Below are 54601 nucleotides of genomic sequence, written 5' to 3' on the forward strand. Positions count from 1 at the left end.
CGCTGGCGTGCCGGGCATCGGTGGCCAGGAAGTCCACCGCCCAGCTCCTGACCCTGTCCTATCTCAGCCGCGACGTGATGCATGCCTTGCTGGAACAGGAGAACCTGGACTTCGGCCATCTGAAGAACGGCAAGCTCATCGCCTACCGCAGCGCGGAATTGCTGGACAAGGCCCGCGCGCTGGTGGCCTACCAGGCCGCGCACGGCGCCGACCAGCAGGTGTTGGACGCCGCCCAGACGCTGGCGCGCGAACCCGCGCTGGCCGGCATGGGCGGCAGCCTGGCCGGCGCCATCTATACCCCCAGCGAAGAGGCGGGCGATTGCCGCCAGTTCACCGAGGCGCTGTTCGACCGCCTGCAGACACTGGGCAACGTGCAGTGCGCCATGTCCAATCCCGTCTCCGGCCTGCAGCGCGAAGGCCGCCGTATCGTGGCCGTCAATACCCGGGACGGCGACATCGGCGCCGATGCCGTGGTACTCGCCACCGGCATCGGCACCCGCGCCCTGCTCAAGCCCCTGGGGCACGACGTGCCCTTGTATCCGCTCAAGGGATACAGCCTGAGCGTGCCGCTGGCGGAAGACGACACGGTGGCGCCGCGCATCAGCGTGACCGACTACGAACGCCGCATCGTCTACGCGCGCGTGGGTGGGGTGCTGCGGATCGCGGCCATGGTCGACATCGGCAGCGCCAATGCCGATATCGACACGGCGCGCATCGATCTGCTCAAGCGCCAGGTGCACGAGGCCTTTCCCGCGCTGGATCTGCGCCAGGCCATACCGTGGGCCGGACTGCGACCGGCCACACCCACGGGCAAGCCGCTGATCGGGCGCAGCCCGGCGGCCGACAACCTTTGGCTGAACATCGGCCAGGGCGCGCTGGGCTTCACCTTGGCCTGCGGCAGCGCCGCGCTGCTGGCCGCGCAGATGACCGGCCTGGAATTGCCGCTGGACGCCACGCCGTTCAGGCCCTGACCCCGCGGTCAAACGGATCTACGTCGGCACGCCTGGCGTCTCGGCCCGGGCCGGCGCGGGCGCTTCCCACACGCTGTGACTGCGGGGGGTCTCGAGCCGGTAATCCGAATACTTCCGGGTAAAGAACTCGGCGCCCAGCGTCTCTGCCGCTGCCAACGGCCGCCGCGGATCGAGCGCCACTTCGCCGCGCCGGTTGCCGGCGCCGTGCACGTAGCCGACGAAATCCGAATGCGTATAGCGCGCGTACTCCTGCACCTGATGCACGATGCCGAGCGCGGCGCCCGGATAGGTTTCTTCGGACGCCACAGCCAGGCCCAGGCGCTTGCCGGCCATGTGCGTCTTGACGCGTTCCGGTTCCGGGCCCGCGCCTGCGTAGTGGCTGAACGAGCGGTCGAAAAATGCCTTGGCCTGCGCGGACATGCCGTACCAGTAGACGGGGGTGCAGATCAGCACGCCGTCGGCGGGAAGAAAGTGCTCCAGGAACAGTTCGGCGTAGCGGTCGGCGGGCACGTCCGCGTGCCGCAGGTCCGGCAGGAACCCCTGGATGTAATCGTCCAGGAACAGCAGGGTCGTGAACGACCCGGCCGCGTCGGCGCCGTGTCGGGCGGCCTCGCCCAGCGCGGCACTGTTGCCGTTGCGGCGCGGGCTGCCGACCAGGATGAGCAGGCGGTTGGATTGTTGATTTGAATTCATGCTTGGCTCCAAGGGTGGAAGGGAAAGACCTGAATCCCAAGGCGAATGGTGGCGCTTGAGGGGGGGGGCGACAAATGACGATTCCTTGATTAAGATGAATTCAATTCATTCAGGAATCTGGCCATGTTCGCCTCGCTTCCCGTCACCGCGCTGCGCGCGTTCGAGGCCGCGGCCCGGCTGCGCAGCTTCAAGCTTGCGGCGGCCGAGCTCTCCGTCACGCCGACCGCGGTGTCCCATCAGATCAAGGCACTGGAACGGCACGTGGGATGCGCGCTGTTCGATCGCGTGCCGCGCGGGGTGCGCCTGACGGACAAGGGCGCGCGCCTGTTCGCGGGCGTGCATGGCGCCTTGCTGGACGTGGCGCAGACCCTGGATGCCCTGCGGCCCGCGCCCGCCTCGGGGGCGCTGACGGTGTCCACGACGCATTCGTTCGCGGCGCTGTGGCTGGTGCCGCGGCTGGGACGTTTCCACCAGGCCTGTCCGCAATACCAGTTGCGCCTGGACGCCAACCCGGACGCCGTGGATCTGCTGCAGGACGCCAGCGTGGACGTGGCCATCCGCTATAGCCGCCAGCGCTATCCGGCGCTGCATGCGGCCTGCGCGCTCCCCGAATGGTTCGGCGTCTACGGGTCGCCGGCGCAAGTGGCGCGGGCGGGCAGGCGCGCGCCCGCGCTGGTGACCGTGCGCTGGCAGGATTCCGAGCTGTACGGCCAGGGGTGGCAGGACTGGTGCGGGGCCGCCGGACTGCCGGCGTGGCGCCGGCCCGCCACCGAGCACGCCTACACGGAAGAACACTATGCCTTGCAGGCCGCCATCGCGGGCCAGGGCCTGGTGCTGGCCAGTTCGGTCATGGTGTCGGACAGCGTTGCCGCGGGAACGCTGGTGCCGTTCCGCCCGCAGGTCCGCGTCGAGGGTTCGGTCTATACCGCGCTGTGCGCGCCCGGGCGCGAACGGCACCCGCCCGTCAGGGCTTTTCTGACGTGGCTGCGCAAGGAATTCCGCGCTTAGGGCGATTCTCCGGATCGGCCCGAGGCGCGGGGGCAGCGGCAACCCCGACTGTCCCGCCGCCACGCTGGACGAAATCCTGGTGCAATGCGTCAATGACAGCGTCGCCGCAATCGGCGCGCCCATTCAATCAGCGGAGCCCGCGAGCCGTGAATCGATTCCATGAAATGACGGTTTTTTTGGCGGTGGCCGAAGCCGGCAGCTTCGCCGCCGCCTCCCGCCGCCTTGAAATGTCCGCGCCCTCGGTGACGCGCAGCGTCGCGGCGCTGGAACACCGGCTGGGCGCCTTGCTGCTGGTGCGCACCACCCGCAGCCTGCGCCTGACCGAGGCGGGGCAGCGTTACGCCGCCGACTGCCGCCGGATCCTCGACGAGGTCGAACAGGCCGATGACGCCGCCGCGGGCGCGATGTCCGCGCCGCGCGGCGCGCTCGGCATCACCGCGCCTGCCTTGTTCGGCGAACTGCACGTGATGCCCGCCGTGCTGGGCTACCTGCGCGAACACCGCGAGGTCTCGGTGCGAGCGCTGCTGGTCGACCGCGTGGTGAATCTGCTGGACGAAGGCATCGACGTGGCCGTGCGCATCGGCGCCTTGCCGGATTCCACGCTGACCGCGGTGCCGGTCGGGCATGTGCGCCGCGTGGTCTGCGCGTCGCCTGACTTCCTGCGGCAGCACGGCGCGCCCCAGGACCTGGATGCGCTGCATCGTTTCTGCACCATCACTGCGGCCATGGAGGGCAGGGGGCCGCAATGGCGCTTCCTGCAGGACGGGGAAGCCCGGCGACTGAATGTGGAATCGCAGCTCACGGTGACGTCGTTTCAGGCCGCCGTGATGGCGGCCCGCGAGGGCTGGGGCCTGACGCAGGTGGTGTCCTATCAGGTGGCCAGGCATCTGGCCAGCGGCGCCCTGGAAGTGGTGCTGCGGGATTTCGAGCTGCCGCCGATGCCGGTCCATGTGGTGTACCCCGAAGGCCGCAAGAGTTCGGCCAAGGTGCGCAGCTTCGTGGAATTCTGCGTGCAGGCGCTGCGCCGCGATCTGGCCGCGCTGCCGGCCTGAGGCTGCTTTATTTCATGCGCCGCAAGAGTGTCTTGCCGACGCTGGCCGTTCACCTTTGGCGCGCGGCGGTCCAAGATGGAAGCTCGATTCCACCTGGAGCCCCTGATGCAAGCCACCCCCCTGACGTTCTACAGCTTTTCCCTGTCCGGCCATGCGCACCGCGTCGCGCTGATGCTGTCCCTGCTGGACGTGCCGCACCGGACCGTCAACGTGGACCTGCGGGGCGGAGAACAGAAACGGCCTGAATTCCTGATGCTCAACGCGTTTGGCCAGGTGCCGGTGATCGACGACGGCGGCGTCGTGGTCGCCGATTCGACCGCCATCCTGATCTATCTGGCCAAGCGTTATGGCGGCGACGCATGGCTGCCCGCCGATCCGGCGGGCGCCGCCGCCGTGCAGCGCTGGCTGTCGGCGGCATCCGGCCCGTTGGCGACCGGCCCCGCCGCGGCACGGCTGGTGACGCTGTTTGGCGCGCCGTACGACGCCGAGAGCACCGTGGCGCGCGCGCATGCCTTTCTGGCCGTCCTGGACAAAGAGCTGGGCCGCCGCGATTTCCTGGCGGGCAGCGCGCCGACCATCGCGGACGTGGCTTGTTATGCCTACGTGGCGCATGCGCCCGAGGGCAACGTGTCCCTGGCGGACTATCCGGATGTCAGGGCGTGGCTCGCCCGCATCGAGAACCTGCCGCGCTTTGTCCCCATGGCCTCGTCCCCCGTGGGCCTGTTGGCTGCTTGAAGACGGGCGCCGCGCCCGCGTGGACATCATCATGACCATTCCCGAGACCTCTCTCGCCCCGTTGCCCTGGCACGCCGGCGAACGCCAGTTGCAAGACCACGCGGGCGTCGCCGCGCGCATGGCGCAGATCGGACCGAAGGTCATCCGCGACTACATGCCCGACCAGCATCGCGACTTTTTCGCGCAACTGCCCTTCCTGGTGGCGGGCGCGGTGGACGGGCAGGGCGATCCCTGGGCGGGCGTGCTGGAGGGCGAGCCGGGGTTTGCCGTGTCGCCCGATCCGCGCACCCTGCGCGTGACCGCCATGCCCGATGTGGACGACCCCTTGCGCGCCGGCCTGGGGCCGGGCCAGGCGGTGGGCCTGCTGGGGATCGAATTGCATACGCGCCGCCGCAACCGCATGAACGGCCGCATCGCGGGCTGGGACGGCAAGCGCTTCGACGTTGCCGTGGCGCAGTCCTTCGGCAACTGCCCGCAGTACATCCAGTCGCGCGACTTCTATCTTTCGCGCGCGCCGTCGATGCGTTTCGCCGCCGCCTTGCCCGAACGCGCCGGACTGGACGACGCGGCGCGCGCGCTGATCGCGGCTTCCGACACCTTCTTTGTCGCCAGCTACGTGGACCGGGACGAAAGCGCCGGCGGCCGCGGCGTGGATGTCTCGCACCGCGGCGGCAAGCCGGGGTTCGTGCGGGTGGACGGCGATGTGCTGACCATTCCGGATTTTTCCGGCAACCGCTTCTTCAACACGCTGGGCAACCTGACGGCCAACCCCGTGGCCGGACTGCTCTTCGTGGATTTTGAGCGCGGCGATGTGCTGCAACTGTGCGGACGCGCGGAAGTGATTCTGGACGACCCTGCGATTGCGGCGTTCGAGGGGGCTGAACGACTGTGGCGCGTGCATGTGCGCCGCGTGGTGCGGCGGCCGGGCGCGCTGGCTTTGCGCTGGCGGTTCGACGCCTATTCCCCGACCGCGCTGGCGACCGGGCAATGGCCGGCGGCCTAGGGTGTGCAAACGGCGCCAGCCTGGCGCCGGCCCTAGCCAGCGCTAGCCCGCCCTAGCCCGCCCTAGCCAGCCCTAGCCGGTCTGCGCCGTCTTCTGCACGACCGCGTCGCCGGGGCCGAGCAAGCGGCCGTCCTGCGCGCGGATCTCCATCCGGCGCACCGGCTGGCCGCGCTTGCGGTCGATCAGCGTCGAATGCGCTTCGCCGGGACTGTAGTAATGCGCTTCGCCCCACTGGCGCAGGCCGACGATCACCGGAAACAGCGCCTGGCCTTTTTCCGTGAGCACGTATTCCTGGTAGGCGCTTCCGTCGGACGCGGGCGCGACGGCGAGGATGTCGTGGGCGACCAGCGTGCGCAGGCGATCGCTGAGGATGTTCTTGGCCACGCCCAGGCTCTTCTGGAATTCGCCGAAGCGGCGCAGGCCGTCGAAGGCATCGCGCACGATCAGCAGCGACCACCAGTCGCCGATGGCGTCGAGCGAGCGCGCCACGGGGCAGGCGGCGCCTTCAAGGCTGGTGCGTTTGACCATGTCGGATCCTCATGAAGGGAGATGACGGTAGCGGACGGCAACGGCGGGGCCTGCAATTTACGGTTGCATTATAAAACCTGCAGGTCTAGCATTCTGGTTTCGTAATACAACCACAAAAGGACGGCAGATGGCCGCGACGCGCCCCGAACCCCCCGCTTGCGAACCCGAGGGCCGAATGCCCGCCGCCCTCGTCATGCTATTGGCCGTGGCCTGCGCCCTGAGCGTGGCCAATGTGTACTACGCCCAGCCTTTGCTGGACGCCATCGGACGTGAGTTCGGCATGGACGAGGCGGCGGTCGGCTGGGTTGTCACCGCCACGCAGCTAGGGTGCGCGATTGCGCTGCTGTTCGTGGTGCCGCTGGGCGATCTGCTGGACCGGCGCCGGCTCATGCTGGCGCAGCTGGGCCTGCTGGTACTGGCCCTGGGCGCGGTGGCGTCGTCGGCGAATTCGCCTTGGCTGCTGGCGGGCATGGTGGTCCTGGGACTGCTGGGCACGGCGATGACGCAGGGTCTGCTGGCGCTGTCCGCCGCGCTGGCCGCGCCGTCCGAGCGCGGGCGCGTGGTGGGGGCGGCCCAAGGCGGCGTGGTGATCGGCCTGCTGCTGGCGCGTACGCTGGCCGGCGCGGTGGCGGACCTGTGGGGCTGGCGCGCCGTGTATCTCGTATCGGCCTGCCTGTCCGCGCTGCTGGCGCTGGTGCTGGCGCGCTGGCTGCCGCGCCGCCGCCTGCCCACGGCCGATCTGAGCTACGGCGCATTGCTGCGTTCCGTCTGCGTGCTGCTTGCCACCGAGCGGGTCTTGCGCGTGCGCGGCACGATCGCGCTGCTGATGTTCGCGGCGCTCAGCGTGTTCTGGACCGCTTTGGTGCTGCCGCTGAGCGCGCCACCGCATTCGCTGTCGCATACGGCGGTGGGCGCATTCGGGCTGGTGGGTGTGGTGGGCGTGCTGATGGCGGCGCGCGCCGGCCGGCTGGCCGACAGCGGCCATGGCCAGAAGACCACGGGCGCGGGATTGGCGCTGCTGTGCCTGGCCTGGATCCCGATTGCGTTCCTGGATCGCAGCCTGTGGGCGCTGGCGCTGGGCGTGCTGGTTCTGGACGTCGCCCTGCAGGCGCTGCACGTGACCAATCAGGCCATGATCTTCAGCATCGGCGCGCAGGCGCACAGCCGGCTGGTGGGCGCCTACATGATGTTCTACGCGGTCGGCAGCGGCCTCGGATCGATCGCGTCCACGGCCGTGTACGCGCGGGCCGGATGGCTGGGCGTATGCGCGCTGGGCGCGGGCATCAGCGTGGCGGCATTGCTGTTCTGGGCGGCGACGGCGCCGCGCGGTTCGGCCCGCTTGCGCGGGTCGCCGGATGCCCGGTCGCCGCATGGCCGGTCCGAGGATGGCAGGCTGCCGCAGGCCCGGCCCCCGGAGCCCCGGCCCTGCGGTCAGGGACGCGTCTAGGCGCTACGGCTGCACCTCGTACTCCGCCGATCCCAGCACCACCGCCGCCAGCCCCGGCGCCTGCGTCAGCTTGTGCAGCGCATAGCATTGCGCGGTGGCGATCTTGGCGTTGTGGAAGGCCGGGTCTTCGGCCTGCAGGTCCAGGCTGGCGAGCAGGGCGCGGGCCATCTGCCAGCCGGCGAACGTGGTGCCCGCCAGCAGCAGGTAGGGCACCGCGGCGCCGAAGACCGCATTGGGGTTGCCGGCGGCATTGGCAAGGATGAACTCGACTGAGCTGGCCAGCGCTTCGCGGGCCTCGCGCAGCGGCTTGAGCATGCGCTTGGCGGCGGGCTCGCCGCGGGCTTCGAGGTCGGCTTCGGTCTGGCGCACCGCGTCCAGCAATGCGCGCGCCACGGCGCCGCCGTCGCGCAAGGTCTTGCGGCCGACCAGATCGTTGGCCTGGATCGCGGTGGTGCCTTCGTAGATGGTCAGGATGCGCGCGTCGCGGTAGTACTGCGCCGCCCCGGTCTCTTCGATGAATCCCATGCCGCCATGGACCTGCACGCCCAGGCTCGCGACGTCGATCGACATCTCGGTGCACCAGCCCTTGACGATGGGAACCAGGAATTCCTGGATGGCGAGCTGGCGCCTGCGCTCGCCGGCGTCGGGGCTGGCGTGCGCCAGGTCGGCGTGGCCCGCCGTGACGTAGGCCAGCGCGCGGCCGGCCTCGGTCAGCGCGCGCATGGTGCCCAGCATGCGGCGCACGTCCGGGTGCTGGATGATGGGCACGGCGTCGCGCGACGAGCCGTCCACGGGGCGGCTCTGCACGCGCTCGGCGGCATAGGCCAGCGCGTGCTGGTAGGCGCGGTCGGCGATGGCGATGCCTTGCACGCCGACCGCGTAGCGGGCGGCGTTCATCATGATGAACATGGCGTCCAGGCCGCGGTTTTCCTGGCCCACCAGGTAGCCGAGCGCGCCGCCGGCATCGCCGAATTGCAGCGTGGCGGTGGGGCTGGCCTTGATGCCCAGCTTGTGTTCGATGGACACGCAGGCGACGTCGTTGCGCTCGCCCAGCGTGCCGTCGTCATTGATCAGGAACTTGGGCACCAGGAACAGCGAGATACCCTTCACGCCTTCGGGCGCATCGGGCAGCCGGGCCAGGACCAGGTGCAGGATGTTCTCGGTCAGGTCATGGTCGCCGTAGGTGATGAAGATCTTGGTGCCGGACAGGCGGTAGGTGCCGTCGCCCACCGGCTGGGCGCGGGTGCGGATCATGGCCAGGTCGGAGCCGGCCTGCGGCTCGGTCAGGTTCATGGTGCCGGTCCACTGGCCGGAGATCATGGGCCCGATGAAGCGCTCGCGCAGCTCGGGCGATCCCGCCGTCATGAGCGCTTCGATGGCGCCGTTGGTCAGCAACGGGCACAAGGCGAACGACAGGTTGGCGGCGTTCAGCATTTCGGCGCAGGGCGAACCGATCAGGCCGGGCAGCCCCTGGCCGCCGTATTCCACGGGATGCGACAGGCCCTGCCACCCTGCATCCGCGTATTGGCGGAAGGCCTGCTTGAAGCCCGGCGCGGTGGCGACGGCGCCGTCGCGCCAGGTGCTGGGCTCGCGGTCGGCGGGGTGGTTCAACGGCGCCAGGACGTCCGCGGCGAAGTGGGCGGATTCTTCCAGCACGGCCTGGGCGGTGTCGGGCGTGGCTTCCTCGAAACCGGGCAGGGCGGCCACTTGGGGCAGGCCGGCCAGGTGGTTCAGCACGAACAGCATGTCTTTCACGGGGGCTTGGTACGTCATGGCGTATGCGCTCCTGGATTTTTGGGGAAAGGGAATCAGGCAGGCTTGTCGGGATTGGCGACGTCGATGGCCGACGTGGCGCCCACGGCCGCGCGCAGCTCGAATTTCTGGATCTTGCCGGTGGAGGTCTTGGGGAGTTCACCGAAGCGCACCGCGCGCGGCACTTTGAAGCCGGGCAGCAGCAGCTTGCAATGCGCGATGATCTCCTCGGCGGTGGCGGCGCAGCCGGGCTTGAGTTCGACGAAGGCGCAGGGCGTCTCGCCCCACTTGGGGTCGGGCATGGCCACCACGGCCACCGCCGCCACGGCGGGATGGCGGTACAGCGCGTCCTCGACCTCGATGCTGGAGATGTTCTCGCCGCCCGAGATGATGATGTCCTTGCTGCGGTCCTTGATGCGGACATACCCGTCGGCCGTCATCACGCCCAGGTCGCCGGTATGGAACCAGCCGCCCGCGAAGGCTTCCTCGGTGGCGCGTTCGTTCTTCAGGTAGCCCTTCATGCAGATGTTGCCGCGGAACATGATTTCGCCGATGGTCTGTTCGTCGGGCGGCACGGCCTGCATGGTCTGCGGGTTGCGCACGGAGACGCCGGCCTGCAGGTGATAGCGCACCCCCTGGCGCGCGGTCAGCAGCGCGCGCCGTTCGTCGTCCAGCGCGTCCCAGGCGTCCTGGCGGGCGCAGACGGCGGCGGGGCCGTAGACTTCGGTCAGCCCGTACACATGGGTCAGCTCGAAACCGATGTCGCGCATCTTGGCGATGACGGCGGGCGCGGGCGCGGCGCCCGCCACCATGGTGCGCACGGTATGCGTGATGCCGGCGCGCATCTCGGCCGGGGCGTTGGCCAGCGCGCTTTGCACGATGGGCGCGCCGCAGTAGTGGGTGACGCCTTCATCGCGGATCAGGTCGAACACGGTCTGGGGATCGAACTTGCGCAGGCACACGTTCACGCCGGCGCGCGCGGCGACGGTCCAGGCGAAGCACCAGCCGTTGCAATGGAACAGCGGCAGCGTCCACAAGTACACCGGGTGCTTGGGCATGTCCCATTCAAGGATGTTGCTGATCGCGTTCATGTAGGCGCCGCGATAGTGGTACACGACGCCCTTGGGATCGCCGGTGGTGCCGGACGTGTAGTTCAGGGCGATGGCGTCCCATTCGTCGGCGGGCGGCTTCCAGTCGTACTCGGCGGGGGCGGCGGCCAGGAACGCCTCGTAGTCGGTGGCGCCCGGCAGCGTGGCGGGCGCGCCTTCCAGGTCATGCACGGAGATGACCGCCAGATGCGGAAACTCGGCGCGGGCCCGCTGGGCCAGTTCGGCGTATTCGGTGTCGATGATGAGCGCGCGGGCTTCGCCATGGCCCAGCATGAACAGCACGCTGGGCGTGTCCAGGCGGGTGTTCAGCGTGTTGAGCACGGCGCCCAGCATCGGCACCCCGAAGTGCGCCTCGACCATGGCCGGAATATTGGGCAGCATCACGGCGACGGTGTCGCCGCGCTTGATGCCGGCTTGCGCCAGCGCGCCGGCCAGCCGCTGGGCACGCTCGTAGGTCTGCGCCCAGGTTCGGCGCGTCTTGCCGTGGACGATGGCCAGCCGATGGCCGTAGACTTGCGCCGCCCGTGCGATGAAATCCACGGGGGTCAGGGCTTCGTAATTGGCCTCACGGCGCGCAAGGCCGTGATCGAACATGCTGCTCATGTTTTGTCTCCGATGGGGCGCGGGCGCCGCCGGTACGTCTGCGGGGTATTTGATCCCCGTCGCTTGCTCCAGCTTATGCCTGGCCGGAAAATGGTGTCTGTCGCCTGCATGACAGACCGCCGGCCGGCCCCGTTTCCCCAAGTTTTACACGGTTCCGCACATGTCCGATGTTTCAAACGCAGTTTCCCCCGCAGAGCTGTCCCGGCTGTTTCGCGCCTGCGCCTGGTTCGCCGCGCTGGACGCCCGGCACCAGGACCTGGTGCTGGCCACTTCGCGCGCCGAACACGTCGCCAGCGGCGCCTGGATCGCGCGGCGCAACGCGCCCTCGGATTACTGGCTGGGCGTAAACAAGGGCCTGCTGAAGCTGGCGATCTACAACGAGTCGGGCCGTAGCTGCACGTTTTCGGGCGTGCCGCCGGGCGGCTGGTTCGGCGAGGGCAGCGTCATCAAGCGCGAGCTGCGCAAATACGATGTGGTGGCGATCCAGCCGTCGCTGGTGATGCTGGTGCCGTCCGCCACGTTTCACGCGCTGCTGTCGGCCAGCCTGCCGTTTTCGCACTTCGTCATCGGCCAGTTGAATGACCGCATGGGCGAGTTCATCGCGTCCATCCAGAACCACCGTTTGCTGGATGCCGATGCGCGGGTGGCGCAATCGCTGGCGCAGCTATTCAACCCGCAGCTATATCCGTCCACCGACCTGACCCTGGCGATCTCCCAGGAAGAACTGGGCTTTCTGACGGGACTGTCGCGGCAGCGGGTCAACCAGGCCTTGCAGGCGCTGGCCGATCAGGGAATCCTGGCGCTGGCCTACAACCAGATCAAGGTGCGGGAACTCGACCGCCTGCGTCAATACGGGCTGGACCAGATCTGAAAGGCCCGGGGTTTCACGCGGGCTGCAAGGCGCGGGCCAGCGCCGCCCGCGCCAGGATGCGGGTGGAGTCCAGCGTGGGCAGGGTGGAATTGCCGTCGTTCAGCACCAGCGGCAATTCGGTGCATCCCAGCACCACCGCGTCGCAGCCGGCGCCGCGCAGGCGCTCGATGATGCCTTGCAGCCGGGCCACGGAGTCCGGCTTGAACACGCCGTAGACTAGCTCGTCCATGATGATCCGGCCCAGCGCCTGGCGGTCGTCCTCGGGCGGGCGCAGATAGTCCAGGCCGCGTTCGCTCAGCTTGGCGGGGTAGACGTCGCTGTCCACCAGCCAGTGGGTGCCCAGGATGCCGATGCGGCGATAGCCGCGCGCCGCCGCCGCGCTGGCGGCTTCTTCGGCGATATGCAGCCAGGGCAGGGGAGACCGCGGCAGCACATGGTCCAGCGCCTGATGGATGGTGTTGTCCGGGCAGATCAGAAAATCCGCGCCCGCGCGCGCCAGCTTTTCGGCGGACGACAGCATCAGCGCGCCCACGCCGGCCAGATCGCGACGGTCCAGGCAGGCGACGTAGTCCGCCAGCGAATGCGTGTGCAGCGATATTTCGGGGTGCGCGTGCGGCCCCATGCGCCGCGCGCCTTCCGCGCACACGGTGCGGTAGCAGAGCGCCGCGCCTTCGGCGGAGCAGGCGACGATTCCGATGTGCAGCGGCATGGCGGTCATGTGGGGGATCCTTGTTCGGTATCCGCAAGTGGCGGGCGCGCCCGGGCGGGTGGTGTCAGGGTGAAAAGAACCCGGCGCCAGTGATTTATACCCTTTTCCTGAACGGTAGAAATAACCCCGCCGATTTCAAGGCGCTGATTCGCCGGGCTTTTTTTCTGGCACGGTTTTCGCATAAGGGAACGTACCCAACCAACCGCAACACAGGAGGGCGTTCCCATCATGGGTCCGTATCGGAAATTATGGTTCACGTTGATCGCCGTGGTGGCGATCACATTCGCATTGCTGGGCTTCTACGGCGGAGAGGTCTACCGGCAGGCTCCGCCCATCCCCGGGCAGATCGTGACGACGGACGGCCGGGCGCTGTTCGGCCGCGAGGACATCCTGGACGGTCAGACCGCCTGGCAGTCCGTGGGCGGCATGCAGCTAGGCTCGGTCTGGGGGCACGGCGCGTACCAGGCGCCGGACTGGACGGCCGACTGGCTGCACCGCGAACTGATGGCCTGGCTGGACCTGGCCGCGCGCGATGAGCACGGCCAGGCCTACGATAAGCTCGCCGCGCCCGCGCAGGCAGCCCTGCGCGAATCGCTCAAGGCCGAGTACCGCGGCAACCGCAGCGACGCCGCCACGGACACCTTGACGATCACGCCGCGCCGCGCGCTCGCCATCGAGCAGACCGCGGCCTACTACGACCAGCTTTTCTCGGATGCGCCGGCCTTGCACCGCAGCCGCGAGAACTTCGCGATGAAGGAAAACACGCTGCCCGACGCCGCGCGCCGCACCCAGCTCACGCAGTTCTTCTTCTGGACGGCATGGGCGGCGGCGACCGAGCGCGAGGGCAAGCCGGTCACCTACACCAACAACTGGCCGCACGAACCGCTGATCGGCAACCAGCCCAGCGCGGAAAACGTGATGTGGTCCATCATCAGCGTGGTGGTGCTGCTGGCGGGCATCGGCTTCCTGGTCTGGGCCTGGGCGTTCCTGCGCGGCAAGGAAGAAGAAGAGCCGCAAGCGCCCGCGCGCGACCCGCTCACCACGTTTGCCCTGACGCCGTCGCAACGCGCGCTGGGCAAATACCTGTTCCTGGTCGTGGCGCTGTTCGGCTTCCAGGTGCTGCTGGGCGGTTTCACCGCGCACTACACCGTTGAAGGGCAGAAGTTCTATGGCATCGACGTATCGCAGTGGTTCCCCTATTCGCTGGTGCGCACCTGGCACATCCAGAGCGCGCTGTTCTGGATCGCCACCGGCTTCCTGGCCGCGGGCCTGTTCCTGGCGCCCCTGATCAACGGCGGGCGCGATCCCAAGTATCAGAAGGTGGGCGTGGACATCCTGTTCTGGGCCTTGGTGCTGGTGGTGGTCGGCTCGTTTACCGGCAACTACCTGGCCATCGCGCAGATCATGCCGCCGGACCTGAACTTCTGGCTGGGCCACCAGGGCTATGAATATGTGGACCTGGGACGCCTGTGGCAGATCGGCAAGTTCGCCGGCATCTGCTTCTGGCTGGTGCTGATGCTGCGCGGTATCGTGCCCGCCCTGCGCACGCCGGGCGGCGACAAGAACCTGCTGGCGCTGTTGACGGCTTCCGTCGGCGCGATCGGGCTGTTCTACGGCGCGGGCTTTTTCTACGGCGAACGCACGCACCTGACGGTGATGGAGTACTGGCGCTGGTGGATCGTCCACCTGTGGGTCGAAGGCTTCTTTGAAGTGTTCGCCACCACGGCGCTGGCCTTCATCTTCTCGACGCTCGGCCTGGTGTCGCGCCGCATGGCAACCACCGCCAGCCTGGCCTCGGCCTCGCTGTTCATGCTGGGCGGCATTCCGGGCACGTTCCATCACCTGTACTTCGCCGGTACGACCACGCCCGTGATGGCGGTGGGCGCGAGCTTCTCGGCGCTGGAAGTGGTACCGCTGATCGTGCTGGGCCACGAGGCCTGGGAAAACTGGCGCCTGAAGACCCGCGCGCCGTGGATGGCCGACCTGAAGTGGCCGCTGATGTGCTTTGTGGCCGTGGCCTTCTGGAACATGCTGGGCGCGGGCGTCTTCGGCTTCATGATCAATCCGCCGATCTCGCTGTATTACATCCAGGGCCTGAACACCACGCCGGTCCACGCGCACGCCGCGCTGTTCGGGGTGTATGGCTTCCTGGCGCTGGGTTTCACCCTGCTGGTGCTGCGCTACATCCGTCCGCAGTATTCCCTTAGCCCTGGCTTGATGAAGCTGGCGTTCTGGGGCATGAACGTGGGCCTGGCGCTGATGATCTTCACCAGCCTGCTGCCCGTGGGCCTGATCCAGTTCCATGCCAGCGTCAGCGAAGGCATGTGGTATGCCCGCAGCGAGGCCTTCATGCAGCAGGATCTGTTGAAGACCCTGCGCTGGGGCCGCACCTTTGGCGACGTGGTGTTCCTGCTGGGCGCGCTGGCCATGGTCATGCAAGTGATCCTGGGGCTCCTGAGCGCCAAGCCCTCGCTGGCCGAGCCGCGTCTGCAGCCCAAGGCTGCGCGAGGCTGATCCGCGGGCATCCGCCACTTTGCGCCAGCGCAACGTGGCGGGCCCGCGCTGACGGTCCAATGGAAGCAGAGCCCGCGCCGTCGTGGCGCGGGCGCTCCGGAGAAACTCCGCATGCGCTTCCTGCCGATCGCCACCGCCATTTCATTGTTGTTGACTGCTTGCGGGCCCGCAGACCGGGCCCGTTTTGCATTGCCGGAACTCACGCGCCTGCCGCCGGGAGAAGTCAGCTTTCAGCCGCCGGGCGAGGCGCTGCGCAATGGCTATCCCGTGACGCCGGCGCCCACCATCGCCCGGCATGCGCGCGGCGTGGCCATCATGACGCGCCAGGTCAGTCAGGCGGAATACGCCGCGTGCGTAAACGCCGGCGGCTGCAAGCCGCTGGATGCGGCGCAGCGCCGGGCGTCTGCGCCGGACCTGCCCGCCGTCGGCATCAGCTGGTCGGACGCCTCGGCCTACGCGGCCTGGCTATCGGCCGCCACCGGCCGGCGCTTCCGCTTGCCGGACTATGGAGAATGGGTTTACGCGGCGGGCGAGGCCTACCGGGAGGAAACGCTGCCGGATCAACCCGGCACAGGCGATCCTGCGGCAGGCGGTCCTGCGGCAGGCGGTCCTGCGGCAGGCGATCCCGCGGCGGGCGATCCCGCGGCAGGCGATCCGGCCCAGCGATGGCTGGCGGAATACGAGCAGCAGAGCCGCCGGGGCGGGGAGGCCGCCGATACGGCGGTACGCCCGTTCGGCGCATACGGCGTCAACGCGGCGGGCTTGAAGGACATGGGGGGCAGCGTGTGGGACTGGACCTCGGATTGCCATTCGCGGCGGGTGCTGGATGCGCGCACGGACGGCGCATCCGATGCGGCCCAGGGCCGCAATTGCGGCATACGCGTGGCGGCGGGCCGCCATATCGCCTTTCTGCCCGATTTCATCCGCGACCCCAAGAGCGGCGCGTGTTCGGTCGGCCTGCCGCCCGCCAACCTGGGACTGCGCCTGGTGCTGGAAGAGGGCTAGCGGCCGGGACGCAAGGGCCTCAGTGCGCCGCCAGCTCGGCGGCCTGGTCTTCGGCCGCGGGCGGCCCGTCCCGGCAGGACAGGCAGGCCGCGCAATCCGGGGCGGCCTGCGCGTTTTCGGACAGGCGCGCAAGCGCCGCGGGGGACCGGAGCACGATGCGCTTGCGCCCGCTGGTCACGATGCCGCGCTGCTTCCAGTCGCTGAGCAGCCGGCTGACGGTGTGCAGCGTGGTGCCGGTCATTTCGGCGACGTCCTGACGGGTGATGGGAAAGCTGATGCCGATGCCTTCTTGCGTGGGCTGGCCGGATTGCTGCACCAGCCGGAGGATCGCGCGCGCCACGCGCTGTTCGACCTCGTCGGTGGACAGTTCCTGGATGCGAATGTGCGCGTCCTGCAGGCGCTGCCCCATGGTCTGAAGCGCGATCGCGCCAAGCTGCGGATGGCTGGCCGTGAAGCCTTCCCAGGCGGACGCCGGCCAGGCCAGGCAGACGCTTTCCTGCACGGCCAGCACCGTCGCGGGATAACAGGACTGCCGCATGGCGCAGGCCAGTCCGAACATGTCGCCCGGGTTGACGTAGCGCACGACCACCTGTTCGCCCTCGGCGGTCAGTTGGGCGACCTTCAGGCAGCCGTGCAACAGCACGAAGAAATGCGCGCCGTCGGCGCCTTGGCGGTACGCGACTTCACCGGCTTCAAGACGGCAGGGCGTGGCGCCCTGCAGCGCTGCGTCTAGCTGCGCATCGGACAAAGGCCTGAACAGATCCAGGTTGCGCAGCAGGGCATGGCATAAAGGCGATGGCATGGCGGTCCGCGTGTGGCCGTGGAGAATTTTTCCACGCCTCGATGGTGACACCGGCGGCCCCCGCTGACAATGCGCGCGCGGCCACGGGCTGGTCCGAAGTTTGCGCTACAGCAAAGAACGCAATCGCCCGCGGTTCTTCAATGGAGTTGCCGACAGACTCGGCTTTGAAGAAACCGAAAGAGGAGTAGCACATGAACGCGTTGCGCCCTACCTTGCTTGCAGCGGCCCTGGTTCTCACGATGGCCGGAGGACCGGCTTTCGCCCAGAACGCCGACAAGCTGCCGCGCGCCAAAGTCACGCTGGTCGCCCCGCCGATGGTCCACCCGCACGAGCAGGTGGCGAAGTCGGGACCGAAGGTGATCGAGTTCGTCATGACCATCGAGGAAAAGAAGATGGTCATCGACGACAAGGGCACCACGCTGCAGGCCATGACGTTCAACGGCTCGATGCCCGGCCCGACCATGGTGGTGCACGAGGGCGACTATGTGGAAGTGACGCTGGTCAATCCTGCCTCCAACGCGATGCCGCACAACGTGGACTTCCATGCCGCGACGGGCGCGCTGGGCGGCGCCAAGCTCACCAACGTGAACCCGGGCGAACAGGCCACGCTGCGCTTCAAGGCGGATCGCAGCGGCACCTTCGTCTACCACTGTGCCCCTGAAGGCATGGTGCCATGGCACGTGGTCTCGGGCATGAGCGGCACGCTGATGGTGCTGCCGCGCGAAGGCCTGAAGGATCCGCAGGGCAAGCCTTTGCACTATGACCGCGCCTACACGATCGGCGAATTCGACCTGTACATCCCCAAGGACGGGAACGGCAAGTACAAGGACTACGCGACCCTGGCCGAAAGCTACGGCGACACCGTGGAGGTGATGCGCAAGCTGACGCCCTCGCACATCGTCTTCAACGGCAAGGTGGGCGCGCTGACTGGCAACAATGCGCTTACCGCCAAGGTCGGCGAGACCGTGCTGCTGATCCATTCGCAGGCCAATCGCGACACGCGTCCGCACCTGATCGGCGGCCACGGCGACTGGGTCTGGGAGACCGGCAAGTTCGGCAACCCGCCCGAAAAGAACCTGGAAACCTGGTTCATCCGTGGCGGTTCGGCGGGCGCGGCGCTCTACACCTTCAAGCAGCCAGGGGTGTACGCGTATCTGAACCACAACCTGATCGAGGCCTTTGAACTGGGCGCGGCCGGGCACATCAAGGTCGAAGGCAAATGGAATGACGACCTGATGAAGCAGATCAAGGCGCCGGGTCCGATCCCGCGTTGATGGCCTGGCGGCGGGGCGCGGTCCGCGCCTTGCCGCTTTTCCCGAACCCGTAGCCGCGAGTCTTCGCCATGCTCAATACTGCCCGAATCGCATTTGCCCTTGCCCTGGCCTGCCTGCCCTTGCAGCAGGCCGCGGCGGATACCCTGGCCTCCGTCAATCCCGCCGGAGAAAAACTCTACAAGTCGGCCTGTGTCGTATGCCATGCCAGCGGCGTGGCCAACGCGCCCAAGCTGGGTGACAAGCAGGCCTGGACGCCGTTCCTGGCGCAGGGCGCCGACGCGCTGATGGTTACCGTGCTGAAAGGCAAGGGCGCCATGCCCCCGCGGGGTGGCTCGGCGGCCGACGAAGCCACGCTGCGCGCCGCCGTGGAATACATGATGGCCGCGGCGAAATAGCGCGGCCTCTGGCCCGAACCCCTGGACTCTGGATCCTAGACCCTAGACCCGGCGCGCCAGCATGGCCCATATTCCGGCGGCGGACAGCATGGCGCCGCCGCCCAGATTGAAGCCGCGCTGCGCGCGGGGCGACGCCAGCATGCGCCGGGCCGAACCCGCGAACACCGCATAGGCGGTGGCGTTGATGCCGGCGCAGGCGACGAAGGTGGCCGACAGCATCCAGAGCTGCCGCGTCACGTCGCCCGCCGGGTCGATGAACTGCGGCAGGAAGGCCACGAAGAAGATCATGCCCTTGGGGTTCAGCGCGGTGACCAGATACGTGTTGGCGAACAGCCTCCAGCGCGAGCCGGCGGGGGTGGCCGCGGGCAGGGTGGCCGGGGACACGCCGGCGCGCAGCAGCTTGTAGCCGAGATAGAGCAGGTACAGGCCGCCGATGGTCTTGACCACCGTGAACCAGAAGGCCGACGCCGCGAGCAGCGCGCCCAGACCCAGCAGCGACAGCACCAGGGCGGTGGAATCGCCCAGCGCCACGGCCAGCACCAGCGGCAGCCGGGCGCCCTTGCCGTGCGTGATGGAATAGCTGATGACGGTCAGGATGGTGGGGCCGGGCAGCATCACGAGCAATGCCGAGGCGCCAAGGAAGGCCAGCCAGGTTTCAAGCGACATGGGTCGAGCTCCAGAGAGGGAAGGAAGGCGCGTTGCGGCCAGCCTGCGGCCAATGTATCGCAACGCCTGGCGCCTGGAAACCGGCGCGGTCCGGACACCGCCGCCGGGTGGTGTTAAATACAGCTTTCCCGGACAGTGAACGCGGGGCCGCAAGGCCGCGCGAAGAGAACACCATGGCATTCGATTTTGATCTGTTTGTGATCGGCGCGGGCTCCGGCGGCGTGCGCGCGGCCCGTTTCGCGGCGGGCTTCGGCGCGCGCGTGGCGGTGGCGGAAAGCCGCTACCTGGGCGGTACCTGCGTCAACGTGGGCTGCGTGCCCAAGAAGCTGCTGGTCTACGGCGCCCATTACAGCGAGGACTTCGAACAGGCGCATGGCTTCGGGTGGACCGCCGGGCAGCCCAAGTTCGACTGGGCCACGCTGATCGCCAACAAGAATCGCGAGATCGATCGCTTGAACGGCATCTACCGCAACCTGCTGGTCAATAGCGGCGTGACGCTGTTGGAAGGCCACGCCCGCATCCTGGATCCGCACACGGTCGAGATCAACGGCAAGGCCCACACCGCCGCCAACATCCTGGTGGCGACGGGCGGCTGGCCCCAGGTGCCGGACATTCCCGGCAAGGAACACGCCATCACCTCCAACGAGGCCTTCTTCCTGAAGGCCCTGCCGCGCCGCGTCCTGGTGGTGGGCGGCGGCTACATCGCCGTGGAATTCGCGTCCATCTTCAACGGCATGGGCGCGCAGACCGTCCAGTCCTACCGGGGCCCGCTGTTTCTGCGCGGCTTCGATCAGGGCGTGCGCGACCACCTGCGCGACGAGCTCGTGAAAAAAGGCATCGACCTGCGTTTCAACACGGAAGTCACGCGCATCGACAAGCGCGCCGACGGCACGCTGGCCGCCACGCTGAAGGACGGCTCGGTCATCGAGACCGACTGCGTGTTCTACGCCACCGGCCGCCGTCCCATGCTGGACAATCTGGGTCTGGAGAACACCGGCGTCAAGCTGAGAAAAGACGGCTTCATCGACGTGGACGACGAATACCGCACGGCCGAGCCGTCCATCCTGGCCATCGGCGACGTGATCGGCCGCGTGCCGCTGACGCCCGTGGCGCTGGCGGAAGGCATGGCGGTGGCGCGCCGCCTGTTCCGCCCCGAGGAATACCGCAAGGTGGATTACAAGCTGATTCCCACCGCGGTGTTCAGCTTGCCGAACATCGGCACCGTCGGCATGACGACCGAAGAGGCGCGCGAGGCCGGCCACGAGGTCAAGCTGTTCGAAAGCCGCTTCCGGCCCATGAAGCTGACGCTGACCGAATCGCAGGAAAGGACCCTGATGAAGCTGGTCGTCGACGCCAAGACCGATCGCGTGCTGGGCGTGCACATGGTCGGCCCCGACGCGGGCGAGATCGTGCAGGGCATCGCGGTGGCGCTGAAGGCCGGCGCAACCAAGCAGGTGTTCGACGACACCATCGGCATCCACCCGACGGCCGCCGAAGAGTTCGTGACCCTGCGCACGCCCGTGGCGCAGTAAGCCGTCCGGGATCGGGCGCTACAGGCGTTCGATCATGGCGCGCGCCGCGGCCGGCGCGCGCTCTTTCGCGCCATTGATGAAGTACGCAAACACGTCACGCGGGCGCGGCGCGGCGGTGGACTTTTTCTGCTCTACGCGGGGCAGGTCGGCAGGGTCGGCGCCGCGCGCCCAGACGCGCAGGCGTTCGGCCCACGCATCCAGCGCCTTGGGCGCGTAGCCCGCCTTGAACGCGGTGCTGGCGCGCATCAGGCGCGCGTAGACGAAGCCGCCCGTGCGGTCGGCGATAGACGGGTAGTCTTCGCTGTCGGTATAGACGGTCGCGGCGCCGTGGCGGCGGGCCAGTTCGACGTATTCGACGCAGGCAAAACTGGGATGGCGCACGTCCAGCGCATGCCGTAGCGGCAGTCCGTCCAGTTCGTCCGGCAGGAGCGCCAGAAAGGCGCCGAAGTCCTCCGGATCGAAAACCTTGGTGGGCGCGAACTGCCAGACGATAGGCCCCAGCTTGGGGCCCAGTTCGGCGATGCCGCTGTGCAGGAAACGCGCGATGGAGTCTTGCGCGCCCGCCAGTTCGCGGCGGTTGGTCGCATAACGCGAGGCCTTCAATGAAAACACGAAATTCTCGGGGGTTTCGTCCCGCCACTTGGCGAAGGTGGCCGGCTTCTGGGTGCTGTAGTAGGTGCCGTTGATCTCGATGGCGGTGAGCTGGCGGCTGGCGTATTCCAGCTCGCGCGCGTGGGCCAGGCCTTCGGGGTAGAACACGCCGCGCCACGGCGCGTAGGTCCAGCCTCCGATGCCGACGCGGATGGCGTCGGGCCTGTCCTCAGGGGACGGATGGCGTTGCGGCATGTGCAGGGCTCCTCGCGGGTGAGAGAACCGGCTAACTGTATCGCCGGCGCCACTCGGCGGTAAACCCCGGCAAGAAAAATCCCTTGTTCCGATACAGTTTTGGGATAAGGTGTGCGTTCACGTATCGACTACCGGGCGGCCCCCGGCCGGCTCATCATGCCCGACCTGACTCATCTGCTGACGTTCGCCCTGGTTGCGCTGGGCATGGTGCTCACGCCCGGGCCCAATATGATCTACCTGGTGTCCCGTTCCATTTCGCAAGGCTCGCAGGCGGGCCTGATCTCCCTGGGCGGGGTGGCGGTCGGGTTCATTTTCTATGTCGGATGCGCGGCGTTCGGCATCACGGCGCTGCTCATGGCGGTGCCCTACGCCTATGACGCCTTGCGCGTGGGCGGCGCCCTCTACCTGCTGTACATGGCATGGCAGGCGGTCCGTCCGGGCGGCCGGTCGCCGTTCCAGGTGTACGACCTGCCCAAAAGCAGCCCGCGCCAGCTTTTCACGATGGGCCTGGTGACCAATCTGCTGAATCCCAAGATCGCCGTCATGTATGTGTCGCTGCTGCCGCAGTTCATCCAGCCCGAGCACGGCAGCGTGTTCACGCAGACGCTGGCGCTGGGCATGACGCAGGTGGCGATCAGCCTGTCGGTGAATGCGCTCATCGCCATCACGGCCGGCTCGATCGCCGGCTTCCTGGCGGGCCGTCCGCTGTGGATGGTGCTGCAGCGCTGGCTGATGGGCACGGTGCTGGCCGGACTGGCCGTGCGCATGCTCGTGGATACCCGCCGCTGATGCAGAGCCAGGACGGTTTCTTCGCATCGCTGGGCGGCATGCTCGGCGAGGCGTTGCGCGCGATTGTCGCGGGGATCAAGTGGCTGCTGGGCGGCCTGGGCAGCGCCTTGGGGGACTTCTATTCCGGGCTTGCCGGCGCGATGGGCATGAGCCCATCGATATTCAATCTGGTCTTGCTGGCGCTGGGGCTGGTGTTCCTGTGGGGCGCCGTCAAGGCGCTGCTGCGACGTTCCATCATCGGCTTTCTGTTCTGGTTGTTCATGGCCTTGCTGGTGTTGGGCGGGCTGGTCGACTAGCGTTTTTTTCGGTGTCCGCCATGATCCAGTCCGCCAAGCGGTCAGAGGTCGTGGCGATATATCTGGACCAGCGCTTCCTTCAACAGCGCAACGCGCGGATTGAACGCCCCTTCCCGGAAAATCAGGGCCACTACGCTGGAAGGCGGCTCGGGCCGCACGCGTATCTGCTTGACCGAGCCCGCCTGCAGGGCGCCGCGATGAAGCAGGGCCATGTCCGGGACGATGCCGATGCCCAGGCCGGCGGCAACGAACTGGACGCTTGTTGTCGGGCTGGTCGATTCGATCACCGGCAGGGGAGCAGGCACCCCGGCATGCGTGAAGCAGTCCTCGATAAGCTTGCGGCCCATCGATCCTTCAGCCGGCATCACCCATCGTTCCCGCGACAAACGGGTCCAGTCCACGCTTCGTGAACGAACCAGCGGGTGTTTCGCGGACGCGACCACGGCGAATTGCACCTCGAACAGCTTGACGTATTGAAGCGCACCCGCGCCGGATTCCAGCATCTGCAGCGGGAAGGTGGTGATCAGCGCATCGATTTCGCCATGCTGCAACGCGCGAAGCAGGGCGGGAACCCGCTCCTCCATCAGCTGCACCCGTATGGGTATCTCTTGGTTCACCAGCTTTGCGATCACCCCGGATAAATAGGTTTGCGCCACGAAGGGAGGCGCGCCAATCCGGATTTTTGCCGCGTAGCGATCGGCGGTCAGGGCGTCGGCGCGTAGATGGGTGAGCTCTTCCAGCAGCAACGCCGCACCGCGAAGCACCACGTCCCCCTGCGCGGTTGGCGTCAAGCCGCGCGCCGTGCGCAGGAACAATGCAAAGCCAAACGCACTCTCGATCTCCGATAGCGCCTTGCTGAGGGCCGGTTGCGTCAGGTTGAGCGCCTGGCTTGCCGCCCGCAGGCTGCCCGTGGTCTGCAGTACCTGCAGCATGCGCAGGTGGCGAAAGCGAAGTTTGGCCACCAGATGGTCGGGTTCGATGAATTTGCTCCGTTGCAGGCATAAAACCTAAAGTTATCGCTATATCAAAATATATCAATTTTTCTATAACCCACGATAACTTATTCTGCATGCACTACAAGGAGACAGCATGCAACGCCGCACCTTCTGTCTGGGCGCCCTGGGCACCAGTCTGATGTTCCGTTCCGTAGCGAAGGCTGCTGAAACGTATCCTTCAAGAGCGGTACGCATCGTCGTTCCCTACGCCGCGGGCGGTGGGCCCGACATCATGGTCAGGCAGTTCGGCCCCAGGCTCAGCGTATCGATGGGGCAGCCCATCGTGGTGGAAAACAAGGTGGGAGCGGGTGGCGTGCTGGCTGCCCAGTATGTCGCCCAGGCGGCCGCCGACGGCTACACCCTGCTGCTGGGCTCGAACTCGCACCTGATCCAGAAAGCGTTGCAGCCCAGCCTGATGTTCGATCCGGAAAATGATTTCCTGCCGGTCACCGTCATCGGTACGTCTCCCAGCGTGTTGGTCGTATCGGCCGACTCGCCTTATCGCACGGTGCAGGATCTGATTGCGGCCTTGCGGTCGCGTCCGGGAAAGATGAATTTCGCTTCTGGCGGCGTTGGGTCGGCGGCGCATCTTGGCGGCGCCACTTTCGTGACGCTGTTGGGAGTCGATGCGATGCATGTCCCATTCAAGGGGTCGGTGGAAATTCCGGTCTCGCTGGTGCGGGGCGACACGGATTTCGCCTTCACCATCGCGGGAACCGCCATTCCGCAGGTCGGAAGCGGCAGGCTGCGCGCCTTGGCCGTGACCAGCCGCGACCCCGTGCCCGAACTCCCGAACGTCCCCACCTTGCACGACATCCTGCACAGCGACCTGGCGATCCAGGAGTTCTGGTTCGGCTTCTGGCTGCCCCGGAAATCGCCCGCCGAGGTGGTCGACAAGCTCTACGGCGCAACCACGGCGGCGCTCAAGGACGCTTCCGTCAAGCGCATGTTCGAGGCGGCCGGAACCCGCGTGATCCAGAACGACAACCCTCAGGCCGCCGCGGCGTTCGTGCGCAGCGAATACCGCAAATGGGCCGAAATCATCAAACTCACCGGCATCACCGCCGGCTGACCGGGATATTCATGTCAAAGCCACTCGAAGGTGTGCGCGTGCTGGATTTGTCGCACGTGATCGCAGGCCCGCTTACCTCGTTCTATCTGGCACAACTGGGTGCTGAGGTCATCAAGGTGGAACCCCCCCTGGCGGGCGAGGTCCTGCGCTCGATGAAGAACGGGGTGGACACCGACACGCCCACGGGATTCGCGGCCATCAACGCCGGCAAGCAATCGCTGGCGCTGGATATCCGGACACGGCAAGGCGCGGAACTGATCCGCACCCTTGCGGCCTCGGCCGATGTCTTCATAGAGAACTTCCGGCCCGGCGTGGTCGCCCGGTACGGGCTCGATTACGCGTCGATCAAGGCGATCAAGCCGGACATCGTGTATTGCTCCATTTCAGGTTTCGGCCAGGAAGGGGATTGGTCGCAGCGCGGCGCCTATGACCACGTGGTCCAGGCCCTGACCGGGATGATGATGATGTCGGGCGAGGGCGATGACGCGCCTCCGCTCAAGGTGGGTTTTCCCGTCATCGACGTGGCGGTCGGCATGCTTGGGGCGCTGTCCATCGTCTCGTCGCTGCACCGCAGATCCCGTGACGGCGCCGGTCAGTACATCGATGCTTCCATGGTCCAGGCCTCGCTGATGCTGATGTATCCCAATACCTGCGCCTACCTGACCGACGGCACGCCGACGCGCCGCGTCGGCAATCGCGGATACACGGGCAGCCCCGCGGCCGACACCTACCGGTGCGCGGACGGCTGGCTGGCGGTCGCGGCGAATACGCCGGCCCAGTTCCGCAAGCTGGCTGCGGCCATCGGGATCGAGGAGCTGTGCGGCGACGCCCGGGCGCTGGATCTCGACGCGTTCAATCTTCCGAACGGATTCGTGGTGCCGAATGACCGCGGGTACGTCGTGGAGCGGCTGCAAAACGCGTTCGCGACCCGCAGCGCGACGCAGCTCGAGGAACTGCTGGGCGAAGCCGGGGTCCCCGCGGCCAAGGTCAGAAAGCTCGAGGAATTCCTTCATGAGGTCGACGCCACTGGCTGCGTGAACCTGCCCGACCACCGCTTCCGCCAGGGCGGGCACGAGCTGCGGACTCATGGGATCGGCTTCAATTTCGATCAGGATGGCGGGCCCACCCCGGCCGGCGCTCCCGCGTTGGGCCAAGGCGGACACGCCGTGCTGGCCAGCGCGGGCCTGGATGAAGAGACCATTGCCGAACTTGAACGTGCCGGGATCATCCGGACACAAGCCGGGGCGGCCGCGCCCTCGATACCCTGACACTTTCGACTACCCGGAGAATCTATGACACAACTTCTGCAAGGGCGCATCGCCATCGTGACCGGAGCGGGGCGCGGCCTTGGCCGGGCTCACGCGCTGGAACTGGCGCGTCACGGCGCCCGCGTGCTGGTCAACGACATGGGAGCCGACCAGCCCGGCTCGGCGGCGCAGGCCGTGGCGGACACCATACGCGCGGCCGGCGGGGACGCCTGCGCGCACGGCGCCGATGTGACCGACCCGCGCCAGGTCGAGGCGATGGTGGACGCGGCCATGGCGCGCTGGGGCCGTGTCGATATCCTGGTGAACAACGCGGGCATCCTGCGCGACAAGAGCTTCGCCAAGATGAGCCTGGAGGATTTCCGGCTGGTGGTGGAAGTTCATCTGATGGGGGCCGTGCACTGCACCCATGCGGTTTGGAACGCCATGCGCGCGCAGAACTACGGGCGCATCGTGATGACCACGTCGTCCTCCGGCCTCTATGGCAACTTTGGACAGTCCAATTACGGTGCGGCGAAGATGGCGCTGGTCGGCCTGATGCAGACCCTGGCGATTGAAGGCGAGCGGTTTGGCGTGCACGTGAATTGTCTTGCCCCCACGGCGGCCACGGCCATGACCGAGGGCCTGCTCGATCAGGATGCGCTCGACCTGCTTTCGCCCACGTCGGTCAGCCCCGCCCTGGTCGCGCTGGTGACCGAAAATGCACCCAACCGTACCATCCTGATGGCGGGCGCGGGCAGCTTCGAGCAGGCGCACATCACGATGACCCGCGGCATATGCCTGGACGAGACCGAGTTGTCGGCCAACGCCCTGATCGGCCGCCTGGACGAAGTCGCCGACCGCCAGGAAGAAGCCATTCCAGGCACCGGCTTCGACCAATTGCGCCACGAGATCGCCAAGGCCCAGGCGCACCGGCAATCCCGTTTGTCGAGCGAGCAGCCTTTCTAACCAAAGCCCACGCCATGACCACCCGAGAAGTCGTCGTTCTATCCGCCGTCCGCACGCCCATCGGCAGCTTCGGTAAAAGCCTGAAGGGCATACCGCCCGTCACCCTCGCCACCGAGGTTCTCCGTGCCGCCGTGGCACGCGCGGATCTCGATCCCGGGCAGGTGGAGCACGTTTGCTTCGGCCAGGTCATCACGACCGAACCGCGCGATCTGTATCTATCACGGGTCGCGGCTGTCGAGGGAGGCTGCGGCGAGGGCACGCCGGCCTTCAACGTGAACCGCTTGTGCGGCTCGGGCTTGCAGGCGGTTGTTTCCGCGGCGCAGTCCATCCTGCTTGGCGACTGCACGACCGCCGTCGCTGGCGGCGCCGAAAGCATGTCGCGCGCGCCATACGCCAGCGCGGCGCTACGCTTTGGCGGGCGCATGGGCGACACCTCCATGGTGGACATGCTGCTGGGCGCGCTGCACGATCCATTCCACCGCATACACATGGGCGTCACGGCGGAAAACGTGGCCAGGAAGTACGGCATCACGCGTGAAGCGCAGGATGCGCTCGCGGTCGAAAGCCACCACCGCGCCGCGCGCGCAAGCGCCGAGGGCCGCTTCGCCTCGCAACTCGTCTCCATCATGGTGCCTGGCCGGAAGGGCGACATTCCATTCACGCAGGACGAGCACGTCCGCGCCGACATCGGCCTGCCTGATCTTGCCAGCTTGCGGCCCGTCTTCGCTTCGGACGATGGCACCGTCACCGCGGGCAACGCGTCGGGGATCAATGATGGCGCGGCCGCGCTTGTGCTGATGGAGCGCGCCCGCGCCGAGGCATGCGGCGCCCGGCCGCTGGCACGCCTGCTTGCGTATGCCCACGCTGGGGTGGATCCACGCTACATGGGCATCGGTCCGGTTCCCGCCACGCGCGCCGTGCTGGAAAAGGCTGGCCTTTCCATCGACGATATCGACGTGATCGAATCCAACGAGGCGTTCGCGGCGCAGGCCTGCGCCGTTGCCCGCGAACTCGGGCTGGACCCGGCCAGGGTCAATCCGAACGGATCGGGAATCGCCTTGGGACATCCGGTGGGCGCGACGGGCGCCATCATCGCGGTCAAAGCCCTGCACGAGCTCAACCGCATTGGCGGCCGGTATGCGCTGGTCACCATGTGCATAGGCGGTGGACAGGGCATCGCCGCCATTTTCGAACGTCTCTGAATCGCAGGGGCCGCGACCGCGCCCTGTCCCAACACCCACTTGCCGCCATGATGACAAGCAACCCGCACCTTCCTTCGGCGATCCGGCAGTTCGACTCCGTTCAGTCTCTCTTCGACTTCACGGGGCAGCCGGCGATCATTTCCACGACCGTTGCGATAGACCAGGAGACGATCGATCGATTTGCGCGGGTCACGCACGATAGCCAGTGGATTCATGTGGACCGGGAGCGTGCGATGGCGGAGTCTCCGTACCAGGGCACCATTGCACATGGTTTCCTGGTGCTGTCCCTGCTGACGCACTGGCAGTCGAGTTGCATCGCCTTTCCCGGCGCGGACCTGTTGTTGAACTACGGCTTTGACAAGGTCCGCTTCACCGCGCCCGTTCGATCTGGTTCACGCGTATCGGCCAGATTTTCCTTGGCGCGGGTGCAGGAGGTCAGACCGGGCGAAGCCCGCTGTTCCTGGAGTGTGGAGATCGGAGCCGAGGACGCGCCGCGGCCATCGGTGTATGCCGATTGGCTGATCATGGTCCGCTACAGGGGCGCGGCCGAAGGCGGTTGCGGCGTGTCCACCGGGGATAGCGCAGTCAGCCTGCGGGAAGCGGCCAATGTGCCCGGCAGCAGGTAATTGCCGGGCAGCAAGGGCAGGTTCAAGGCGGTAAACCCGACCTCCAGATCCAGGCCGGCGTGCTTCCAGGCCTCCCAGACCAGCACGGTGCAATAGATGCCCGCCGGATCGGCCACCGCGAACGGCGTGCCCAGCTTGGATATTGCGTTGGACACCGCCTGGGACCGCTGACGGTCGTTCGCGTGTACGTGATACACCGCGTGCTGTCTGCTGCGTACGCGGTCGATGAAATATTCAAGCGGGTCCATGACGACGCTGTCCCGCCGGCCGGGCGCTTCCGACGGCGTGGCATGCAGAACGCGCCAATCGCCGGGGTGGCCGGTCAGCATGCCGACATGGCTGAAGGGCCCGCCGTCGATGGCAAGCACCACGGCGCTGAGGTCTTCGGTCCCGGTGCGAAAAATCAGATCCCCCGCCTGCGCGCCCGCCGGCAGCACAGCGGGTTCCGCGCGGGCGGAAGACGGCGCGGAGATGGCGAGACAGGCGGCGAGACAGGCGGCGAAGCGGGCGGCGAAGCGGGCGGCGAAAGAGGCGGCGAAAGAGGCGGTGAAAGACCCGGCGATCAGCCAGTGGGCCGCGCCTGCGCTCATCTAAGAACGATCTTCCAGTCGCCGCCTTCGTTCGCCAGACGATGCTGTTGGGTGTGGTCCTTGCCGTTCTGGAACTTGAGCCGGGTGTTCACCGTCACGGTTTTTCCGTCTTCGGCCATGGTGACGTCAATCGTTTCCACCTTGTCGAGTCCGCCATTGGCCTGAATGCGGCTTTGCATTTCGCCCACGAGCATCTGGACCTTTCCTTTTGCCTGCGTCATCTGCGCCGGGGGAACGCGCTGATAGGAAATCTGCTTGGCCGCGGTCTCGACGTCGCCGGCGGCGACGGCCCGATAAAACGTTTCCAGCACCGACTCGGGCTTGCCGCCGGAACACGCGGCCAGCGCCAGGCCCATCACCATCATGAAGAACAAATTGAAAGCGCGAACGGAGTGCATCTATCGATTCCTTGAATGCTTCGGGGCCAGCCTAAAGGACCCGTTAGCGGGTTGACGGGCCGCTTCAGCGGTCCAGGGGATTGGGGGTGTCGAAACGCGGACGCTCTGTCAGGCGCCGGTTGATGTCTTCCACGAATCTGTGCCCGTTTGCGATGCAACCCAGGCTGATCCCGCGGGTCTGGGTCAAGCGATGGCCGACGCGGATGCGATAGGAGTTGAACGTCCTGGCGAGGGACCCGGGGGAAAAACGGGCGTGGTCGACGTCGTCCCAGTGCACGCCGTTCACGCCCTTGGTCCAGGGGAGGATGCCGGCGCTTACCCAGATGCCCTGGTCGTTCAGGTACAGCCTGACCGCGCGGCGCGAGAGAAACACCGCGATCCCCGCGATCAGGCAGAACAGGAAGAATGCGACTCCCGTCCACGGCTTCCAGTGGTAGAGCGCCGGCGCGAATGCGCCGCAGACCAGAACGAAGGCGGCGGGGATGACATAGGCCGTCCAGGACAGCCGGTAGGAATCGCGGGCGCGCCTGTTCAGATACTGCCAATACCCGATATCTTGATCCATGCTTGAAAAGCGAAGGCATGTCGGCGCAGCCGTGGGATCGGCTGCTTGCGACGGCCTATCCTTGCTCCGAATAGGGGTTTTGCGGCGTCCACGGATTGCGGGTATCCGTGTCCCGTCGCAGCCATTGGAAATGTCCGGAAAAAATATCCAGAGTCCGCCAGACTTCAATCCGCGATTCTGTCTATTTTTCGGATTCGAAGATATCGAATAAGTCTTATTTTTGCCTGTCGCGCCCAGATTCCGGCGAGGCCCCCGTGTTCTTAACGGGGGCGCGCATCCGCCGTTGCATCGCGCCTGGAGCCCAACGCCAGGTCCCGGATCCTGCGCACCAGCGCTGGAAACCGCTCGGCAGCCGTGTTGCCGTAACCGATCACCAGCCCGTTGTCCTCGGCCAGCGGCGCGATCGCGAACGACGACAGCGCACTCGGATTCATTCCCAGCCTGCGCGACTGTTCGACGATCCCCACATCGGAAAACGCCGGCGGCAGCCGCACCGTCAGGTGCAGGCCGCTGTGTCCGCCCAGCACCTCATGGTCTATGCCCAGATGCGCCGCCAGCGCTTCGCGCAGGGCGGCCTGGCGTTCGCGATACAGGCGGCGCATGCGGCCCAGGTGGCGGGAGAACTGGCCGTTTTCGATGAAGGCCGCCATCGTAAGCTGCTCCAGCCGGTGGCCGCCGCGCAGCATCTCGACGATGGATGGCGTCGCCTGCGACGCGATGGCCTCCGGCAGCACCAGAAAGCCCAGGCGCAGGGCAGGGAACATGGTCTTGCTGAAGGTGCCCACGTACAGCACGGGCGCGTCCGGCAGCAGGCCCTGCATGGCGGCTATCGGTTCGCCCTGGTGGCGGAATTCGCTGTCGTAATCGTCCTCGATGATCCAGGCGCCCGCGCGCCGCGCGCGCGCCAGCAGGTCCAGCCGCCGGGTCAGCGAGAGCACGGCGCCCGTGGGGTACTGGTGCGTGGGCGTGATCTGGATCAGGCGGGGCGGCTGCGCCGTCCACGCGCCTTCCGGGATGACGATGCCATCGGCATCCACGCGCATCGCCACTACGTCCAGGTCCCCCGCGTGGAAGGCCGACTTGGCGCCCCGGTAGCCTGGGTCTTCCAGCCAGGCGGTGTCGCCCGGGTTGGTGAGCAACTGCACGCATAGCGCCAGCGCGCCCTGTGCGCCTTCGGTGATGACGATGCGCGATGCCTCGCAACGCACGCCGCGCGACACGCGCAGGTACTGGGCGATGGCTTCGCGCAGGGCGGGTTCGCCCAGGGGGTGTCCATAGCCCAGGACGGTGGCCGGCGCGGTTTGCAGGGCGCGGTCCTGCGCCCGCCGCCAGGCGTTGACGGGGAACTGGGTCAGGGCCGGGGTGCCGGGCGTCATGGGCAACGACCCGTCATGCGCATGGCGCGCGGAGACGATACGGGTCAGCCGCGTGGCGGTGGCCGATGACGGAGCCGCGGCCGGGGCAGCGTGCCGGGCGGCGCTGCTGGCGGCGGCCGACAACGGCGCCACGCGCGTGCCCTGGCGGTCGGCGATGACGTAGCCTTCGGCCGTCAACTGCTCGTACGCGATCAGGACCGTATTGCGCGAGATGTCGAGTTCTTCGGACAGCGTGCGCGAAGACGGCAGCTTGCCGCCGGCCGGCAACTGGCCGGCCAGGATGGCCTGCTTCAGGCGCTGGATCAACTGGCGCTGGCGGGGCAGCGCGCCGGGGCCGCGCAGGAGCGGGCTGGAAAGCAGGGAGGTGTCCGCCGGTTCCCCCACGGTGTTGTTGATCATGGCCCTATTAAATTCAGGAATCGTGGTGCTTTTTATGATGCCACGATTCCGATATCGTGAGGGCATGCGTGTTGCGCCCGCCACCGCCGGCGGCGCACCCCAACCTGCAAGAGGCCACGTCGCATGCAACCCCGCACCAACGCTTACCACCAACCCATCGGCCCCGGCCTGCCCGGCTGGCAATCGCGTCCGCGCCCGCCGGCGGCGCCGGCCGACGGCCGCTATTGCCGTCTGGAACCCCTGTCGGCCGACCGCCATGCGGCGGACCTTTACCAGGCGTTCAGCCAGGCGCCCGACGATAGCGACTGGACCTACATGAGCGTCGGGCCCTTTGCCGACGAGGCCGCCTACCGGGCTTTCGCCGAAGGCGCCCAGGCAGGGGGCGATCCGCTGCACTACGCCATCATCGACCTGCAGACCGGCCGCGCCGTCGGCACGCTGGCGCTGATGCGCATCGACCCGGCCAATGGCGCCATCGAGGTCGGCTTCGTGTCGTTCTCGCGCCAGCTCAAGCGCACCCGCATCGCGACCGAGGCGCAGTTCCTGCTGATGCGCCGCGCCTTCGACGAACTGGGGTACCGCCGCTACGAATGGAAGTGCGACAGCCTGAACGCGCCGTCGCGCGCCGCCGCCTTGCGGCTGGGCTTCCAGTTCGAGGGCATCTTTCGCCAGGCCACGGTCTACAAGGGCCGCAGCCGCGATACGGCCTGGTTTTCGATCATCGACAGCGAATGGCCGGCCTTGCGCGCAGCCTATGAGCGCTGGCTGAGCCCGGACAACTTCGACGCCGAAGGCAATCAACGCAAGGGCCTGGCCGAACTGGCCGCTCGGGAAAAGGCCGCGTGCGCCTGATCCCCGTTGCGCTGGCGCTGTTCTGGGGGCTGAACTGGCCCGCCGTGAAGATCATTCTGTCGATCTTTCCGCCGTTCACGCTGCGCGTGCTGGGGCTGGGCAGCGGCGCGCTGTTGTTGCTGCTGCTGGCCGGGGCCAAGCGCTTGCCGCTGTTGCCGCCGCGCAGCGCGTGGATCGGCATCGCGGTCGGCGGCGTGCTTGCCGTTGCGGTCTTCAATCTGGCGGTGGCTTGGGCGCAGCTCAGCACCAGCACCTCACGCGCGGCGGTGCTGACCTTTACCATGCCGATGATTTCCGCGTTGCTGGCCTGGCTGGTCCTGGGCGAACGGCTGGACCGGCGCCGCGGGTTGGCGTTGCTGCTGGGGGGATGCGGCGTGGCAGTGCTGGCGTGGCCGGTGCTGCATGCGGTGTTTGCCGAACACGATCTGGCTGCCGCCAAGGGGTTGATCTTTCCGCTGGTTGCCGCCTTCGGCTGGGCCGCCGGAACTGTCTACCTGAAGCGCTGGCCGGTCGCCGGCAACCGCATCGTCGTGACGGCGTGGCAACTGGCGGTGGGCGCAAGCTGCGCGCTGGCGGGCGCGCTGATCGCCGGAGAATCCTTTCCGATGCAAGGCTGGAACGCGCGCGTGACCGGCGCGCTGTTGTTTCACATCATCCTGGGCACGGCCGTTGCGTATTGGCTGTGGTTCGTACTGAGCGAACGCGTGAGCGCTACGGTGGCCGCGCTGACCACCCTGATGGTGCCGGTGGTAGGGGTGCTGGGCGCCATGGCGCTGGTGGGAGACCGCCCCAGCGCCGCCGACTGGTGGGGGTTCGCTTTCGTGCTGGCCGGGGCGGGGCTGATAGTGCTGAATCTGGGTCAACGGCGCAGCTGATCCGCCTGTGGCCGGGGCGTCGGCATCCATGAGCCGTGCAGGCCAGCCGGCACGCGGCGCGGCAGGCGCACCTGGGCCACGGGGCCAGCCGCCAGGTCGCGGGCGTCCAGCGCAATGAAGCGGCCGCGGTCGTCGTGTTCGGTGTGGACGAAAGACAGGATATAGCCGTCCGCTTCGCCGGCGCCGTCAGGGTCGGCCGCGAACACGGGTTCGCATGCGGTCTGCCCGGCGGGCAGCCGATAGACCGTCCTGGCGCCGGTATCCATGTCGTAGCGCGCAAACGCCTCGAAGGCGCCGGCTTGCGGTGTCTCGCTCGGACGCGGCTCGCGCAGGCCGACATAGCAATAGCGCGCGCGCCTGCCCAGCCACGCGTCGTTGACCCGGCCGAATTCGCAAGGCTGGTCGTCCAGCATGTGGTCGTCCACGCGGCCGCTGCCGATATCGATGCGCAGGCGGTGCAGTTCCAGGCGCTTGCGTGCGCTTGGCCCATAGCCGTCGTACCACGGCATCACGGCCTCGATCACGCCACCGTCCGCATGGGCGTTTGCGATATGCCAGTTGAAGAACGGCCCTGTGGGAATCCACTGGATCTGCGCCGGGTCCGCGCATTCGCGCGGGACCAGCAGGATGCGCGTGCCGCGTTGCGGCTCCCAGGTGGGCGCGGCGGGGCCGCGGGTGAAGTCGAAGACCAGCGGGCACAGGAAAGCCACCACGTGCGTGGACGTCAGGCCGATGTCGTGGATCAGTCCGGGCCAGGGCGCTGCAAATTGCACTTGGCGGTCTACCTGGCCGCTGGCGTTCACGCGCAGGTATTCCAGCGTTCCCGCGGCCAGGTCGTAGTTCAGCGCCAGCATTTCTCCGGTGACGGGATCGACCTTGGGATGCGCGGAAAGCGCGCCCTCCAGCTTGCCCTGGAATGTTTCCGGCCCGATCGTCGACAGGGCAGGTTCCATGGCATAAGGACAGCCGCCCTCATAGAGCGCGAAAATCCGGCCCGCATGGCGCAGGACGTTGGTGTTGGCCAGGTTGGCTTGCGGCGGCGGGGCAAAGGTGGGGTTGTAGAGGCGATGACCGGCCTGCCGTTCCTCTTGCAGTTCGCGCGTCAGCACCCAGCGGTTCCGGTAGCGCGCGCGGCCGTCTTCCAGATACATGGCATGGATCATGCCGGTGCCGTCGTAAGGGTAGGCGTAGCCTGGCCCGGGTTCATACTGGGGGTTCGGGCCGTTGCGCATGAACACGCCATTCAGGCACGCGGGCAGCAAGCCGTCTACCTGCAGATCGGCATCGTCGCGCTCGTCGAAGACGGGGGCAAAGGCGCCTGTAAGCGCGGGGTTGTCGCTGTGCCAGGATTGCATACGACCTCCAGGAAGATCCCATCCTGCGCAAACGGCGTGCGCGGGACGCCAGAGGCGCATTATGCTGGACGGCACAAGGACCCGTCTACGAGCGGCGCGATTGCCGACCCTGACCCCGCGGCGGCCAAGCGCGCCTTCGACGCGATGATGGAGATGGGCAAGATCGACATCGCTGCAATCGAGGCGGCTCGCCGCGGCGCCTAGACCGTCGCCTGGCCGCCCAATATCACGGTGTACTGCGAAGACAGCACGCCGCCGTTGCCGTGCGCCAGCGCCACTTCCGCCCCCGGCACTTGCCGTTGGCCACACTGGCCGCGCAATTGGCGGGTCGCTTCGATCAAGAGAAAGATGCCGTACATGCCGGGATGGCAGTACGACAGGCCGCCGCCATTGGTGTTGACCGGCAGCGTGCCGCCGGGCGCGATCCGGCCGTTGCTGACGAAGGCGCCGCCTTCGCCTTTGGCGCAAAAGCCCAGGTCTTCAAGAAAGAGGATCGTGTTGATCGTGAACGCGTCGTACAGGCCGACCACATCGATATCCGACGAGGTCAGGCCCGCCTGTGCGAAAGCGACGGAACCGGATACCCGCGCGCCGGTGTTGACCAGGTCGGGCATGTTGGCGATGGTCTGGTGCGTGGTGCAATGGCCCGAGCCCAGCAGGTAGACCGGCGGCTGGCGCAGCGCGCGCGCCCGGGCCGGCGTGGTCAGCACCACCGCTCCGCCGCCGTCGGATACCAGGCAGCAATCCCGAACGGTCAAGGGGTAGCTGACCATCCGCGATGCCAACACCTCTTGGACCGTCAGCGGTTCCTTTTCCCAGGCCGCCGGGTTCAGCAGCGCCCATTGGCGGGCGGCCACTGCAACCTCGGCCAATTGCTCGCGAGTCGTGGCGAATTCGTGCATGTGGCGCGCGGCCGCCATGGCATAGGCCGTGGTCGGCAGGAACGGTTTGAACGGCGATTCGTACGGGTTCCATTCCGGGCGGCTGGTGTTCTTGCGGCCCAGCGAGCGCTGCGTGCTGCCGTAGGCCACGACGGCCACCTCGCAGATGCCGGCCGCGATTGCGGCTTCGGCCCGCACCAGATGGCCCATGAACGACGAGCCGCCGGTGGACGTCGAGTCGATATAGGCTTCCGGCAGGTTCAGGTATTCGGCCAGGGCCAGCCCGGCCAGGCGGCTCTGCGTCGTGGCGCAGAACAGGCCGTCTACGTCGCGCACCGAAAGGCCGCAGTCGTCCAGCGCGCGATAGACGCCCTGCGCCATCAGGTCCATGGCGGAGTAGGCTTCGCCCACGGCGCCCAGGTCGGATTCCGCGGCGCCCACCAGCACGGCGCGCCCGGGTCGGAAATCAGTGCTCATTGCATGGGCTCCAAAGGCGTGAAAACAGGGATGGGATCGTCCAGGCCTTCTTCCAGCACAGCCTGGAAGCGGACGCGCTGGCCGATGAACACCTGCATCGGGTCGCCGACGACGCGGCTCATCATGCGAAAGCCTTCGTCCACATCGATCAGTGCAACGTTGTAGGGGTCGCCCTTGCGCGGATAGACCACCGAAAAGCTGTATACGGCGCCTGTGCCGGCGCTGATGCGCCACTCCAGGCAATCCTGGCCGGAGTAGGGGCAGCGCACGCGCGGAAAGAACACCGCGCGGCCGGCCACGGGGCTGAATTGATAGGCCAGTTCCCCGGCCTTCAGGTGTTGCAGGTAGCGGGCGTAGGGCGCGCCGTCTCCGGGTAGATCGCCGGTGTCCATCATTTCCCCATTTCGTACATCAGGTTCAGGGTTTCGGCGACCATGACCGGGCGCTCCTGTCCCTCGCGGAACATGCTGTTCCCGTAGGTCAGGCGCACGCCGTCTGGCATGCGCTCGAACGCCACCAGGCTGCGTTCCAGGCGGATGCGCGCGCCCACCTGTACCGGAGAGGTGAAGCGGACCTTGTTCGAGCCGTAGTTGATGCCCCGGCCGCGCTCGCGCACCTGCACGATCTCGCCGCCAATGCCGGACATCAGCGAGAAGGTGAGCATGCCGTGGGCGATGGTCTTGCCGTCGGGCAGTTCGCGCCTGGCGCGTTCCACATCGATGTGGATCCAGTTGCGGTCGCCTGAGATGCGGGCGAAGTCGTCGATCATGGGCTGGGTGATTTCAACCCAGTCCGTCTGGCCCAGGACCTTGCCGACATGGGCTTCAAGATCGTATGGGGTTTCGAGTATCAGCATAGTCGTGCCTTGAAGGGGAGCATGCGCCGCGCCAGCAACATGCGGGTTACAGGAGGGACGCCAGGCGTCCGGAGACCAGCGCGTGCGCGTCGTGGACGATGCGCCGCACCAGGTCGCCGCAAGTCGGAATGTCGTCGATCAGGCCCTGGATCATGCCCACTGTCCAGATGCCGCCTTCGACGTCGCCGCTTTCATACACCGCGCGGCCTTTGGCGCCCGCCACGAGCGGACCGATGCGGTCGATGCCCGCGCCGCCGCTTTCCAGTTCGACGACCTGGCCGGACAAGGCGTTGCGCCATACGCGGCTGGTGTTGCGCAGGCTGCGCAGGATCAGGCGCGTGTCGGTTTCGCTGGAGCGCGTGATGGCCTCTTTGATGGTGGCGTGCACGGGCGATTCCTGAGTGCACATGAAGCGCGTGCCCATGTTGATCCCATCGGCGCCCAGCGCCAGCGCGGCCACCAGGCCGCGGGCGTCGCCGAAGCCGCCGGAGGCGATCACCGGGATGGTCACTTGCGCGACGGTGGCGGGGATCAGGATCAGGCCGGGAATGTCGTTTTCGCCAACGTGGCCGGCGCACTCGAAGCCGTCGATCGACACGATATCCACGCCGATGTCCTGCGCCTTGCGGGCGTGGCGCGGCGTGGTGCACTTGTGAATCACGCGCACGCCCGCCGCCTTCAGGGCCGGCATGTGTTCGTGCGGGTTGTTGCCGGCGGTCTCGACGATCTTGACGCCCGATTCGATGATGGCGTCGCGGTACTCGATGTAGGGCACGGGCTTGAGCGTGGGCAGGAACGTCAGGTTCACGCCGAAAGGGCGGTCCGTCAGGTCGCGTACGCGGGCGATTTCGCGGCGCAGGTCTTCAGGGCTGGGCTGCGTCAGCGCCGTCAGGATGCCCAGCGCGCCGGCGTTCGAGACGGCCGCGACGAGTTCGGCGCGGGCCACCCATTGCATGCCCCCTTGCACGATGGGGTGCTCGATGCCGAGCAGGCGGGTAACTGCGGTTTGCAACTTATTCTCCTTGCGATACGGGATTGCGGTATACGGAGCAGTCCGGCGCCAGCGACAACGCGGCGCCGGTCACGGCTTGCAGCGCTTGTAGCGACCAGCCTTCGGCCATGCTGCGCACCACCAGCCCCGCCGCGGTGACGTCGATGACGGCCAGGTCCGTGTAGATGCGGTCCACGCAGCCGGGCGCGGTCAACGGGTATGTGCATTGCTCCAGGATGCGCGCGGCGCCCTCCTTGGTGCAGTGCTCCATCAGCACCCACACTTTCTCCGCGCCCGCGGCCAGGTCCATGGCGCCGCCGACGCCCGGAATCTGGCCGGGCGCGTCCACGGTCCAGTTCGCCAGATCGCCATTGGCGGCGACCTGGAAAGCGCCCAGGCAGGCGATCTGGATGTGTCCGCCGCGGATCATCAGGAACGACTCGCTGTGGCTGAACACCGAGGCGCCCGGCAGCAGCGTGACGGGAAACTTGCCGGCATTGATGACGTCGTAGTCCTCTTCGCCCGGCGCCGGCGCCGGGCCCAGCCCCAGCAGGCCCTGTTCGCTGTGTAGCATCAGCTCGCGGCCCGCGGGCACGTAGTCGGCGATCAGGGTAGGCAGGCCGATGCCCAGGTTGACGCAGGCGCCGTCCGGTATGTCGTGGGCGGCGACGCAGGCGATGTCCTGGCGGCTAAGTCTTGCGTTCATTGCGCTGCTCCACTAAACGATCCACGAAGACACCCGGGGTGATGATGTGTTCCGGGTCCAGTGAGCCCAGCGGCACGATTTCACGTACCTGGGCAATGACCAGCCTGGCAGCGCCCGCCATGACCGGATTGTTGATGCGGGCGCCGCGGTGATAGACCAGGTTGCCCCAGCGGTCCCCGCGCAGGCCCTTGAGCAACGCCACATCGCCCCGGATAGGATGTTCCAGGACATAGGTTTGCCCATCGATGACACGGGTTTCCTTGCCCTCGGCCAGCCGCGTGCCGGCCGCGGTGCGGGTATAGAACCCGCCGATGCCCGCTGCGCCGGCGCGGATCCGCTCGGCCAGCGTGCCCTGCGGCACCAGGTCCAGTTCGATCTTGCCCGCGGCGTACAGCTCGTCGAAGATCGTGCGGCCCTTCAGGCCGCGGGGAAACGAACACACCACTTTGCGGATGCGGCCGGCGGCCATCAGTTCGCTGACGATGTCATCGCCTACCGTGGCGTTGTTGGCAACGAGGGTCAGGCCCCGGACGCCGAGGTCCAGCAAGGCCTCCATGAGGTCGGCCGGACGGCCCGAGGATCCGAATCCGCCAACCAGGATCACCGAATCGTCTTTGATCCCGGCTACCGCCTCGGCCAATGAACTTACGCGCTTGTCAATCACAGCGGGCTCCCTGTTCAGTCAAGGTCATGGCCTTTCATGTCGACATTGCGCCGGGCCCGTTGGGCCAGGTCGCGCATGACGGGGCCGATCCGCGCAACGTCGTCGATCGGCTCGGCCGCCGGGCCTCGGCGCCAGCCTTCCATCGCCGCCAGGTGGCCGCCGCCCAGCTCGAAGATGCGGCCCGTGACGTCATGGCTGTCGGCACTGGCCAGCCAGACGATTGCCGGGGCGATCCAGCGCGGATGCCGCGCTTCGATCTCTTGGGCGCTACGTTCGCGGATGCCTTCGGTCATGCGGGTCTGGGCGTGTGGATTGATGGCGTTGACCGTCACGCCGTAGCGCTTGAGTTCGCGCGCCGAAATGATGCTCATGGCCGCGATGCCGGCCTTGGCCGCGCCGTAGTTGATCTGGCCGATATTGCCGTACAGGCCCGACGAGGACGACGTGTTGATGATGCGGGCGTTGACCGGCACGCCGGTCTGCTTGTACAGGTCGCGCCAGTAGGCGGCGGCGTGGCGGCTGGGCGCAAACGTGCCTTTCAGGTGCACATTGATGACGGCGTCCCATTCGGCTTCGGACATGTTGCACAAGGTGCGGTCGCGCAGGATGCCGGCGTTGTTCACCAGACCGTGCAGGCCGCCGAAATGCTCCAGCGCCGCATCGATCATGCGCTTGGCGCCCGCGAAGTCGGCCACGTTTTCGTGGTTGGCGATGGCCTGGCCGCCCGCTTCGACGATTTCGCGCGCCACGGCTTCGGCAGTGCTTTCGGCGGCGTCTTCGCCAGCGTTCTCGCCCGACCGGGACACGCAGAGGTCGTTGACGACGACGCGTGCGCCATGCGCGGCCAGTTGCAGCGCGTATTCGCGACCGATGCCGCGGCCGGCGCCGGTCACGATCACGACGCGGTCTTTACAAAGTTGGGTCATCAGGACTCCTTGGATGAGCTTGGATGTCGTTGCGCGCCGGGGCCGGCTGCGGCCTCGCGCGAATGTTGAAAGACGGGTGGGCGCTTTTCCATGAAAGCGCGGACTGCCTCTTTGTGATCGGGACTGTCGACGCATTCGACGTGGCGCGCGCATTCCCGGTCCAGCACGTCGGCCAGGCTCAATGCCGGGGCGTCGTTCAGGTTGGCCTTGATATGGCCAATGGCCGGTTGCGGACCCCGCGCCAGGTCGCCGGCGATGTCAGCCACTTCGGGCGCCAACTGTTGCACGCTGAACACGCCATTGAGCAGGCCCAGGCCCAGCGCCTCGTTTGCCGACAGCAGCGGCGAGCGCAGATAAAGCTCGCGGGCCTTGGCCGGGCCAACGATGCGCGGCAGGAAATAATGGCCACCGAAGTCGCCCGGCACGCCCACATTGGCGAAACCCGTGCGCAATCTGGCGGAATCGTCGCCGTAGCGCAGGTCGCATGCCAGCGCCAGCGACAGCCCGGCCCCGACAGCCGCGCCGCGGATCATGGCGATGGTGGGCTTGGGCATCCCGTGCAGGTGCTCGACGATGCGGGTTCGGGCGCGCATGGCGGCAATGCGCTCGGCGCAAGAGAGGGTGGGGGTCTCGGCGTGCCGGTTCATGCGCGCCACGTCGCCGCCGGCGCAGAATGCCGGCCCGGCGCCGCTCAGCACCACCGCGCCCACCCCGGGGTCGCGCCCGGCCGACGCCAGGGCGTCCAGCAGGGCTTCATACAGCGTGGGGCTGAGCGCGTTGCGGCGGTCGGGACGGTTCAGCGTCAACCACAGGACGCGTGCCTCCAGGCGGGCGATCAGTTCTTGCTCTTCTGCCATGACCTTCCAGGGTTGGGATCCGAAGGCTTGTATGTTGCGGCCTGTTTGCCCGCGCGCCCGCCCCGGGGCCTCGGTTCGCCGCAAAACAAGTCCGTATTGTGAACTCATGGTTCTCTCTGCCCATGAATATGGGCACAATCGGATCAGAGGCAGCGTCCGCTATATAGACTATCCAGAGGCGCGCCCACGGCCGGTTACGCGGCGAGGAGACTTTCATGCATCAATCCAGCAATCCGGACGCCGGTGGGGCGCCCGGCACGCAGTCACTGCAGCGCGCCATTGCCTTGCTGCGCATCATTGCCGTCAATAACCGTAGCGGCAGCCGTCTGGTCGACCTGTATCGCCGTACTGGTCAGGAGCGTCCCACGGCGCATCGCCTGCTGCAGGGCATGGTTGCTGAACGGCTGTTGCGTCAGGACCCGCAGACCAAACGCTATCACCTGGGTACCCTGGCCTACGAACTGGGGCTGGCGGCCGCGCCCAAGGTGGCGCTGCGCGACATCTGCCTGCCTTACCTGGACGCCATTGCCGAACACACGGGCGACACCGTGTTCCTGACCGTGCGCTCGGGCTTTGACGGCATCTGCGTGGCGCGCGCCGACGGTTCCTTCCCGATCAAGATGTTCGTGCACGACGTCGGCCGGCACCGTCCGCTGAATGTAGGCGCCAGCGGACTGGCCTTGATGAGCGCGCTGCCCGACGATGAGATCGACCGCATCTGCCGCATCAACGTCGAGCGCACCCGCCGCAAGAGCCCCCGGTTCACCGAGGCCGCCTTGCGCGCCAGTATCGACAGCACGCGGCGGCGCGGGTATGCCACCAATAAGGTGATGGACGAGCCACCGGTGCATTCGGTGGGCATGGCGATACGCTCGCCCGACGGCACGCCCGCGGCGGGCGTGAGTGTTTCCACGCTGGCCTCGCGCCTGGGTCACGATCGCCTGGAGATGGTGGTGCGCTGCCTGGACGACACGGTCAGGTCGATCGAGGCCGAACTGCGCAACTGCGTCGATCGCGATCGTGTGCCCTACGCGATGCCAAGCCTGGCGGTGGCCTGACGAACGCGCGCGCAGACCTTCCACGATGTGGACCACGGGCGGGGCGGCGGCACGGCGAAAATCGCCGATGTCCACGAAATTCCACAGCGTGGACCTATATCTGGATGCGGGGCGGGCGTGGGAAGCGAGACGCCGGCGCACCGTCTTAGACTGCGGACAGACCTAACCGGATGGGCACCCGGTTTCGACAATCCAACAATGTCCGCACTCTGAGGAGACTACCCAATGCTGAAATTCCATTCGTTCGGGAAACGGCTCGCTTGCCGCCTGGGCGCGGGGCTGCTTGCCGCCGGCTTCGTCCTGCCGGCCATGGCCGAATACCCCGCCGATCGTCCTGTCCAGTTCGTCTCGCCCTATGCCGCCGGCGGCGCCAATGATTACCTGACGCGCCTGATGGCCCGCTACATGGGCGAGGAAATGCACGCCAACGTCATCGTGGACAACAAGAGCGGCGCCAACGGCATGATCGGCGCGGCCACCGTGGTCAAGTCCAAGCCGGATGGCTACACCATCCTGATGGGCAACAGCGCCACGCACGGCACCAACCCGACGCTCTACAAGAAGCAACCCTACGACGCCAGCAAGGACTTTACGCCGGTGGCCATGGTTGCCTCGGTGCCGATCGTGATGGTGGTGAACGCGGGACTCGGCATCAATAACGTCCAAGAGCTTCTGCAATACGGCAAGACCCACCGCCTGTCGTTCGGCAGCAGCGGTGTGGGCGGCACCGGCCACCTGACAGGCGAAGCTTTCAAGGCCGCGTCGGGACTGGACATGGTGCACGTGCCGTACAAGGGCGATAGCCCAGCCGTGACCGACGCCATGGGCGGCCAGGTCGACCTGGCATTCGTAGGCACGGCTTCGGCAACCACCCAGCAATCGTCGGGCAGGATCAAGATCCTGGCGGTGGCTCATCCCGGCCGCACGCGTGCGCTGCCCGATGTGCCCACCATGGCCGAAGCGGGTTTTCCGGGTCTGGAATTCTCGCAGTGGTATGCCTTGTTCGCGCCTGCCGGCACGCCCGAAGCGGTGGTACAGAAGCTGAACGCGGCGAACAAGGTTGCGCTGGCCAATCCTGAAGTTCAGAAAAGCCTGGACTCGCAGTCGGCCGAAGGCACCTACCGCACGCCCGATCAGCTGCGCGATTTCTATCAGTCAGAGATCAAGCGCTTCGGCGACTGGATCAAGAAGCTGAACCTGTCGGCCGAATGAGGCCCGGCGGCGTGCCGCCCGCCGCGCGGGTCATGCACGCCGCTTGCGAAACATCTCGCTGACCATATCCGCGCCGCTTACCAGGGTGATGCCGGCCAGCACCATCGCCGCGCCGGCGACAAAGCCCGGATCCAGCGGCTCGTTCAGGATCAGCACGCCGAAGCTCACGCCGAACAGCGGCGTCATGAACGACAGGATGGACAGGCGCGACGCCAGGTAGCGCCGCAGCAGCCAGAACCACGCCAGATAGCTGGACAGGGCAACGACCACCGACTGGAACGCGACGCTGAGCACCGCGGCCTGCGTGTACCGGATGCCGTGATGGCCGGTGGCGACGGCAAAGGCCAGCAGGCCCACCGAGGCTACGGCCATCTGATAAAGCAGCGTCTTGGCCGGCGCGGCTTCGGACAGCGAGGTCTTGCGGATCGCCACGGTGGTGGCGCCCCACAGCAGGCCCGCCATCAAGCCCATCGCGTCGCCCAGCAGCATGTCGGGGGCGCCGGGCTGGCCCGCGTCCTGTCCGGACTTGCCCAGGAACGCGACGGCGATGCCGCAGAACGCGATCGCCACGCCCAGCCATTGCAGCGGCTTCATGCGCTCTTCGGGCAGCAGCCAATGCAGGCCCAGCGCCGCGAAGATGGGCGCGGTGTACAGGAACACGGACATGTGCGAGGCCGTGGTGTAGACCAGGCCCTGGGCGACAAACAGGAATTCGCCGGCGAACAGCAGGCCCACGATCAGGCCGGGCAGGGCGGTGCCGTCGGTGAAGGCGCGCGGGCCTTCGCGCCGCCATACCACCACGGCCAGCACCAGCGCCGCGAAGGTCGAACGCAGGGCGATCTGCATGATGGGCGCCACATCGTCGGCCACCAGCTTGATGGCGATCTGCTGAAAGCCCCAGCACACGCACAGCAGCAGCATGGCGCTGCTGGCCAGCGTGTCCAGCGGCTGGCGCAGCGGGGTTGCGGCCGCCGCGCTCACGGCAGTTCGGCGGGGTAGCTATCCAGCGCCAGGCCGATCTGCTGGCGCAGGTCCCATTCCGCCAGCGTGGACTGCACCGGCCCGAAGTAAGCGCCGTCGCGGGTGACGAACATGGCGGGCAGGTGGAAGACTTCGTAGCGCTCGACCAGTCCGCGGTTGTCGCCCGCGTCCACCCAGCACACGCGTTCCACGGGCAGCTCCAGCGCGGGCAGCGCATCGCGCGCGACGCGGCACGTGGCGCAGGTGCGGCTGTGGAAGACCAGCAGCGTGAGGCCGGGCGCGTCCAGCAGGTAGCGGTCGGCGGTGCTGTCGTTGAGTTCGATCTGTTCCATGATTTCCTGATGTCAGACGGCGCGCAGCACCCGGTCAAGTTCCAGGACCGACTGATACAGCACGCGGGTGCCGTCCAGCAGTTGGGCGGGTTCGATCCATTCTTCCGGGCAGTGGCTGCGGCCGTTCAGGCAGGGGATGAAGATCATGCCGATGGGGCCGGTGGGGGCCATGTACACGGCGTCGTGGCCGGCGCCGCTGGGCAGCCGCATCGACGCATAGCCGAGCTGATCGGCAGCGGCCTTGACCGCGTCCATGACCAGCGGCGAACAGTCCGTGGGCTGGGCGCGGCTGAGCGGGGTGAAGCCGGCCGTCAGGCGCAGCGCCTTCAGATCGCCGGCCACGCCCGCCATCAACGTTTCGGGGAAGGCATCCAGCACGGCGTTGCTGTCGCTGCGCATTTCCAGCGTCAGCTCGACGCGGCCGGGCACGGCATTGGCGGCGTTTGGCGTCATGGACAGCCGGCCCACGGTGGCCACCACATAATGCGGGTTGCCGCTGGCGGCGCTGGCCTGGCGGCTGGCGGCGTCGATGATGCGGGCGGCGCCCACCAGCGCGTCGCGGCGGATGTCCATGGGCGTGGTGCCCGCGTGGTCGGGCTGGCCTTCCACCACGATCAGCACGCGGCGGATGCCGACGATGTTGGTGACCACGCCGATCGGCAGCTTGCGGCTTTCCAGCACGGGGCCTTGTTCGATGTGCAGTTCGACGAAGGCGGCGGTCTCGCCCGTGCGGCGCAGCGGCGCGCCCAGCGCGGCCGGGTCGCCGCCGATGCGGGCAATGCCCTGGGCCAGCGTCTCGCCTTGCGGGTTGCGGGCGGCCAGCATGTCGGCGGTCAATTGGCCGCACAGCGCGCGGCTGCCCACGCACGAGATGCCGTAGTCGCTGGGTTCTTCGGACAGGAAGTCGATGACTTCGAAGGGGTGGTCGAGTTCGATGCCGTGTTCGCGCATGGTGTGCGCGACTTCGATGCCGGCCAGCACGCCGATGATGCCGTCGAAGCGGCCGCCACTCATGACGGTGTCGCAGTGCGAACCGGTGGCGATGGGCTTGCGCGACGGGTCGCGTCCGGCGCGCGTGCCGACCAGGTTGCCGCCCGCGTCCAGCCGCGTGGCCAGCCCGGCGGCTTCGAATTCGCCGCGCAGCCACGCGCGCGCATCGTCGAACAGCGGCGAGAAGGCGCGGCGCGTCCAGGGGACGTCGGGCAGGGTGAACTTGGACAGGGTTTCAACGCGGGCCCAGAGGCGGTCGGCGTTCAGGGGCGGAAAAGAGGGTGGTGTAGCGTGCGGCATGAGGCTTCCTGAAGATGCGCCTTGGATTATGGCATCAAAGGCGCCGCTGCCACGGGCGAAAGGAGACCCCGCCGCGGACGCATCGTCCAGGAAAGGCCGGCCCTTCAGTCGGCCCTGCGCCAGGAGGGTTCGCGCTTTTCCAGGAAAGCCGTCACGCCTTCCTTTGCCTCGGCGGTGCTGCGGATGGCCGCGATGCGTTCCACGGTGTCCGCGATAAGAGGGGCGTCCAGGGGCTTGCCCGCGAAGTCGCGCACCAGCCGCTTGCTGGCCTGCACGGCGCCGGGGCCGTTGGCGCAGAGGGTGCGGCAGATGGCCTCGGCGGCCTCGGCCAGTTGCGCCGCCGGCGCCACGTCGTGCACCAGCCCGAGCCGCAATGCGGTGGCGGTGTCGAAACGTTCCGCCGTCAGGAAATAGCGGTTGGCGGCGCGCTCGCCCATGGCCCGGATCACGTAGGGGCTGATGGTGGCCGGCAGCAGGCCCAGCCGCGTCTCCGACAGGCAGAAGTGCGCGTTGTCCGCCGCGATGGCGATGTCGCAGGCGGCCACCAGGCCCATGCCGCCGGCATAGGCGTCGCCGTTGACGCAGGCCACCACGGGCTTCGGGCAGGCCCAGATCGCGTGCAGCATGTCCGCCAGCCGCGCGGCGTCGGCGCGGTTCTCGGCGTCGGTCAGCGTGGCCATCTTGCGCATCCAGTTCAGGTCGCCGCCGGCGCAAAAGGCCTTGCCCGCGCCGGTCAGCAGCAGGACGCGCACCTGCGGGTCTTGCGCGGCCGCCGTGACTGCGTCCGTCAACGCGGCGATCAGGGTGTCGTCGAAGGCGTTGCGCATATCCGGGCGGTTCAGCGTCAGCCTGGCGATGGGGCCGTCCACGGCGAGGTCCAGCGGTGCGTTCAGCGTCATGCTTGGTCTCCTGATTGTTGATGATGGCTCAATATGTTCACACGGGTGATGGACAAATTCCAGGGTCGTTACGTCTGTTCCGGGCCGCGGCTGGGAATAATATTGAGTTATCCTCAAAAAAATAACGGAGAGAGACATGAGCCAGCAATCGGATGGTCAGGCGGATGGACAGGGCGCCGGTCAGCGTTACGCGTCGGTATTCCGGCCGGGGCTGTTCGATGGCAAGACCGTGCTTGTCACCGGCGGCGGCAGCGGCCTGGGCCGCTGCACCGCGCACGAACTTGCCGCCTTGGGCGCCGGCCTGGCGCTGGTGGGCCGCAAGCCGGACAAGCTGCAGGCGGCCGCCGACGAGATCGCGCGGATATACCCCGAGGCCGCCGGCCGCATCAGCACGCACGCCTGCGACATCCGGGACGAGGCCGGCGTGCGCGGCGCGGTGACGGATGCGCTGGCCCGGCACGGCGCGATCGACGGCCTGTTCAATTGCGCGGGCGGCCAGTTCCCCGCGCCGCTGGACCGCATCAGCTTCAACGGCTGGAATGCGGTGGTGCAGAACAACCTGCACGGCACCTTTCTGATGGCGCGCGAGGTCTACACGCAACACATGCGCCAGCACGGAGGCGCCATCGTCAACATGCTGGCCGACATCTGGGGCGGCATGCCGGGCATGGGCCATTCGGGCGCGGCGCGCGCCGGGGTGTGGAACCTGACCGAGACCGCCGCCTGCGAATGGGCGCATGCCGGGGTGCGCGTCAACGCCGTGGCGCCGGGCTGGATCGCCTCCAGCGGCATGGACAGCTATGACGAGGACTACCGCGCGGTGCTGCGCGAATTAAAGACGAAGGTGCCGCTGCAACGCTTCGGCACCGAGGCGGAACTGGCCGCGGCGGTGGTGTTCCTGCTGTCGCCGGCCGCCGCGTTCATCAATGGCAGCGTGATCCGGGTGGATGGCGGGGTGCCCAACGCGCGGCATTCCTGGACCCTGCAGCCGGCCGAGCGCGGCGAGGTCTACAACGGGTTTCCTCAGTACGCGCCGCCCTCGCTGTTTTCGGAAGACTGAAGGCGATGCAGGGCGTTTTGCACCTCGCCGCGGAACTGCGCCAGCGCCAGCGCGTTTTGCTGCGGCGGCTGCAGGGCCTGCCACAGAAAGCCGACAAGCTGGTCGGCGGTGGCGGTCACGTCGCCGCGCGCGCCGCGCAGGATGGCGTCCCACAGCACGTGTTCCATCGGGCCGTAGACCGCCGACCGCAGCAGCCGCAAGGGCATGTCCTGGCGGATGTCGCCGTCCGCCTGGCCCTGCGCCAGAATGCGCATCAGCGGCGCGGTGTAGCGCCGTTGCAGTTCGGCGTAGATCTCGCCGAAGTCATCGTTGCGGGCGCGGCCTTCGGACAGGATGAACGCGCACAGGCCCGGACCCTCGGCCAGAAGATGGCGCAGATACGTGTGCACCAGGTAGTGAAGCTGGGCCCGCGCGCCGTGTACATGCGGCAGGTTGTCTTCCACCTTGGCGATGATTTCGTCGTACCAGTCGCTGATCACCCGCACGCAGAGTTCGCGCTTGCCGCCAAAGTAGGTGAACACCGTGGCTTCCGACACGTCCAGCCGCTGCGCGATCTCGGTCGTGGTGGCCGCCTGGAAGCCGGCTTCCGAGAAGACCTGGCGCGCGACACGCAGGATGTCGCGGATGCGTTGTTCGGACTTGGCGCTGGCCGGCGGACGGCGCATCGGGACGGCGGGATTTTTTTCCATTCAGGCCAGGAAGTTGCGGAGGGGCGGGGCTTATTATTGAGCCAGGGTCAAGTTCAGGCAAGGCGGCGCGCGCAACCTTACGGCCGATCGCGCGGCGCCAAACCGGACCGCCCTGGAATAACCATGAAAACACCAGAGACAAACCATGCTTTCCAGAGCCGAATCCTATACCCAGCTCGTTTCCCGGTTCCAATGGCGGGTGCCGGCGGCCTATAACATCGGCGTCGACGCCTGCGACAAATGGGCCGACGGCAGCGGCCGCCTGGCGCTGATCTTTGAGAAGAGCGACGGCGCGCAGACGCGCTACACCTTTGACCAGATCAAGGCGCAGTCCAATCGGTTGGCACACAGCCTGGAGCGCCACGGCATCCAGCGCGGCGACCGCGTGGCCATCTACCTGCCGCAGGCGCCGGAAACCGCCGTGACACACATCGCCGTCTACAAGATGGGCGCGGTGGCGGTGCCGCTGTTCACCCTGTTCGGCGTGGACGCCATCCAGTACCGGCTGGCCAACAGCGGCGCGGCCGCGCTGGTGACCGACAGGGAAGGGTGCCGCAAGCTGCGCGAGATACGCGCCAGCCTGCCGGGGCTGAAGGTGATCTATTGCATCGACGGCGAGGGCGAAGATGGCGCCGTGCCTACGGGCGGCGTGTCTACGAGCGCCGTGCCTGCGGGCGCCGGGCGTACGGACACGGCGCACACGCCTGCCGCGCACATGGACGCCGCCTACGCGGACGCCGTGCCGTTCCATCCCGCGCTGGCCCGGGAGTCCGACGCCTACGAGCCCGTGCAGACGGCGGCCGACGACCCCGCGGTCATCATCTATACGTCGGGCACCACGGGCAAGCCCAAGGGCGCGCTGCACGCCCACCGCGTCCTGCTGGGGCATCTGCCCGGCGTGGAGATGTCGCACGAATTCTTCCCGGAAAACGCCGGGCTGATGTGGACCCCGGCGGATTGGGCCTGGATCGGCGGCTTGCTGGACGTGCTGCTGCCCGCGTGGCACCACGGCGTGCCGGTGCTGGCCCGGCGATTCGAGAAATTCGATGGCGCCAGCGCCCTGGAACTGATGGCGCGGCACGGCGTGACGCACACCTTCCTGCCGCCCACTGCCCTGAAGATGATGCGCGGCTGCGCCTGGCCCGACGCGGCCGGCCCGCGGGCGCTGCGGTCGGTGGCCAGCGGCGGCGAGTCGCTGGGCGCGGAACTCATCGACTGGGGCCGCCGCGTGCTGGGCGTGACCATCAACGAGTTCTACGGCCAGACCGAATGCAATATGCTGGTGTCTTCGTGTTCGTCGCTGTTCGATCCTTTGGCCGGGGCCATCGGCCGCGCGGCGCCCGGCCACCACGTCGCTATTGTGGATGACCGCGGCGTTGAAGTGGCGGATGGACAAGAGGGCGATATCGGCGTAAAGCGACCTGACCCCGTCATGTTCCTGGGCTACTGGAACAATCCCGAGGCCACCGCCGAGAAATTCGTGGGAGACTACCTGCTGACCGGCGACCTGGGCGTGCGCGACGCGCAAGGGTTCATCCGCTTCGTCGGCCGCAACGACGACGTCATCACCAGCGCCGGCTACCGCATCGGCCCGGCTCCTATCGAGGATTGCCTGATCGGCCATCCGGCCGTGCGGATGGCGGCGGTGGTGGGCGTGCCGGATGCCCAACGCACCGAAATCGTGATGGCCTATGTGGTGCTGAACGAAGGATTCGAGGGCGACGAGGCGCTGGTCAAGGCGCTGCAGGCGCATGTGCGGACCCGCCTGGCGGCCCATGAATACCCGCGCGCGATCCGCTTTGTAACCAGTTTGCCGACCACCGCGACCGGCAAGATTATCCGCAGGGAGCTGCGTGACGGAAATTATGCTTGACCGGTCTCACCCGGTGACAATCTCCTCCATGAGGATGGGTTGACGGGTTGCCCGGCGCTGCAAGTATGATGGCGCAAATTGCATACGGCCCCAGTCCAATTGGGGCCGTATCACCATTAGCCTTAGTATGGAGATAGCCCCAATGAATAAGCCTTTGGACGGGGGATTGGCAGCCTTGAACGTGCCCGCGTACGTCAAGCATCGCGGACTGATCGACTGGGTCGCCAGCTTCGTCGCGCTGGCCAAGCCTGACCGCATCGTGTGGTGCGATGGGTCGCAGGAAGAATACGACCGCCTTTGCGAACAAATGGTCCAGTCGGGAACCATGCGCAGGCTGAACCCCGCCAAGCGTCCTAATTCGTTCCTCGCGTGCTCGGATCCTTCCGACGTGGCGCGGGTGGAAGACCGCACCTTCATCTGCTCCGACCGCGCCGAAGACGCCGGCCCCACCAACAACTGGGCCGACCCCGCCGAAATGCGCGACACGCTCAGCGGCCTGTTCGACGGCGCGATGCGCGGCCGCACGCTGTATGTGGTGCCGTTCTCGATGGGTCCGCTGGGTTCGGACATCGCGCACATCGGCGTTGAACTCTCCGACAGCCCCTACGTGGCCGTCAACATGCGCATCATGACGCGCATGGGCAAGCAGGTCTACGACGTGCTGGGCGCCGACGGCGACTTCGTGCCCTGCCTGCACTCGGTGGGCAAGCCCCTGGCCGCCGGCGAAGCCGACGTGGCCTGGCCGTGCAACCCCACCAAGTACATCGTCCATTTCCCCAAGACCCGCGAAATCTGGAGCTTCGGCTCGGGCTACGGCGGCAATGCGCTGCTGGGCAAGAAATGCTTCGCGCTGCGCATCGCGTCCACCATGGGCCGCGACCAGGGCTGGCTGGCCGAACACATGCTGATCCTGGGTGTCACCTCGCCCAAGGGCCGCAAGTACCACGTGGCCGCCGCTTTCCCGTCGGCCTGCGGCAAGACCAACTTCGCCATGCTGATCCCGCCGCAAGGCATGGACGGCTGGAAGGTCACCACCATCGGCGACGACATCGCCTGGATCAAGCCGGGCCCCGACGGCCGCCTGCACGCGATCAACCCCGAAGCCGGCTACTTCGGCGTGGCGCCGGGCACCAGCGAGCAGACCAACTTCAACGCCATGGCCACGCTCAAGGCCAACGTCATCTTCACCAATGTGGCGCTGACGGACGACGGCGACGTCTGGTGGGAAGGCATGACCGACACGCCGCCGGCCCATCTGATCGACTGGCAGGGCCAGGACTGGACGCCCGACATCGCCCGCGAAACCGGCCGCAAGGCCGCGCACCCGAACGCGCGCTTCACGGCACCCGCGGCGCAATGCCCGTCCATCGACCCCGAATGGGAAAACCCCAAGGGCGTGGTCATCGACGCCTTCATCTTCGGGGGGCGCCGTTCCACCACCGTGCCGCTCGTCACCGAAGCCCGCAACTGGGTCGAAGGCGTCTACATGGCCGCCACCATGGGCTCGGAAACCACGGCCGCCGCCGCCGGCCAGCAGGGCGTGGTGCGCCGCGACCCCTTCGCCATGCTGCCGTTCTGCGGCTACAACATGAGCGACTACTTCGGCCACTGGCTGAAGCTGGGCAAGCAGCTTGAAGCCGCCGGCGCCACCCTGCCGCGCATCTATTGCGTGAACTGGTTCCGCAAGGGCCCCGACGGCAAGTTCGTCTGGCCGGGCTTTGGCGACAACATGCGCGTGCTGCGCTGGATGCTGGGCCGCATCGACGGCCAATCCAAGGGCGTGGACCAGGTGTTCGGCGTTTCGCCCAGCTACCAGGACATCGACTGGACCGGCCTGGAATTCAGCCCGGACAAGTTCGAACAGGTCATGTCGGTGGACGCCGCCGCCTGGCGCGATGAACTGGCGCTGCACCATGAGCTGTTCGGCCAACTGGCCCAGGGCTTGCCCGAGGAACTGCCCGCCACCAAGGCGCGGATCGAAGGCCGCCTGGCGGCCTGAGGCCGCGGGGCGACAGTCAGCCGTTGGCCAAAACCCGCCTGCGTTACGCGCAGGCGGGTTTTTTTGCGCCATCCGCGGGCAGCGCGGCGGCGGCGGGCACGGTGGTCGGTGGTCAGCCCGCTCCGCCAGAGGCGATGCCGTCCAGCGCGTTTGCGACGGCGTCGGGCAGGCGCAGCGTGGCCGCCGCCAGGTTCTCCCGCAGATGGACGGGCGACGAGGTGCCCGGGATCAGCAGGATATTCGGCGAGCGGCGCAGCAGCCAGGCCAGCGCCGTCTGCATGGGCGTCGCGCCAAGCTGCGTCGCGGCCTCGGTCAGAATGGCCGACTGCAGCGGGCTGAATCCGCCCAGCGGAAAGAACGGCACATAGGCGATGCCGTCGCGGGCCAGTTCGTCGATCAGGGTGTCATCGGCCCGGTGCGCCAGGTTGTACTGGTTCTGCACGCACACGATCTGGCAGATGCCGCGGCCTTCGGCGATCTGGTTCGCGGTGACATTGCTCAGTCCGATGTGGCGGATCAGGCCTTGTTGCTGCAGGCCGGCCAACACGGACAGCGGACCCTCGATGGATCCTTCGGCGGGACCATGGACGTCGAACATGGCGCGCAGATTGACCACATCCAGCACGTCGCGCCCCAGGTTGCGCAGATTGTCGTGAACGGCCCGGGTCAGCATCTCGGGTGTAAACGCGGGATTCCATGAGGCGTCCTCGCCGCGCACCGCGCCCACCTTGGTCACGATCACCAGATCGTCGGGGTAGGGCGCCAGCGCCTCGCGGATCAGCAGATTGGTGACATGGGGGCCGTAGAAATCGCTGGTGTCGATATGGTTGACGCCGGCTTCCACGGCCGCACGTAAGACCGCCAGCGCGGCGTCGCGATCCTTGGGCGGGCCGAAGACGCCCGGGCCTGCAAGCTGCATCGCGCCGTAGCCCAGCCGTTTGACCTGTTGCGAACCCAGTGCGTAGCTGCCGCTTTCGTCGATGAGGGACATGTTCTGCTTCCGTTGTGGTGAAGGGACGGTTGAAAGATAGATCTTCTTGGCGGTCTTGATAATCCAATACAATCCGGACAGCTTGTACGGATTTTGGAACAGCGATGACGGATCTGAATGATCTCAAGGCGTTCGTGGCGGTGGCGCGCGCACGCGGCTTTCGCGAAGCCGCGCGCACGTCCGCCACGAGCGCATCGCGGTTGAGCGACACCGTGCGCCGCCTGGAGGCGCAATTGGGCGTCCGCCTGTTCAACCGGACGACGCGCAGCGTGGCGCTCACCGAGGCCGGCAACGAACTGCTGACGCGGCTTGGGCCGGCCCTGACGGAAGTGGACGCGGCGCTGGACGCCGTCAATGGTTTTCGCGACAAGCCGGCGGGCACGCTCAAGCTCAACGTGCCATTGAGCGCCGCCCGGCTGGTCCTGCCTTCCATCGTTCCCGCGTTCCTCGCGGCGTATCCCGACATCCGCCTTGAGGTGGTGGCCGAAGAGAGCTTCGTCGATGTGCTGGCGGCGGGCTGCGATGCGGGCATCCGCTACGACGACCGCCTGGAATTGGACATGATCGCCGTGCCCATCGGCCCGCGCGTGCAGCGCTTTGCCGCGGCCGCTTCTCCCGCTTACCTGGCGCGCCGCGGCCGGCCGGAACATCCGCGTGATCTGATTCAGCATGCCTGTCTGCGCGGCCGCTTTCCCAGCGGCTCGATGCCGCCATGGGAGTTCGAGCGCGATGGCGAAACGG

55 protein-coding genes and 1 pseudogene (2 of these 56 running past the window's edge) are annotated in these 54601 nt (G+C 67.4%); 28 read left to right on the top strand and 28 right to left on the bottom strand.

Annotation, left to right across the window (positions count from 1 at the left end):
* Positions 1 to 971 carry the 3' portion of a D-amino acid dehydrogenase gene (locus tag ASE30_RS22070; RefSeq protein ID WP_057286422.1) on the top strand. The gene continues 277 nt to the left of window position 1, outside the view, so the window shows 971 of its 1248 coding nt (coding positions 278-1248); its start codon lies beyond the left edge, outside the window; its stop codon occupies positions 969 to 971.
* Between the two features lie 18 nt (positions 972 to 989).
* Here ASE30_RS22070 and ASE30_RS22075 read toward each other — a convergent pair whose 3' ends face one another.
* Positions 990 to 1664, bottom strand: coding sequence for a flavodoxin family protein (locus tag ASE30_RS22075; protein ID WP_057286423.1), 675 nt, complete (start codon positions 1662 to 1664; stop codon positions 990 to 992).
* Between the two features lie 123 nt (positions 1665 to 1787).
* On the opposite strand from ASE30_RS22075, the gene ASE30_RS22080 reads away from it, so the two are divergent.
* The 4 genes from ASE30_RS22080 (at position 1788) to ASE30_RS22095 (ending at position 5462) form a co-directional block, all read left to right on the top strand.
* Complete coding sequence (locus ASE30_RS22080) at positions 1788 to 2672, top strand: LysR substrate-binding domain-containing protein (protein WP_057286424.1); 885 nt, start codon at positions 1788 to 1790, stop codon at positions 2670 to 2672.
* Between the two features lie 164 nt (positions 2673 to 2836).
* Entirely contained in the window at positions 2837 to 3724 is an 888-nt protein-coding gene (locus tag ASE30_RS22085) for a LysR family transcriptional regulator (RefSeq protein WP_082601677.1), read from the top strand.
* A 105-nt stretch (positions 3725 to 3829) separates the two neighbouring features.
* Positions 3830 to 4459, top strand: coding sequence for a glutathione S-transferase family protein (locus ASE30_RS22090; RefSeq protein ID WP_057286426.1), 630 nt, complete (start codon positions 3830 to 3832; stop codon positions 4457 to 4459).
* A 31-nt stretch (positions 4460 to 4490) separates the two neighbouring features.
* The gene (locus tag ASE30_RS22095) at positions 4491 to 5462 is read left to right on the top strand and encodes a pyridoxamine 5'-phosphate oxidase family protein (RefSeq protein WP_057286615.1); all 972 of its coding nucleotides are present in this window, start codon (positions 4491 to 4493) and stop codon (positions 5460 to 5462) included.
* Positions 5463 to 5534: 72 nt separating this feature from the next.
* Here ASE30_RS22095 and ASE30_RS22100 read toward each other — a convergent pair whose 3' ends face one another.
* Positions 5535 to 5990: a helix-turn-helix domain-containing protein gene (locus ASE30_RS22100; RefSeq protein ID WP_057286427.1), complete on the bottom strand. Its 456-nt coding sequence runs from the start codon at positions 5988 to 5990 to the stop codon at positions 5535 to 5537.
* 127 nt (positions 5991 to 6117) lie between these two features.
* On the opposite strand from ASE30_RS22100, the gene ASE30_RS22105 reads away from it, so the two are divergent.
* On the top strand, positions 6118 to 7437 hold the full coding sequence (locus tag ASE30_RS22105) for an MFS transporter (protein WP_082601678.1): 1320 nt from the start codon (positions 6118 to 6120) through the stop codon (positions 7435 to 7437).
* Between the two features lie 3 nt (positions 7438 to 7440).
* Here the strand turns inward: ASE30_RS22105 and ASE30_RS22110 are convergent, their stop codons facing one another.
* Entirely contained in the window at positions 7441 to 9210 is a 1770-nt protein-coding gene (locus ASE30_RS22110) for an acyl-CoA dehydrogenase (RefSeq protein WP_057286428.1), read from the bottom strand.
* A gap of 35 nt (positions 9211 to 9245) precedes the next feature.
* The gene (locus ASE30_RS22115) at positions 9246 to 10901 is read right to left on the bottom strand and encodes an acyl-CoA synthetase (protein WP_057286429.1); all 1656 of its coding nucleotides are present in this window, start codon (positions 10899 to 10901) and stop codon (positions 9246 to 9248) included.
* 160 nt (positions 10902 to 11061) lie between these two features.
* Between ASE30_RS22115 and ASE30_RS22120 the strand changes: the two genes are divergently transcribed.
* Positions 11062 to 11772, top strand: coding sequence for a Crp/Fnr family transcriptional regulator (locus ASE30_RS22120; RefSeq protein ID WP_057286430.1), 711 nt, complete (start codon positions 11062 to 11064; stop codon positions 11770 to 11772).
* Positions 11773 to 11785: 13 nt separating this feature from the next.
* Here the strand turns inward: ASE30_RS22120 and ASE30_RS22125 are convergent, their stop codons facing one another.
* Positions 11786 to 12490, bottom strand: coding sequence for an aspartate/glutamate racemase family protein (locus ASE30_RS22125; protein WP_057286431.1), 705 nt, complete (start codon positions 12488 to 12490; stop codon positions 11786 to 11788).
* A gap of 219 nt (positions 12491 to 12709) precedes the next feature.
* Here ASE30_RS22125 and ASE30_RS22130 point away from each other — a divergent pair, with 219 nt between their 5' ends.
* Together ASE30_RS22130 and ASE30_RS22135 are read left to right on the top strand one after the other, a co-directional pair.
* Complete coding sequence (locus ASE30_RS22130) at positions 12710 to 14995, top strand: nitric-oxide reductase large subunit (protein ID WP_057286432.1); 2286 nt, start codon at positions 12710 to 12712, stop codon at positions 14993 to 14995.
* A gap of 111 nt (positions 14996 to 15106) precedes the next feature.
* Positions 15107 to 16000 (top strand): SUMF1/EgtB/PvdO family nonheme iron enzyme, encoded by an 894-nt coding sequence (locus tag ASE30_RS22135; RefSeq protein WP_057286433.1) that lies wholly within the window; start codon positions 15107 to 15109, stop codon positions 15998 to 16000.
* Positions 16001 to 16019: 19 nt separating this feature from the next.
* On the opposite strand, the gene ASE30_RS22140 is transcribed toward ASE30_RS22135, so the two are convergent.
* Entirely contained in the window at positions 16020 to 16802 is a 783-nt protein-coding gene (locus ASE30_RS22140; RefSeq protein WP_057286434.1) for a Crp/Fnr family transcriptional regulator, read from the bottom strand.
* 191 nt (positions 16803 to 16993) lie between these two features.
* Here ASE30_RS22140 and nirK point away from each other — a divergent pair, with 191 nt between their 5' ends.
* Complete coding sequence (gene nirK / locus ASE30_RS22145) at positions 16994 to 18076, top strand: copper-containing nitrite reductase (RefSeq protein WP_057286435.1); 1083 nt, start codon at positions 16994 to 16996, stop codon at positions 18074 to 18076.
* A gap of 68 nt (positions 18077 to 18144) precedes the next feature.
* Positions 18145 to 18471, top strand: coding sequence for a cytochrome c5 family protein (locus ASE30_RS22150; protein WP_057286436.1), 327 nt, complete (start codon positions 18145 to 18147; stop codon positions 18469 to 18471).
* A gap of 42 nt (positions 18472 to 18513) precedes the next feature.
* On the opposite strand, the gene ASE30_RS22155 is transcribed toward ASE30_RS22150, so the two are convergent.
* A complete protein-coding gene (locus ASE30_RS22155) occupies positions 18514 to 19137 on the bottom strand; it encodes a LysE family translocator (RefSeq protein ID WP_057286437.1) in 624 nt (207 codons plus the stop codon).
* Positions 19138 to 19310: 173 nt separating this feature from the next.
* Here ASE30_RS22155 and gorA point away from each other — a divergent pair, with 173 nt between their 5' ends.
* Positions 19311 to 20669, top strand: coding sequence for a glutathione-disulfide reductase (gorA, locus tag ASE30_RS22160; RefSeq protein WP_057286438.1), 1359 nt, complete (start codon positions 19311 to 19313; stop codon positions 20667 to 20669).
* Positions 20670 to 20687: 18 nt separating this feature from the next.
* Here the strand turns inward: gorA and ASE30_RS22165 are convergent, their stop codons facing one another.
* Positions 20688 to 21515 (bottom strand): DUF72 domain-containing protein, encoded by an 828-nt coding sequence (locus tag ASE30_RS22165; RefSeq protein ID WP_057286439.1) that lies wholly within the window; start codon positions 21513 to 21515, stop codon positions 20688 to 20690.
* A 156-nt stretch (positions 21516 to 21671) separates the two neighbouring features.
* Between ASE30_RS22165 and ASE30_RS22170 the strand changes: the two genes are divergently transcribed.
* The gene (locus ASE30_RS22170) at positions 21672 to 22304 is read left to right on the top strand and encodes a LysE family translocator (RefSeq protein ID WP_057286616.1); all 633 of its coding nucleotides are present in this window, start codon (positions 21672 to 21674) and stop codon (positions 22302 to 22304) included.
* Entirely contained in the window at positions 22304 to 22600 is a 297-nt protein-coding gene (locus ASE30_RS22175) for a hypothetical protein (RefSeq protein ID WP_057286440.1), read from the top strand. The genes ASE30_RS22170 and ASE30_RS22175 overlap by 1 nt, the downstream gene beginning before the upstream one ends.
* Positions 22601 to 22641: 41 nt before the next feature.
* Here the strand turns inward: ASE30_RS22175 and ASE30_RS22180 are convergent, their stop codons facing one another.
* Positions 22642 to 23562, bottom strand: a complete 921-nt coding sequence (locus ASE30_RS22180; protein WP_255367035.1) for a LysR family transcriptional regulator — start codon at positions 23560 to 23562, stop codon at positions 22642 to 22644.
* Positions 23563 to 23689: 127 nt separating this feature from the next.
* Between ASE30_RS22180 and ASE30_RS22185 the strand changes: the two genes are divergently transcribed.
* Genes ASE30_RS22185 through ASE30_RS22205 form a run of 5 tightly spaced genes read left to right on the top strand, consistent with a single transcriptional unit; the run spans position 23690 to position 28708 of the window.
* Positions 23690 to 24667, top strand: coding sequence for a tripartite tricarboxylate transporter substrate binding protein (locus ASE30_RS22185; protein ID WP_057286441.1), 978 nt, complete (start codon positions 23690 to 23692; stop codon positions 24665 to 24667).
* An 11-nt stretch (positions 24668 to 24678) separates the two neighbouring features.
* Positions 24679 to 25935, top strand: coding sequence for a CaiB/BaiF CoA-transferase family protein (locus ASE30_RS22190; RefSeq protein WP_057286442.1), 1257 nt, complete (start codon positions 24679 to 24681; stop codon positions 25933 to 25935).
* A gap of 24 nt (positions 25936 to 25959) precedes the next feature.
* The gene (locus tag ASE30_RS22195) at positions 25960 to 26880 is read left to right on the top strand and encodes an SDR family NAD(P)-dependent oxidoreductase (protein WP_057286443.1); all 921 of its coding nucleotides are present in this window, start codon (positions 25960 to 25962) and stop codon (positions 26878 to 26880) included.
* A 14-nt stretch (positions 26881 to 26894) separates the two neighbouring features.
* A complete protein-coding gene (locus ASE30_RS22200) occupies positions 26895 to 28082 on the top strand; it encodes an acetyl-CoA C-acyltransferase family protein (protein WP_057286444.1) in 1188 nt (395 codons plus the stop codon).
* 47 nt (positions 28083 to 28129) lie between these two features.
* A complete protein-coding gene (locus ASE30_RS22205; protein WP_057286445.1) occupies positions 28130 to 28708 on the top strand; it encodes a MaoC family dehydratase in 579 nt (192 codons plus the stop codon).
* On the opposite strand, the gene ASE30_RS22210 is transcribed toward ASE30_RS22205, so the two are convergent.
* The 4 genes from ASE30_RS22210 to ASE30_RS22225 all read right to left on the bottom strand — a co-directional run bounded on the left by ASE30_RS22210 (position 28615) and on the right by ASE30_RS22225 (position 32036).
* On the bottom strand, positions 28615 to 29298 hold the full coding sequence (locus ASE30_RS22210) for a YiiX/YebB-like N1pC/P60 family cysteine hydrolase (protein WP_082601679.1): 684 nt from the start codon (positions 29296 to 29298) through the stop codon (positions 28615 to 28617). The genes ASE30_RS22205 and ASE30_RS22210 overlap by 94 nt on opposite strands.
* The gene (locus ASE30_RS22215) at positions 29295 to 29696 is read right to left on the bottom strand and encodes a DUF4878 domain-containing protein (RefSeq protein ID WP_057286446.1); all 402 of its coding nucleotides are present in this window, start codon (positions 29694 to 29696) and stop codon (positions 29295 to 29297) included. Before ASE30_RS22215 ends, ASE30_RS22210 begins: the two co-directional genes overlap by 4 nt.
* A gap of 64 nt (positions 29697 to 29760) precedes the next feature.
* On the bottom strand, positions 29761 to 30261 hold the full coding sequence (locus ASE30_RS22220; RefSeq protein WP_057286447.1) for a hypothetical protein: 501 nt from the start codon (positions 30259 to 30261) through the stop codon (positions 29761 to 29763).
* 260 nt (positions 30262 to 30521) lie between these two features.
* Positions 30522 to 32036: a PLP-dependent aminotransferase family protein gene (locus ASE30_RS22225; protein ID WP_057286448.1), complete on the bottom strand. Its 1515-nt coding sequence runs from the start codon at positions 32034 to 32036 to the stop codon at positions 30522 to 30524.
* Between the two features lie 123 nt (positions 32037 to 32159).
* Between ASE30_RS22225 and ASE30_RS22230 the strand changes: the two genes are divergently transcribed.
* Both ASE30_RS22230 and ASE30_RS22235 read left to right on the top strand, forming a co-directional pair.
* On the top strand, positions 32160 to 32888 hold the full coding sequence (locus tag ASE30_RS22230) for a GNAT family N-acetyltransferase (RefSeq protein ID WP_057286449.1): 729 nt from the start codon (positions 32160 to 32162) through the stop codon (positions 32886 to 32888).
* Complete coding sequence (locus ASE30_RS22235; RefSeq protein WP_057286450.1) at positions 32879 to 33763, top strand: DMT family transporter; 885 nt, start codon at positions 32879 to 32881, stop codon at positions 33761 to 33763. Before ASE30_RS22230 ends, ASE30_RS22235 begins: the two co-directional genes overlap by 10 nt.
* On the opposite strand, the gene ASE30_RS22240 is transcribed toward ASE30_RS22235, so the two are convergent.
* Positions 33748 to 35118 carry a carotenoid oxygenase family protein gene (locus ASE30_RS22240; protein WP_057286451.1) on the bottom strand — a complete coding sequence of 457 codons (1371 nt, stop codon included), beginning with the start codon at positions 35116 to 35118 and terminating at the stop codon, positions 33748 to 33750. The genes ASE30_RS22235 and ASE30_RS22240 overlap by 16 nt on opposite strands.
* A 96-nt stretch (positions 35119 to 35214) precedes the next feature.
* On the opposite strand from ASE30_RS22240, the pseudogene ASE30_RS29650 reads away from it, so the two are divergent.
* Positions 35215 to 35322, top strand: a pseudogene (locus ASE30_RS29650) (VOC family protein); the annotation flags it as partial.
* Here the strand turns inward: ASE30_RS29650 and ASE30_RS22245 are convergent.
* From ASE30_RS22245 to ASE30_RS22280, 8 genes are read right to left on the bottom strand one after another with little or no spacing between them, the layout of a single operon-like run.
* Positions 35319 to 36476: a thiolase gene (locus tag ASE30_RS22245; protein ID WP_057286452.1), complete on the bottom strand. Its 1158-nt coding sequence runs from the start codon at positions 36474 to 36476 to the stop codon at positions 35319 to 35321. The pseudogene ASE30_RS29650 and the gene ASE30_RS22245 sit on opposite strands and share 4 nt — an antisense overlap.
* Positions 36473 to 36871 (bottom strand): Zn-ribbon domain-containing OB-fold protein, encoded by a 399-nt coding sequence (locus tag ASE30_RS22250; RefSeq protein ID WP_235515319.1) that lies wholly within the window; start codon positions 36869 to 36871, stop codon positions 36473 to 36475. Before ASE30_RS22250 ends, ASE30_RS22245 begins: the two co-directional genes overlap by 4 nt.
* A complete protein-coding gene (locus ASE30_RS22255) occupies positions 36868 to 37332 on the bottom strand; it encodes a MaoC family dehydratase (RefSeq protein WP_057286454.1) in 465 nt (154 codons plus the stop codon). Before ASE30_RS22255 ends, ASE30_RS22250 begins: the two co-directional genes overlap by 4 nt.
* Before the next feature lie 46 nt (positions 37333 to 37378).
* Positions 37379 to 38344: a nitronate monooxygenase family protein gene (locus ASE30_RS22260; protein WP_082601681.1), complete on the bottom strand. Its 966-nt coding sequence runs from the start codon at positions 38342 to 38344 to the stop codon at positions 37379 to 37381.
* Position 38345: 1 nt separating this feature from the next.
* Positions 38346 to 39029, bottom strand: a complete 684-nt coding sequence (locus ASE30_RS22265) for a 3-oxoacid CoA-transferase subunit B (protein ID WP_057286455.1) — start codon at positions 39027 to 39029, stop codon at positions 38346 to 38348.
* Positions 39013 to 39693 carry a 3-oxoacid CoA-transferase subunit A gene (locus ASE30_RS22270; protein WP_057286456.1) on the bottom strand — a complete coding sequence of 227 codons (681 nt, stop codon included), beginning with the start codon at positions 39691 to 39693 and terminating at the stop codon, positions 39013 to 39015. Before ASE30_RS22270 ends, ASE30_RS22265 begins: the two co-directional genes overlap by 17 nt.
* Before the next feature lie 14 nt (positions 39694 to 39707).
* Positions 39708 to 40619, bottom strand: coding sequence for an SDR family NAD(P)-dependent oxidoreductase (locus ASE30_RS22275; protein WP_057286457.1), 912 nt, complete (start codon positions 40617 to 40619; stop codon positions 39708 to 39710).
* Positions 40619 to 41476 (bottom strand): enoyl-CoA hydratase, encoded by an 858-nt coding sequence (locus ASE30_RS22280; protein WP_057286458.1) that lies wholly within the window; start codon positions 41474 to 41476, stop codon positions 40619 to 40621. Before ASE30_RS22280 ends, ASE30_RS22275 begins: the two co-directional genes overlap by 1 nt.
* Before the next feature lie 215 nt (positions 41477 to 41691).
* On the opposite strand from ASE30_RS22280, the gene ASE30_RS22285 reads away from it, so the two are divergent.
* On the top strand, positions 41692 to 42534 hold the full coding sequence (locus ASE30_RS22285) for an IclR family transcriptional regulator (protein WP_057286459.1): 843 nt from the start codon (positions 41692 to 41694) through the stop codon (positions 42532 to 42534).
* A 225-nt stretch (positions 42535 to 42759) separates the two neighbouring features.
* Positions 42760 to 43746, top strand: coding sequence for a tripartite tricarboxylate transporter substrate binding protein (locus ASE30_RS22290; RefSeq protein ID WP_057286460.1), 987 nt, complete (start codon positions 42760 to 42762; stop codon positions 43744 to 43746).
* Between the two features lie 30 nt (positions 43747 to 43776).
* On the opposite strand, the gene ASE30_RS22295 is transcribed toward ASE30_RS22290, so the two are convergent.
* The 4 genes from ASE30_RS22295 to ASE30_RS22310 all read right to left on the bottom strand — a co-directional run bounded on the left by ASE30_RS22295 (position 43777) and on the right by ASE30_RS22310 (position 47248).
* Positions 43777 to 44667: a DMT family transporter gene (locus ASE30_RS22295; protein WP_057286620.1), complete on the bottom strand. Its 891-nt coding sequence runs from the start codon at positions 44665 to 44667 to the stop codon at positions 43777 to 43779.
* A 56-nt stretch (positions 44668 to 44723) separates the two neighbouring features.
* Positions 44724 to 45059 (bottom strand): co-chaperone YbbN, encoded by a 336-nt coding sequence (locus ASE30_RS22300; protein ID WP_057286461.1) that lies wholly within the window; start codon positions 45057 to 45059, stop codon positions 44724 to 44726.
* Positions 45060 to 45071: 12 nt separating this feature from the next.
* On the bottom strand, positions 45072 to 46349 hold the full coding sequence (locus ASE30_RS22305; protein WP_057286462.1) for a Zn-dependent hydrolase: 1278 nt from the start codon (positions 46347 to 46349) through the stop codon (positions 45072 to 45074).
* Between the two features lie 104 nt (positions 46350 to 46453).
* Positions 46454 to 47248: an enoyl-CoA hydratase/isomerase family protein gene (locus ASE30_RS22310; RefSeq protein ID WP_057286463.1), complete on the bottom strand. Its 795-nt coding sequence runs from the start codon at positions 47246 to 47248 to the stop codon at positions 46454 to 46456.
* 136 nt (positions 47249 to 47384) lie between these two features.
* Between ASE30_RS22310 and ASE30_RS22315 the strand changes: the two genes are divergently transcribed.
* Positions 47385 to 48308: an SDR family oxidoreductase gene (locus tag ASE30_RS22315; RefSeq protein WP_057286464.1), complete on the top strand. Its 924-nt coding sequence runs from the start codon at positions 47385 to 47387 to the stop codon at positions 48306 to 48308.
* On the opposite strand, the gene ASE30_RS22320 is transcribed toward ASE30_RS22315, so the two are convergent.
* Complete coding sequence (locus ASE30_RS22320) at positions 48272 to 48997, bottom strand: TetR/AcrR family transcriptional regulator (RefSeq protein WP_057286465.1); 726 nt, start codon at positions 48995 to 48997, stop codon at positions 48272 to 48274. The two genes, ASE30_RS22315 and ASE30_RS22320, sit on opposite strands and share 37 nt — an antisense overlap.
* Positions 48998 to 49142: 145 nt before the next feature.
* Between ASE30_RS22320 and ASE30_RS22325 the strand changes: the two genes are divergently transcribed.
* Entirely contained in the window at positions 49143 to 50870 is a 1728-nt protein-coding gene (locus ASE30_RS22325) for an acyl-CoA synthetase (protein WP_057286466.1), read from the top strand.
* A 142-nt stretch (positions 50871 to 51012) separates the two neighbouring features.
* Positions 51013 to 52869: a phosphoenolpyruvate carboxykinase (GTP) gene (locus ASE30_RS22330; protein WP_057286467.1), complete on the top strand. Its 1857-nt coding sequence runs from the start codon at positions 51013 to 51015 to the stop codon at positions 52867 to 52869.
* Positions 52870 to 52981: 112 nt separating this feature from the next.
* Here ASE30_RS22330 and ASE30_RS22335 read toward each other — a convergent pair whose 3' ends face one another.
* Complete coding sequence (locus tag ASE30_RS22335; protein WP_057286468.1) at positions 52982 to 53860, bottom strand: aldo/keto reductase family oxidoreductase; 879 nt, start codon at positions 53858 to 53860, stop codon at positions 52982 to 52984.
* Between the two features lie 104 nt (positions 53861 to 53964).
* Here ASE30_RS22335 and ASE30_RS22340 point away from each other — a divergent pair, with 104 nt between their 5' ends.
* Positions 53965 to 54601: the 5' portion of a LysR family transcriptional regulator gene (locus ASE30_RS22340; RefSeq protein WP_057286469.1), read on the top strand. It continues 275 nt past the right edge of the window; 637 of the gene's 912 nt are visible here — the first part of the coding sequence; it begins with the start codon at positions 53965 to 53967; the stop codon falls past the right edge of the window.

It is taken from the genome of Achromobacter sp. Root83, from assembly GCF_001428845.1.
Taxonomy (GTDB): Bacteria; Pseudomonadota; Gammaproteobacteria; order Burkholderiales; family Burkholderiaceae_B; genus Achromobacter.

Bases quoted from the DNA above. Each gene is read 5' to 3' on its own strand.
- ASE30_RS22075 (WP_057286423.1), bottom strand. From the start codon at position 1,664: ATGAATTCAAATCAACAATCCAACCGCCTGCTCATCCTGGTCGGCAGC.
- ASE30_RS22080 (WP_057286424.1), top strand. From the start codon at position 1,788: ATGTTCGCCTCGCTTCCCGTCACCGCGCTGCGCGCGTTCGAGGCCGCG.
- ASE30_RS22085 (WP_082601677.1), top strand. From the start codon at position 2,837: ATGACGGTTTTTTTGGCGGTGGCCGAAGCCGGCAGCTTCGCCGCCGCC.
- ASE30_RS22090 (WP_057286426.1), top strand. From the start codon at position 3,830: ATGCAAGCCACCCCCCTGACGTTCTACAGCTTTTCCCTGTCCGGCCAT.
- ASE30_RS22095 (WP_057286615.1), top strand. From the start codon at position 4,491: ATGACCATTCCCGAGACCTCTCTCGCCCCGTTGCCCTGGCACGCCGGC.
- ASE30_RS22100 (WP_057286427.1), bottom strand. From the start codon at position 5,990: ATGGTCAAACGCACCAGCCTTGAAGGCGCCGCCTGCCCCGTGGCGCGC.
- ASE30_RS22105 (WP_082601678.1), top strand. From the start codon at position 6,118: ATGGCCGCGACGCGCCCCGAACCCCCCGCTTGCGAACCCGAGGGCCGA.
- ASE30_RS22110 (WP_057286428.1), bottom strand. From the start codon at position 9,210: ATGACGTACCAAGCCCCCGTGAAAGACATGCTGTTCGTGCTGAACCAC.
- ASE30_RS22115 (WP_057286429.1), bottom strand. From the start codon at position 10,901: ATGAGCAGCATGTTCGATCACGGCCTTGCGCGCCGTGAGGCCAATTAC.
- ASE30_RS22120 (WP_057286430.1), top strand. From the start codon at position 11,062: ATGTCCGATGTTTCAAACGCAGTTTCCCCCGCAGAGCTGTCCCGGCTG.
- ASE30_RS22125 (WP_057286431.1), bottom strand. From the start codon at position 12,490: ATGACCGCCATGCCGCTGCACATCGGAATCGTCGCCTGCTCCGCCGAA.
- ASE30_RS22130 (WP_057286432.1), top strand. From the start codon at position 12,710: ATGGGTCCGTATCGGAAATTATGGTTCACGTTGATCGCCGTGGTGGCG.
- ASE30_RS22135 (WP_057286433.1), top strand. From the start codon at position 15,107: ATGCGCTTCCTGCCGATCGCCACCGCCATTTCATTGTTGTTGACTGCT.
- ASE30_RS22140 (WP_057286434.1), bottom strand. From the start codon at position 16,802: ATGCCATCGCCTTTATGCCATGCCCTGCTGCGCAACCTGGATCTGTTC.
- nirK (WP_057286435.1), top strand. From the start codon at position 16,994: ATGAACGCGTTGCGCCCTACCTTGCTTGCAGCGGCCCTGGTTCTCACG.
- ASE30_RS22150 (WP_057286436.1), top strand. From the start codon at position 18,145: ATGCTCAATACTGCCCGAATCGCATTTGCCCTTGCCCTGGCCTGCCTG.
- ASE30_RS22155 (WP_057286437.1), bottom strand. From the start codon at position 19,137: ATGTCGCTTGAAACCTGGCTGGCCTTCCTTGGCGCCTCGGCATTGCTC.
- gorA (WP_057286438.1), top strand. From the start codon at position 19,311: ATGGCATTCGATTTTGATCTGTTTGTGATCGGCGCGGGCTCCGGCGGC.
- ASE30_RS22165 (WP_057286439.1), bottom strand. From the start codon at position 21,515: ATGCCGCAACGCCATCCGTCCCCTGAGGACAGGCCCGACGCCATCCGC.
- ASE30_RS22170 (WP_057286616.1), top strand. From the start codon at position 21,672: ATGCCCGACCTGACTCATCTGCTGACGTTCGCCCTGGTTGCGCTGGGC.
- ASE30_RS22175 (WP_057286440.1), top strand. From the start codon at position 22,304: ATGCAGAGCCAGGACGGTTTCTTCGCATCGCTGGGCGGCATGCTCGGC.
- ASE30_RS22185 (WP_057286441.1), top strand. From the start codon at position 23,690: ATGCAACGCCGCACCTTCTGTCTGGGCGCCCTGGGCACCAGTCTGATG.
- ASE30_RS22190 (WP_057286442.1), top strand. From the start codon at position 24,679: ATGTCAAAGCCACTCGAAGGTGTGCGCGTGCTGGATTTGTCGCACGTG.
- ASE30_RS22195 (WP_057286443.1), top strand. From the start codon at position 25,960: ATGACACAACTTCTGCAAGGGCGCATCGCCATCGTGACCGGAGCGGGG.
- ASE30_RS22200 (WP_057286444.1), top strand. From the start codon at position 26,895: ATGACCACCCGAGAAGTCGTCGTTCTATCCGCCGTCCGCACGCCCATC.
- ASE30_RS22205 (WP_057286445.1), top strand. From the start codon at position 28,130: ATGATGACAAGCAACCCGCACCTTCCTTCGGCGATCCGGCAGTTCGAC.
- ASE30_RS22210 (WP_082601679.1), bottom strand. From the start codon at position 29,298: ATGAGCGCAGGCGCGGCCCACTGGCTGATCGCCGGGTCTTTCACCGCC.
- ASE30_RS22215 (WP_057286446.1), bottom strand. From the start codon at position 29,696: ATGCACTCCGTTCGCGCTTTCAATTTGTTCTTCATGATGGTGATGGGC.
- ASE30_RS22220 (WP_057286447.1), bottom strand. From the start codon at position 30,261: ATGGATCAAGATATCGGGTATTGGCAGTATCTGAACAGGCGCGCCCGC.
- ASE30_RS22225 (WP_057286448.1), bottom strand. From the start codon at position 32,036: ATGATCAACAACACCGTGGGGGAACCGGCGGACACCTCCCTGCTTTCC.
- ASE30_RS22230 (WP_057286449.1), top strand. From the start codon at position 32,160: ATGCAACCCCGCACCAACGCTTACCACCAACCCATCGGCCCCGGCCTG.
- ASE30_RS22240 (WP_057286451.1), bottom strand. From the start codon at position 35,118: ATGCAATCCTGGCACAGCGACAACCCCGCGCTTACAGGCGCCTTTGCC.
- ASE30_RS22245 (WP_057286452.1), bottom strand. From the start codon at position 36,476: ATGAGCACTGATTTCCGACCCGGGCGCGCCGTGCTGGTGGGCGCCGCG.
- ASE30_RS22250 (WP_235515319.1), bottom strand. From the start codon at position 36,871: ATGATGGACACCGGCGATCTACCCGGAGACGGCGCGCCCTACGCCCGC.
- ASE30_RS22255 (WP_057286454.1), bottom strand. From the start codon at position 37,332: ATGCTGATACTCGAAACCCCATACGATCTTGAAGCCCATGTCGGCAAG.
- ASE30_RS22265 (WP_057286455.1), bottom strand. From the start codon at position 39,029: ATGAACGCAAGACTTAGCCGCCAGGACATCGCCTGCGTCGCCGCCCAC.
- ASE30_RS22275 (WP_057286457.1), bottom strand. From the start codon at position 40,619: ATGACCCAACTTTGTAAAGACCGCGTCGTGATCGTGACCGGCGCCGGC.
- ASE30_RS22280 (WP_057286458.1), bottom strand. From the start codon at position 41,476: ATGGCAGAAGAGCAAGAACTGATCGCCCGCCTGGAGGCACGCGTCCTG.
- ASE30_RS22285 (WP_057286459.1), top strand. From the start codon at position 41,692: ATGCATCAATCCAGCAATCCGGACGCCGGTGGGGCGCCCGGCACGCAG.
- ASE30_RS22290 (WP_057286460.1), top strand. From the start codon at position 42,760: ATGCTGAAATTCCATTCGTTCGGGAAACGGCTCGCTTGCCGCCTGGGC.
- ASE30_RS22295 (WP_057286620.1), bottom strand. From the start codon at position 44,667: ATGCTGCTGCTGTGCGTGTGCTGGGGCTTTCAGCAGATCGCCATCAAG.
- ASE30_RS22300 (WP_057286461.1), bottom strand. From the start codon at position 45,059: ATGGAACAGATCGAACTCAACGACAGCACCGCCGACCGCTACCTGCTG.
- ASE30_RS22305 (WP_057286462.1), bottom strand. From the start codon at position 46,349: ATGCCGCACGCTACACCACCCTCTTTTCCGCCCCTGAACGCCGACCGC.
- ASE30_RS22310 (WP_057286463.1), bottom strand. From the start codon at position 47,248: ATGACGCTGAACGCACCGCTGGACCTCGCCGTGGACGGCCCCATCGCC.
- ASE30_RS22315 (WP_057286464.1), top strand. From the start codon at position 47,385: ATGAGCCAGCAATCGGATGGTCAGGCGGATGGACAGGGCGCCGGTCAG.
- ASE30_RS22320 (WP_057286465.1), bottom strand. From the start codon at position 48,997: ATGGAAAAAAATCCCGCCGTCCCGATGCGCCGTCCGCCGGCCAGCGCC.
- ASE30_RS22325 (WP_057286466.1), top strand. From the start codon at position 49,143: ATGCTTTCCAGAGCCGAATCCTATACCCAGCTCGTTTCCCGGTTCCAA.
- ASE30_RS22330 (WP_057286467.1), top strand. From the start codon at position 51,013: ATGAATAAGCCTTTGGACGGGGGATTGGCAGCCTTGAACGTGCCCGCG.
- ASE30_RS22335 (WP_057286468.1), bottom strand. From the start codon at position 53,860: ATGTCCCTCATCGACGAAAGCGGCAGCTACGCACTGGGTTCGCAACAG.